Annotated in this window: 55 protein-coding genes and 1 rRNA gene (1 of these 56 running past the window's edge); 34 read left to right on the top strand and 22 right to left on the bottom strand. The window is 58.1% G+C overall.

The window, feature by feature from the left end; all coding sequences use genetic code 11:
* Positions 1–759, top strand: the 3' portion of a protein-coding gene (holA, locus tag H7850_RS17855; RefSeq protein WP_227370842.1) for a DNA polymerase III subunit delta. 300 nt of this gene lie to the left of the window's left edge; only the last 759 of its 1059 coding nucleotides appear in the window; its start codon lies beyond the left edge, outside the window; it ends in the stop codon at positions 757–759.
* On the opposite strand, the gene H7850_RS17850 is transcribed toward holA, so the two are convergent.
* On the bottom strand, positions 683–1978 hold the full coding sequence (locus H7850_RS17850) for an MFS transporter (protein WP_227370841.1): 1296 nt from the start codon (positions 1976–1978) through the stop codon (positions 683–685). The two genes, holA and H7850_RS17850, sit on opposite strands and share 77 nt — an antisense overlap.
* Before the next feature lie 238 nt (positions 1979–2216).
* Between H7850_RS17850 and H7850_RS17845 the strand changes: the two genes are divergently transcribed.
* A complete protein-coding gene (locus tag H7850_RS17845; protein ID WP_227370840.1) occupies positions 2217–2567 on the top strand; it encodes a GntR family transcriptional regulator in 351 nt (116 codons plus the stop codon).
* Between the two features lie 173 nt (positions 2568–2740).
* Here the strand turns inward: H7850_RS17845 and H7850_RS17840 are convergent, their stop codons facing one another.
* Entirely contained in the window at positions 2741–3727 is a 987-nt protein-coding gene (locus tag H7850_RS17840; RefSeq protein WP_227370877.1) for a sigma-54 interaction domain-containing protein, read from the bottom strand.
* Positions 3728–4474: 747 nt separating this feature from the next.
* Between H7850_RS17840 and H7850_RS17835 the strand changes: the two genes are divergently transcribed.
* The 3 genes from H7850_RS17835 to H7850_RS17825 all read left to right on the top strand — a co-directional run bounded on the left by H7850_RS17835 (position 4475) and on the right by H7850_RS17825 (position 6486).
* Positions 4475–5323: a CsgG/HfaB family protein gene (locus H7850_RS17835; protein WP_227370839.1), complete on the top strand. Its 849-nt coding sequence runs from the start codon at positions 4475–4477 to the stop codon at positions 5321–5323.
* A complete protein-coding gene (locus H7850_RS17830; RefSeq protein WP_227370838.1) occupies positions 5307–6038 on the top strand; it encodes a hypothetical protein in 732 nt (243 codons plus the stop codon). Before H7850_RS17835 ends, H7850_RS17830 begins: the two co-directional genes overlap by 17 nt.
* 61 nt (positions 6039–6099) lie before the next feature.
* Entirely contained in the window at positions 6100–6486 is a 387-nt protein-coding gene (locus tag H7850_RS17825; RefSeq protein WP_227370837.1) for a hypothetical protein, read from the top strand.
* Between the two features lie 204 nt (positions 6487–6690).
* Here H7850_RS17825 and H7850_RS17820 read toward each other — a convergent pair whose 3' ends face one another.
* Positions 6691–6975 carry a hypothetical protein gene (locus tag H7850_RS17820; RefSeq protein WP_227370836.1) on the bottom strand — a complete coding sequence of 95 codons (285 nt, stop codon included), beginning with the start codon at positions 6973–6975 and terminating at the stop codon, positions 6691–6693.
* A 207-nt stretch (positions 6976–7182) separates the two neighbouring features.
* Between H7850_RS17820 and hutC the strand changes: the two genes are divergently transcribed.
* Positions 7183–7893: a histidine utilization repressor gene (gene hutC, locus H7850_RS17815; RefSeq protein WP_227370835.1), complete on the top strand. Its 711-nt coding sequence runs from the start codon at positions 7183–7185 to the stop codon at positions 7891–7893.
* A gap of 13 nt (positions 7894–7906) precedes the next feature.
* On the opposite strand, the gene H7850_RS17810 is transcribed toward hutC, so the two are convergent.
* Entirely contained in the window at positions 7907–9247 is a 1341-nt protein-coding gene (locus H7850_RS17810; RefSeq protein ID WP_227370834.1) for a YjiH family protein, read from the bottom strand.
* A 272-nt stretch (positions 9248–9519) separates the two neighbouring features.
* Here H7850_RS17810 and hutI point away from each other — a divergent pair, with 272 nt between their 5' ends.
* The 6 genes from hutI to H7850_RS17780 all read left to right on the top strand — a co-directional run bounded on the left by hutI (position 9520) and on the right by H7850_RS17780 (position 17285).
* A complete protein-coding gene (hutI, locus tag H7850_RS17805) occupies positions 9520–10731 on the top strand; it encodes an imidazolonepropionase (RefSeq protein ID WP_227370833.1) in 1212 nt (403 codons plus the stop codon).
* Complete coding sequence (locus H7850_RS17800; RefSeq protein WP_227370832.1) at positions 10721–11728, top strand: formimidoylglutamase; 1008 nt, start codon at positions 10721–10723, stop codon at positions 11726–11728. Before hutI ends, H7850_RS17800 begins: the two co-directional genes overlap by 11 nt.
* Positions 11729–11776: 48 nt before the next feature.
* Positions 11777–13471 (top strand): urocanate hydratase, encoded by a 1695-nt coding sequence (gene hutU, locus H7850_RS17795; RefSeq protein ID WP_227370831.1) that lies wholly within the window; start codon positions 11777–11779, stop codon positions 13469–13471.
* Positions 13468–15006 (top strand): histidine ammonia-lyase, encoded by a 1539-nt coding sequence (hutH, locus tag H7850_RS17790; RefSeq protein WP_227370830.1) that lies wholly within the window; start codon positions 13468–13470, stop codon positions 15004–15006. Before hutU ends, hutH begins: the two co-directional genes overlap by 4 nt.
* A gap of 76 nt (positions 15007–15082) precedes the next feature.
* Positions 15083–16429 carry a Na+/H+ antiporter family protein gene (locus H7850_RS17785; protein WP_227370829.1) on the top strand — a complete coding sequence of 449 codons (1347 nt, stop codon included), beginning with the start codon at positions 15083–15085 and terminating at the stop codon, positions 16427–16429.
* Between the two features lie 16 nt (positions 16430–16445).
* The gene (locus H7850_RS17780) at positions 16446–17285 is read left to right on the top strand and encodes a phytanoyl-CoA dioxygenase family protein (protein ID WP_227370828.1); all 840 of its coding nucleotides are present in this window, start codon (positions 16446–16448) and stop codon (positions 17283–17285) included.
* Positions 17286–17332: 47 nt separating this feature from the next.
* Here H7850_RS17780 and H7850_RS17775 read toward each other — a convergent pair whose 3' ends face one another.
* The gene (locus H7850_RS17775) at positions 17333–18277 is read right to left on the bottom strand and encodes a LysR substrate-binding domain-containing protein (RefSeq protein WP_227370827.1); all 945 of its coding nucleotides are present in this window, start codon (positions 18275–18277) and stop codon (positions 17333–17335) included.
* Positions 18278–18564: 287 nt separating this feature from the next.
* On the opposite strand from H7850_RS17775, the gene H7850_RS17770 reads away from it, so the two are divergent.
* Together H7850_RS17770 and H7850_RS17765 are read left to right on the top strand one after the other, a co-directional pair.
* Positions 18565–19908 (top strand): Na+/H+ antiporter family protein, encoded by a 1344-nt coding sequence (locus tag H7850_RS17770; RefSeq protein WP_227370876.1) that lies wholly within the window; start codon positions 18565–18567, stop codon positions 19906–19908.
* Between the two features lie 78 nt (positions 19909–19986).
* Positions 19987–20820, top strand: a complete 834-nt coding sequence (locus tag H7850_RS17765; RefSeq protein ID WP_227370826.1) for a hypothetical protein — start codon at positions 19987–19989, stop codon at positions 20818–20820.
* Positions 20821–20915: 95 nt separating this feature from the next.
* On the opposite strand, the gene H7850_RS17760 is transcribed toward H7850_RS17765, so the two are convergent.
* Positions 20916–21836, bottom strand: a complete 921-nt coding sequence (locus H7850_RS17760; RefSeq protein WP_227370825.1) for a TatD family hydrolase — start codon at positions 21834–21836, stop codon at positions 20916–20918.
* Between the two features lies 1 nt (position 21837).
* Complete coding sequence (locus H7850_RS17755; protein ID WP_227370824.1) at positions 21838–22704, bottom strand: EboA domain-containing protein; 867 nt, start codon at positions 22702–22704, stop codon at positions 21838–21840.
* 185 nt (positions 22705–22889) lie between these two features.
* On the opposite strand from H7850_RS17755, the gene H7850_RS17750 reads away from it, so the two are divergent.
* Positions 22890–24278, top strand: a complete 1389-nt coding sequence (locus H7850_RS17750) for an alkaline phosphatase family protein (RefSeq protein WP_227370823.1) — start codon at positions 22890–22892, stop codon at positions 24276–24278.
* Positions 24279–24287: 9 nt separating this feature from the next.
* Here the strand turns inward: H7850_RS17750 and H7850_RS17745 are convergent, their stop codons facing one another.
* The 3 genes from H7850_RS17745 to H7850_RS17735 are packed head-to-tail and all read right to left on the bottom strand — an operon-like array spanning position 24288 to position 27635.
* Entirely contained in the window at positions 24288–25133 is an 846-nt protein-coding gene (locus tag H7850_RS17745; protein ID WP_227370822.1) for a UbiA family prenyltransferase, read from the bottom strand.
* Positions 25127–26362: a metabolite traffic protein EboE gene (gene eboE / locus H7850_RS17740; protein ID WP_227370821.1), complete on the bottom strand. Its 1236-nt coding sequence runs from the start codon at positions 26360–26362 to the stop codon at positions 25127–25129. Before eboE ends, H7850_RS17745 begins: the two co-directional genes overlap by 7 nt.
* Complete coding sequence (locus H7850_RS17735) at positions 26346–27635, bottom strand: 3-dehydroquinate synthase (RefSeq protein ID WP_227370820.1); 1290 nt, start codon at positions 27633–27635, stop codon at positions 26346–26348. The genes eboE and H7850_RS17735 overlap by 17 nt, the downstream gene beginning before the upstream one ends.
* A gap of 350 nt (positions 27636–27985) precedes the next feature.
* Here H7850_RS17735 and H7850_RS17730 point away from each other — a divergent pair, with 350 nt between their 5' ends.
* From H7850_RS17730 to H7850_RS17695, 8 genes are all read left to right on the top strand, one after another.
* Positions 27986–28363 (top strand): DnaJ family domain-containing protein, encoded by a 378-nt coding sequence (locus tag H7850_RS17730; protein ID WP_227370819.1) that lies wholly within the window; start codon positions 27986–27988, stop codon positions 28361–28363.
* Between the two features lie 122 nt (positions 28364–28485).
* On the top strand, positions 28486–28950 hold the full coding sequence (locus tag H7850_RS17725; protein WP_227370818.1) for a flavodoxin family protein: 465 nt from the start codon (positions 28486–28488) through the stop codon (positions 28948–28950).
* Between the two features lie 94 nt (positions 28951–29044).
* On the top strand, positions 29045–29944 hold the full coding sequence (locus H7850_RS17720) for a S66 peptidase family protein (protein WP_227370817.1): 900 nt from the start codon (positions 29045–29047) through the stop codon (positions 29942–29944).
* Positions 29945–30051: 107 nt separating this feature from the next.
* On the top strand, positions 30052–31638 hold the full coding sequence (locus H7850_RS17715; protein ID WP_227370816.1) for an ABC transporter substrate-binding protein: 1587 nt from the start codon (positions 30052–30054) through the stop codon (positions 31636–31638).
* An 83-nt stretch (positions 31639–31721) separates the two neighbouring features.
* Entirely contained in the window at positions 31722–32726 is a 1005-nt protein-coding gene (locus tag H7850_RS17710) for an ABC transporter permease subunit (RefSeq protein WP_227370815.1), read from the top strand.
* A gap of 10 nt (positions 32727–32736) precedes the next feature.
* On the top strand, positions 32737–33636 hold the full coding sequence (locus tag H7850_RS17705) for an ABC transporter permease subunit (protein WP_227370814.1): 900 nt from the start codon (positions 32737–32739) through the stop codon (positions 33634–33636).
* A 16-nt stretch (positions 33637–33652) separates the two neighbouring features.
* Positions 33653–34609: an ABC transporter ATP-binding protein gene (locus tag H7850_RS17700; RefSeq protein ID WP_227370813.1), complete on the top strand. Its 957-nt coding sequence runs from the start codon at positions 33653–33655 to the stop codon at positions 34607–34609.
* Between the two features lie 52 nt (positions 34610–34661).
* Positions 34662–35684: a dipeptide ABC transporter ATP-binding protein gene (locus H7850_RS17695; protein WP_227370812.1), complete on the top strand. Its 1023-nt coding sequence runs from the start codon at positions 34662–34664 to the stop codon at positions 35682–35684.
* Here the strand turns inward: H7850_RS17695 and H7850_RS17690 are convergent, their stop codons facing one another.
* Positions 35685–36179, bottom strand: coding sequence for a GreA/GreB family elongation factor (locus H7850_RS17690; RefSeq protein ID WP_227370811.1), 495 nt, complete (start codon positions 36177–36179; stop codon positions 35685–35687).
* 185 nt (positions 36180–36364) lie between these two features.
* Between H7850_RS17690 and H7850_RS17685 the strand changes: the two genes are divergently transcribed.
* On the top strand, positions 36365–36799 hold the full coding sequence (locus tag H7850_RS17685) for a DUF488 domain-containing protein (protein WP_227370810.1): 435 nt from the start codon (positions 36365–36367) through the stop codon (positions 36797–36799).
* A gap of 104 nt (positions 36800–36903) precedes the next feature.
* Here H7850_RS17685 and fadA read toward each other — a convergent pair whose 3' ends face one another.
* Positions 36904–38082 (bottom strand): acetyl-CoA C-acyltransferase FadA, encoded by a 1179-nt coding sequence (gene fadA / locus H7850_RS17680; protein ID WP_227370809.1) that lies wholly within the window; start codon positions 38080–38082, stop codon positions 36904–36906.
* Positions 38083–38108: 26 nt separating this feature from the next.
* Positions 38109–40298: a fatty acid oxidation complex subunit alpha FadB gene (fadB, locus tag H7850_RS17675; protein ID WP_227370808.1), complete on the bottom strand. Its 2190-nt coding sequence runs from the start codon at positions 40296–40298 to the stop codon at positions 38109–38111.
* Positions 40299–40476: 178 nt separating this feature from the next.
* Here fadB and H7850_RS17670 point away from each other — a divergent pair, with 178 nt between their 5' ends.
* Positions 40477–41604: a DUF5924 family protein gene (locus H7850_RS17670; RefSeq protein ID WP_227370807.1), complete on the top strand. Its 1128-nt coding sequence runs from the start codon at positions 40477–40479 to the stop codon at positions 41602–41604.
* Positions 41605–41691: 87 nt separating this feature from the next.
* Positions 41692–42138 (top strand): transcriptional regulator SlyA, encoded by a 447-nt coding sequence (gene slyA, locus H7850_RS17665; RefSeq protein ID WP_227370875.1) that lies wholly within the window; start codon positions 41692–41694, stop codon positions 42136–42138.
* 5 nt (positions 42139–42143) lie between these two features.
* On the opposite strand, the gene H7850_RS17660 is transcribed toward slyA, so the two are convergent.
* Positions 42144–42668, bottom strand: a complete 525-nt coding sequence (locus H7850_RS17660) for a preprotein translocase subunit YajC (protein WP_227370806.1) — start codon at positions 42666–42668, stop codon at positions 42144–42146.
* Positions 42669–42761: 93 nt separating this feature from the next.
* Between H7850_RS17660 and H7850_RS17655 the strand changes: the two genes are divergently transcribed.
* Entirely contained in the window at positions 42762–43217 is a 456-nt protein-coding gene (locus H7850_RS17655) for a universal stress protein (RefSeq protein ID WP_227370805.1), read from the top strand.
* An 81-nt stretch (positions 43218–43298) separates the two neighbouring features.
* On the opposite strand, the gene H7850_RS17650 is transcribed toward H7850_RS17655, so the two are convergent.
* On the bottom strand, positions 43299–45242 hold the full coding sequence (locus H7850_RS17650; RefSeq protein WP_227370804.1) for an ATP-binding cassette domain-containing protein: 1944 nt from the start codon (positions 45240–45242) through the stop codon (positions 43299–43301).
* A 113-nt stretch (positions 45243–45355) separates the two neighbouring features.
* Between H7850_RS17650 and H7850_RS17645 the strand changes: the two genes are divergently transcribed.
* Positions 45356–46213, top strand: a complete 858-nt coding sequence (locus H7850_RS17645) for a TatD family hydrolase (RefSeq protein WP_227370803.1) — start codon at positions 45356–45358, stop codon at positions 46211–46213.
* The gene (locus H7850_RS17640; protein ID WP_227370802.1) at positions 46210–46689 is read left to right on the top strand and encodes a hypothetical protein; all 480 of its coding nucleotides are present in this window, start codon (positions 46210–46212) and stop codon (positions 46687–46689) included. The genes H7850_RS17645 and H7850_RS17640 overlap by 4 nt, the downstream gene beginning before the upstream one ends.
* A 19-nt stretch (positions 46690–46708) precedes the next feature.
* Here the strand turns inward: H7850_RS17640 and H7850_RS17635 are convergent, their stop codons facing one another.
* From H7850_RS17635 to H7850_RS17620, 4 genes are all read right to left on the bottom strand, one after another.
* Positions 46709–47071 carry a hypothetical protein gene (locus tag H7850_RS17635; RefSeq protein ID WP_227370801.1) on the bottom strand — a complete coding sequence of 121 codons (363 nt, stop codon included), beginning with the start codon at positions 47069–47071 and terminating at the stop codon, positions 46709–46711.
* A gap of 93 nt (positions 47072–47164) precedes the next feature.
* Complete coding sequence (locus H7850_RS17630; RefSeq protein WP_227370800.1) at positions 47165–48874, bottom strand: ABC transporter permease; 1710 nt, start codon at positions 48872–48874, stop codon at positions 47165–47167.
* Between the two features lie 154 nt (positions 48875–49028).
* A complete protein-coding gene (locus H7850_RS17625; RefSeq protein WP_227370799.1) occupies positions 49029–50072 on the bottom strand; it encodes a Fe(3+) ABC transporter substrate-binding protein in 1044 nt (347 codons plus the stop codon).
* 138 nt (positions 50073–50210) lie between these two features.
* A complete protein-coding gene (locus H7850_RS17620) occupies positions 50211–50777 on the bottom strand; it encodes an elongation factor P hydroxylase (protein ID WP_227370798.1) in 567 nt (188 codons plus the stop codon).
* Positions 50778–50866: 89 nt separating this feature from the next.
* On the opposite strand from H7850_RS17620, the gene H7850_RS17615 reads away from it, so the two are divergent.
* From H7850_RS17615 to H7850_RS17605, 3 genes are all read left to right on the top strand, one after another.
* A complete protein-coding gene (locus H7850_RS17615; protein WP_227370797.1) occupies positions 50867–52315 on the top strand; it encodes an MATE family efflux transporter in 1449 nt (482 codons plus the stop codon).
* Positions 52287–53390 carry a DUF3080 domain-containing protein gene (locus tag H7850_RS17610; RefSeq protein WP_227370796.1) on the top strand — a complete coding sequence of 368 codons (1104 nt, stop codon included), beginning with the start codon at positions 52287–52289 and terminating at the stop codon, positions 53388–53390. Before H7850_RS17615 ends, H7850_RS17610 begins: the two co-directional genes overlap by 29 nt.
* A gap of 75 nt (positions 53391–53465) precedes the next feature.
* Positions 53466–54161 carry a hypothetical protein gene (locus H7850_RS17605; RefSeq protein ID WP_227370795.1) on the top strand — a complete coding sequence of 232 codons (696 nt, stop codon included), beginning with the start codon at positions 53466–53468 and terminating at the stop codon, positions 54159–54161.
* 22 nt (positions 54162–54183) lie between these two features.
* Here the strand turns inward: H7850_RS17605 and tusA are convergent, their stop codons facing one another.
* The gene (gene tusA / locus H7850_RS17600; RefSeq protein WP_227370794.1) at positions 54184–54423 is read right to left on the bottom strand and encodes a sulfurtransferase TusA; all 240 of its coding nucleotides are present in this window, start codon (positions 54421–54423) and stop codon (positions 54184–54186) included.
* A gap of 47 nt (positions 54424–54470) precedes the next feature.
* On the opposite strand from tusA, the gene H7850_RS17595 reads away from it, so the two are divergent.
* Positions 54471–54755, top strand: a complete 285-nt coding sequence (locus tag H7850_RS17595; RefSeq protein WP_227370793.1) for an antibiotic biosynthesis monooxygenase family protein — start codon at positions 54471–54473, stop codon at positions 54753–54755.
* Between the two features lie 29 nt (positions 54756–54784).
* Here H7850_RS17595 and rlmM read toward each other — a convergent pair whose 3' ends face one another.
* Positions 54785–55852: a 23S rRNA (cytidine(2498)-2'-O)-methyltransferase RlmM gene (gene rlmM, locus H7850_RS17590; RefSeq protein ID WP_227370792.1), complete on the bottom strand. Its 1068-nt coding sequence runs from the start codon at positions 55850–55852 to the stop codon at positions 54785–54787.
* 202 nt (positions 55853–56054) lie between these two features.
* Between rlmM and gdhA the strand changes: the two genes are divergently transcribed.
* The gene (gene gdhA, locus H7850_RS17585; protein ID WP_227370874.1) at positions 56055–57407 is read left to right on the top strand and encodes an NADP-specific glutamate dehydrogenase; all 1353 of its coding nucleotides are present in this window, start codon (positions 56055–56057) and stop codon (positions 57405–57407) included.
* 138 nt (positions 57408–57545) lie between these two features.
* Here gdhA and rrf read toward each other — a convergent pair.
* A 5S ribosomal RNA gene (rrf, locus tag H7850_RS17580) occupies positions 57546–57661 on the bottom strand.
* Positions 57662–57671: the final 10 nt, after the last annotated feature.

Here is a 57671-nt window from a genome sequence, read left to right as displayed (position 1 = left end):
GAGCAAGCCAAGCATAGCGATGACGTCCTGTTGGTATCTGCAGCACGGCTGGATTACAAACAACAGCAGAGCAAATGGTTCAAGGCGCTGGACAAGATCGGCCTGTTCGTGCCGGTATGGCCGGTGGATCATCAGCGCTTGGGCTTCTGGATGCGCGACCGTGCATCACAGCACGGGCTACAGCTGGATATGGATGCGGCGCGGCTGCTCGGCGAGCGCACCGAAGGCAATCTGCTGGCCGCGGACCAGGAACTACAGAAACTCGCCCTGATCATGCCGCCCGGTGCGCGGCTCAACGCCGAGGCCATTGCCAGCGGTGTCGAGGACAGCGCCCGCTATGATGTCTTCACGCTTACCGACGCCTGTTTACGCGGTGAGAGTGAACGCGCGGTGCGTATCGTCCAAGGACTACGCGGCGAAGGCATCGAAGCGCCGGTGGTACTCTGGGCATTGACTCGGGAACTGCGCACCCTGCTTTCGCTGCAGCAACTCCTGGACCAGGGTCAGAGCATCGAGCACGCCTGCAAGGCCCAGCGTCCGATGATTCCCGACAAGCGCCGAGCCAACTATCAGCAGGCGTTGCAGCGACTGCCCCATCGCCGTCTGCACAAGCTGCTGCTGTTCTCTCAACGCATCGATCTGGCGATAAAAGGCGCCGCCACCCTACCGCTTTGGGACGCGCTCAACGACCTGGCCCTGACCCTGGCCGGCGGGCGCGGGTTATTGGCGGAGTCGCCGCTGTCCTATAAGGTGGGATAGCTTTTAGTCGCGCTTTATCTACTGGTTCGTTGCCATTGCCTTGCCGGTCGCTGAAGCAGTACACCAGCGTCGCCAGCCCGAGGGCGCCGGTCAGCAGGATGAACAGCAATCGATACTGCTCGCTTGGGGCCATTTGCATCTCATCGGCCAGAGTCATCATCCAGCCACTGAAGCTTTGAATCAATGCGACACCGACAAAGCTCATCGCCGTCAGAAACGCCATTCCCCGACCGTGATAGGCCGGGGCCAGAAAGCTCCGGCAGTGGGACATCAACAGCGGGTAGTTGAACCCGAAGAGCCCCACCGCAACGAAGGCCCACATCGCGAAGTAAGGCCCTTCGGCGGGAAAGGCTACCAGCAAAGACAAGGGAACCAGGGTCAATATCGAGGTAACGATCACCAACCGTCGGGTGTTTTGCAACCACCTGTCCAGCGCACCCAGCATGAAAGTGCCGGCGCCCAACGCGATCGACATCGCCAGGATGATATTGCCCCGTTCGCCGGTATCGAGCCCGAACACCTCGGCCAGATAGGGGCCGCTCCAGAGCCCGCGGATGGTTATCAGCACTGCATAGCTTGCCAGAAACATCGGGATGATTGGCCATAATCCCCGGATGGTTGTGACGCGAGCCATTCCTCGCAACATCACTGTCAGCGAATAATTCACGCTATCAGGCCGGTCGGGCTTCAGCCCCCATAGGCAGGCGCTGGCGGATAGTGCCGACAGCCCCATGATCAGCAGCAGCGCCGTCCGCCAGCCCAACCACTCGGTCATCATGGCCAGCGGCGTGGTGCCAAGCAGGTCGCCAGTGCTGCCGATGGCGATCACCAGGGCGGTAAAATAGGCAAAACGCTCGGAGGAATAATGGCGACCGATAAACAGCATCGTGCCGGTGAATATGGGCGCACAGCCGACGCCGATCAACACCTGCCCCGCAAAGGCGAGCGAGGGTGATTCCGCCATCGAAAAGAGCGCTGTGCCCGCTACTGCCAGCCACATGAAAAGGCCGATACTCAGCCGTGTGCCAAGCCGATCCAGTGCCAGCCCCGTGGGTATTTGGGCGATGGCAAAGCTGACGAAGAAGGTCGACGACAACAACCCCAGACCACTTTCGCCGATAGCCAGATCCGCCGAGATTTCGGGTGCGATCACAGAGATCATGCCGCGATAGAACAGGCTGATCGCATAGGCGAAACAGAGTATCAACAAGTCACGCATGCAGGCCTATCCATCGGCAGAAATTGAACCCTCATGTATACCTCCATGTATAGGGGAGCAGCTTACTTTCTGAACGAGCTTAACGCAGTTGCCATCCTGTTTCAGGCCCGACTCATTGCTATGCAGTCATGATCCACGCAGTCGTTTTACTCGTCTGACCATCGCGTAGGATGCTGGCAGGCCCGGCAACGGGTAGACTAAGCGACACTCTACCTGGCTAAGGGACTCATCGCAGATCATGGGCAGCACTTTCTCGCTCTACCTGCAGATTCAGCAGCACCTACTGGAAAGGATAACTAGCGACGACTATCCGATGCACTATCAAATCCCGCCCGAGGAACTGCTGGCACGAAATTTCGGCGTCAGCCGCATGATCGACAACCAGGCGATTCGTGAGCTGGTACAGCAGGGTTATCTGGTCCACCAGCCGGGGCTGGGTACCTTTGTCACCGATCACCAGGCCGAGTCCTCGTTGCTTGATGTCACCAATATCGACGAGGAGGTGCGGAGGCTCGCGTTCACCTCAGCGACGGCCGCGTGCTGGAAAGCCAACCCTGCGAGGCTCGCGGCAACCCGACCACCCCCCTGAGCGATGACAAAATTGTCGCCAAGTTTCATGCGCTTGCCGACCCGGTACTGGGTGCACGCAGCGATGCTCTGAGAGCCTGAATCACCACCCTAGAAGAACGCCCGGTCGGCACGATCTCCTGAGCGTGTTGCAGGCAGCGCCATGACGGGCACGCCCAAGTCCTGCCTCGAGATTTACGAGGCACCTTTCCAGGCCAGCCGCTTGCGATACAATGTGGAGGCCGCTACTTCGAGGATGGCCGCGGCACGGGGAACATTGCCTCCGCACTCGACGATCGCCTGTTCGATGGCATCGCGCTCCACCATCCATAGTGGACGCAAGACAGAGGAAGCGCCTCTGATCGCCGGCTTATCTTCCGACATACCGCCCAGGGGCGTCACAGGCAAGTTGAGCATCGACTCAGTCAATACGACGCCGTCGTGCATCACCACGGCGCGTCGAATCACATTCTCCAACTCGCGCACATTGCCAGGCCATGAATAGCGTAGTAATGCCTGTTCGGCACCCTGGCTCAGACGCTGGAATGCTCGCTTTTCAGCCGCTGTATAGCGCTCCAGCAGCGCACTGGCAACCTCGATGATGTCCCCGCCACGCTCACGCAAAGGCGGTAGCATGACCGGAACGACATGGAGGCGGTAATACAGATCTTCTCTAAAACGTCTCTGCCTGACCCGCTCGGCGGGGTCGGCATTGGTCGCACAGACGATGCGACAATTGACGGCACGCGACGTGGTCGCTCCCACGGGAACCACGTGCCCAGTCTGGAGAAATCGCAGCAGTTTCCCCTGCATTTCCAGGCTAAGCTCAGCCACTTCATCCAGGAAAAGCGTCCCGCCATCAGCAGCAGCTGCATAGCCCACTTGATTGCGAACCGCCCCGGTAAACGCACCTTTCAGGTGACCAAAAAGTTGTGATTCCAGCAAGTCGGCTGGTATTGCCGCACAATTAACTGCGATGAATGGACCCTGCCAACGTGCACTGTATAGATGGAGCACTTCGGCACAAAGCTCCTTCCCCGTTCCACTTTCTCCGGTGACGAATACAGGAGCCTCCGACCGAGCGACCAGGCGCAATGCTTGATAAATCGCCTGCATCGACGTCGATGTGCCAATGAATTTTCCGAGCGGCTTCCCAGTGGCTGTCTGACATCCATAAGGCATGGAGTCGCTTCCCGGCACAGGATCAAGGCGACTTCCTCTTCCACTCGCTAGCCGAAAAACATCTACGGAATTTCTGAACGCGCCGCTTGCCTTACCTACTGAATCCCGTGGTATATCCCCTGCGTTCTCACTGGTGTAACCGTTTGTTTTTGTGATTAATGGTTTCATATAAAAAGCTCTTGGCTAATCGAGAAAACCATGCAGAAAAAGAAAAAAAGACTTTACGAATAGTAGGTCTACCGTTTCCAATTTTCAACAACAGAGTGAAAATATACAAAAAATACACAAAACATAATCAATTAATAAAATAACAATCAATCAAATACAAGCCTCTTATTAGTAAAGCTTTTTTAATATACTCAATCAGCTTATCCACCTCTGCCAACTCAACATCTCCGCAAAAAAACTTAAACCCCCACACTCAACAAAACCTTCCTAACCATTTTTTCAAGAAGTTCGATTGTTAGCTTGACTCTTATTTGACCAATTACTTAATGCCAACACGACCAAAGCTCTATTACTTGAGGAAGAGTCTCTTATACGCCTCTCACCAACAAAAAAAACCACCTTCATAAAAACACGTTACTCAGTATTTTCGAATTGCTTTGTTTTTTGCAAAAAGAGAAACCGTGAATACCTATCGGAAACAAGGCAACACATTGCTTTTTAAAAAAAACAAAAGCTGGCACGAACTGTGCTTATTATTTGGCAGGGGAACAAAGAAAATTAACACGAGAATAAAAACTAATGATCAAACTCAGCCATTGCCTTGCCTGGTGCCTCGCCGGGATGATGAGCGGGTGCGCCACCGTCGAACCCGACTTCAATACCGTCATGCCAGTGACTGGCCCACCCGTGACGTCCAACAATACGCCCTACTCGGAATGCCTGGCTGCTCTTGATGACATCAAGGGCGCCAACCGCCTTCCTGTCATTGCCGTGGGTCAGATCGCAGACAAGACCGGCCAGCGGACGTACTCAACGCTGACCGAGAGTACTGCCCTGACACAAGGTGTCTCGGAGATGCTGATCAGCGCCTTGTTCAAGTCAGGAAAGGTCGAGTTGACCGAGCGGCTCGATGTGAGGGTCCCCTTGGCGGAGCAACAACTGGTAGAACGCAAGGCTATGGCCTATGCCCCGGTGCCGATCGCCGTGCTACCGGCCAATTTCACGATCCTGGGTGCGCTGACCGAGCTCAATTACAACATTGCCAGTGGCGGCACACGACTTTATGTCAGCGGCATCGGTGCCAGCGTGCGCACTGCCGTGATCAATGTCGGACTCGACCTGCGCCTGGTGGATGTGCGCAGTTTCCGGACGCTGTATGTCTCCACCCTGCAAAAGCAGATCGTCGGGTACGAGGTGGAGGCAGGGGTATTCCGCTTCTTCGGCAACCAACTCATCGAATTCGACTCCGGCGCTGTGAGGAATGAGCCCCTGCAGCTCGGTGTTCGATCGGTCGTGGAAATGGGTGCATACCAGATCCTGACCGAAGGCCTGGGCCTACCGGTCCCCGACAGGGCAGCCTGTCAGCCGCAAGCCGGGCATTACCTAGCCGTAAAACAAGAGGAACGCAACAATGAAAAAAATCAATAAGCTAGCTCTCGCAGTGAGTGCCGCAAGCGCAGTGATGCTGAGCATCTCTCAGGCTCAGGCCTTCGATCGATCCGACTGGGATTGGGAACTCGATGTCGACACCAATATCGAGCAGGACATCGATATCGACGTCGACCTCGATGACCCTAATGGGCTGGCCCTGGTGGAAGTCGACCAAGAGTTCGACGGTAGCCTCAAAGCCGTGAGCAAGGTCACGGACATCAACAACGCCAGCGAGAAGAACATCCATGTGACCGGGAGCCTGTTTCCGACCTCGCTGGATATCGACGTCACCTACTCCGGCACTGGACTAGGCGCCTTGGGTGAAATCGAGAGCACGGCAACCGCCGTAGCCAACAACGCGAGTATCGAGACAGATGTTCAGACCAACCTCGACTCGTTCCAGGACTGGGACGGCTCGGGCAGTATCGAGGCCATCTCCCATGTCGCCCACATCAACAACATGACCGTGGATAGCGCGGCGACCGCCGTCGGCAACAACCTGTCGCTGGAACTGAAGACCAAGAGCGGCGACGACTCCATCCTGCTGGCGAATGTCGTTCAGGATGGCCGGGGCTACGTTTCCGCCAACTCGATGGTCCACGATGTCGACCTGCATGACGTGACGCCCAAGGGCTTCGAGGGACCGGAAATCAGCTCCGCTGCCACCGCCGTGGGCAACAATGTCAGCGTCAAGCTGAACGGTGTCAACTAACCTACTCTATATACTGTCAAGGAATCGGGGGGCCCCGCCCCCCGAACCGAGGAGGCAACACGTGACTCGGCTCAAGAAACACAGGCGACACCCCATCGCCAGCGTGATGCTAGCGCCACTGGCGGGCGGAATGCTTCTCGCCGCTGCCGCAGCACATGGCCAGTCGCTGATCGGACCGCAACCCTATGATTTCCCGGCACGCAGCGGCCAGGCGGCCCTGATTCTCTACGAGGGCAAGAAGACCGCCTCGCACAGTGGGTCGGGTGGCGAGACGACCGTTTACAGCAACACCACGATTTCGGCAACCAACTGGCAACAGGTCGAGATGACCCTCGGCGACGATGCCGAAGCCACCATGGTCACCGATTCCAGTCAAACCTCCGATGGGGGGACGGCCAACGCCGATTCGGAATTCTTCAATACACTGGCAAACTCTTTGGCGGAATGATCCTGCCCGGGCCTCTCCCCGGAGCCCGGGCGCACACTCCGAGTGTCTGGATGCCTTCACTCCCCCATCGAACGCCCGCAAGACCCCGTCTGCGCCTGGAGCTGGTCGAGTCCGGTTCTGCTGCCCGCTCAAGATACAGACGCAGCACGGGCCGTAGGCCTCGGGATCGAGGGCCACGGCGCGACGCAGAGCCGCGATCCGCACTCAGCGCACCTCGGCGACCTCCTGGGGGGCGGCGGCAATGCGAAGACGGCCACGCTCACCACTGGCAACGGTGGCGACAAATAAGCGCACGACCTCATTCTCGGTCAGTCCATGGCCCACGTCAGCCGCGTAGTGCAAGGTTCCCGCCGGCCGAACCGGAAAACCGTCTTGGCCAGTGCTAGAGGTTTGGAGAAGCGGCCCTACCATTCGCACCGTGCTCAGTACCGCCAACCACATGAACAAGCTGATCGCGTAGGCGAAACAGAGCATCAACAACTCGCGCATATAGTCGTACTCTCGGCCAAGGAGTGAAACGTGAGAAAATGGTAACTTGCTATCGGAATAAGCTTAACGCAGTCATCGCCTGACTTCAGTGTCGCCTCTTGCTCAAGCATGCCTCAACTGCCTGAAAGCCGCGCAGGGTGCCAGCACGATCGGTGACAGGTAGACTAGGCGTGACACTATTCCCGGCGAAAGGATTCATTGCAAACCATGGGCACCTCTCCCCCGCGCTATCTGCAGATTCAGCAGCATCTTCTGGAGCGCATTCACGGCGGCGACTATCCAGCCCATCATCAGATCCCCCCCGAAGAGCAGCTGGCCCGGGATTTCGGCGTCAGCCGCATGACCGCCAACAAGGCGATTCGTGATCTGGTGCAGCAGGGTTATCTGGTCCGCCAGCCGGGGCTGGGTACCTTTGTCACCGATCGCAAGGCCGAGTCCTCGTTGCTGGATGTCACGAATATTGCCGAGGAAGTACGAGGACGCGGCCACGACTACCGCAATGAGGTGTTGACCAGCGAAGCCATCGAGGCAGACGACGAAGTCGCGCTTCGACTAGGCGTGCGCCTCGGCACGCGAGTCTTTCATACCCTGTTGATTCACTTCGAGAACGACACGCCGATCCAGCTGGAGAACCGCTTCGTCAATCCCCGCTGGGTGCCAGACTATCTCGATACCGATTTTACCCGCCATACTCCCAACGAAATATTGGTAGCCGCCTGCCCCATCTCCGACATCGAACATATCGTCGAGTCGGTCTTACCGGACACTCAGGCTGCGACGTGGCTGGCCATCGATGCCGCTACTCCCTGCCTTAGCATGACGCGGCGAACCTGGTCTGGTGAACACCTGATCAGCTACGCCCGGCTGCTGCATCCCGGCGACCGCTACAAGTTGCGCTCGTCGGTGCATCGGCAATAGGACTTCTTTATTTTCAGCTACCGATAAGCGCCTGGGCCAGGTAACCAGCCGGCACGGCGAGAAACAGGCTCAATGCCATGCGCAGGAACCAGACCACCACGATGCGTCCCACCGAGAGCGGGATCGTGGTCGACAGGATGCAAGGGATCGATGCGGAAAAGAACAGCACCGAAGATACCGAGACGACTGCCGTGGCAAAGCGTGTGACAAAGTCTGCCTCGGTCATTAGCAGTGCCGGCAGGAACATCTCGGCAAGCCCAGCTGCACTGGCCTGAGCCAACGCCATCGCCTCATCCAGCCCCCACAGTGCTGTGATCGGATAAAATACCAGCCCCAGCCACTCGAACAGCGGTGTGTATTTGGCGAGCAACAAGCCAATCAATCCCACCGACATGATTGATGGCAGGATACTGATCGCCATTATCAAGCCTTCCTTGAAATTCAGCGCCACGCTGCGGCCCAGGCTCGGAGCTTGTTGCGCCGCATCGAGCCCGGTTCGCCAGGCAGTCACCATACGCTGTCCGCGTGGCACCATGGGCTCATCGATGCTCTTTTCATTATCCATCTTGCTCAGCGGCGGCAAACGTACGGTGATGGCCGTAACGGTAAACGTAATCAGCAGGGTCAACCAGAAATACAGATTCCAGACCGACATCAGATCCAGAGTCTTAGCCACGATGACCATGAATGTTGCCGATACCGTGGAGAAGCCCGTGGCGATGATTGCCGCTTCCCGCGTCGAATATTGCCCCGCCTGATAGACACGGTTGGTGATCAGCAGCCCGATCGAATAGCTGCCAACGAAGGATGCCACGGCATCGATCGCCGACTTCCCCGGTGTACGCCAAACGGGCCGCATGATCGGCTGCACCAGAATACCGATCAACTCCAACAAGCCGTAGCTGATCAGCAACGCCAGAAAGATTGCGCCAATCGGCACGATCAAGCCGACCGGGATCACCAGCTTATCGAACAGGAACGGTAGCATATCCGGAGTATGCAGCAGCGCCGGCCCCCAGCCACTCAATGCCATCAGCCCCGCAATGACGCCAAGCAGCTTGAGCACGGTGAAGATGCGTTCGGTAACACTGCGTCGCCAGCGACCCGTAACCAGCGGGTACGCCGCACCCGCAACTATCAGTACCAGCGCATACCAACCATCCGCCGCTCCCAACAAGACTCTCGCCCCACTGACCATGTGATCGAGCAAAATCGTCGTTCGCCCAGCCAGGGTCACCGGTACAAAGAAAAACAGGATACCTAGCAGGCTAGGTATGAGTAGCCGCAAGATCGTCTTCAGGGAGTGATGACACGCCGTATCGGTAGAATCAATCTTCTTACGCAAAGGGGACATACGCAGGCCTCGCAGTTCGTCGTTGTGCTTTCTTTATGTATATACAATAGCGCCAAAAGCAGTATCACGACATGGCGAACAGTCTCTCTACGACCAATGTCTAAGGGAGTTCTATTCGAAGAAAAATAAATATAAACCATTGAATTTTAATATTTAAACCTCTTATAAAGCCAAGGAGATCAAAACGATCGATGGCAATACCTTGACGCTAGCCGATGGCTAGCTTATTTGTATATACAATAAAGTTTCAAACCGATCTGCAAGGAGGCATCATGACCCGTTCGACCCGACTCCTCTGGCGCGACATCACGGTATTCGACGGCATCGAAGAGCTTCCCGAGCCGATGGCGGTGATGGTGCGCGATGGCCGAATCGAAAAACTGCAGCCGATGAAGGAGTTCGATGCGACCAGTGCTGCGGACAGCACCCTGGCCGGAAGCGGCGGCGTGATGACGCCGGGGCTGGTGGACTGCCACACCCACCTGGTATTTGGTGGCAATCGCGCCGACGAATTCGAGATGCGTCTCGAAGGCGCCAGCTACGAGGAGATCGCCAAGGCCGGCGGCGGCATTCTCAGCACCGTGCGCGCCACCCGGGAGGCCAGCGAGGAAGAGCTGTTCGACAAGGCCCTGCCACGCCTGCAGGCGCTGATCCACGACGGCGTGACCACGGTGGAGATCAAGTCCGGCTACGGGCTGAATGTCGAGGATGAACTCAAGATGCTGCGGGTCGCCCGGCGACTCGGCGAGGCGCTGCCGGTACGGGTCGTCACCACCCTGCTGGGTGCCCATGCCCTGCCGCCGGAATACGAAGGTGCAAGCGACGATTATATCGCCCTAGTGTGCGACGAGATGATTCCGGCCGCCGTCGCGGAAAACCTCGTCGACATGGTCGATGTGTTCTGCGAGAAGATCGCCTTTTCCGTAGCCCAGTGTGAGCGCGTCTTCCAGGCCGCCAAAGCCCATGGCCTGCCCATCAAGGCTCACGCGGAACAGCTCTCCAATCTGGGCGGTACCGCCATGGCGGCGGGCTATGGCGCACTCTCCGTGGATCATATCGAATATCTGGACGACGCGGGCATTGCGGCCATGCGCCAGGCCGGCAGCGTCGCCGTCATTCTGCCCGGCGCCTTTCATACCCTGCGCGAGACTCAACTGCCGCCTGTCCAGGCACTGCGCGACGCTGGCGTGCCCATGGCCGTCGCCACGGACTGCAACCCGGGCAGCTCACCGCTGTTCATGCCGAGCCTGATGCTCAACTTCGCCTGTACCCTGTTTCGTTTGACGCCCCGGGAGGCGTTGGCCGGTCTCACCGCCCAGAGCGCAAAGGCACTGGGTCAAAACGAACTGGGACGCATCGAGGAAGGCGCCGTCGCCGATCTCTGCGTGTGGGATATCCAACGTCCGGCGGAACTGGCCTATGCCGTGCAACCCGGCCGGCTGCGTCAGCGTCTGTTCCAGGGAGAACTCACCCATGGCCGCTGAGACCATCGATATGTCTGCCTGGACCGGACGCACGGATCCGGAAAGCGACAGCGAGCGCTGGCATCAGTGCATTCGGCCTATAGATCAGGCCGATGGCAAGGGCGTCGCCCTGCTCGGCTTTGCCTCGGATGCGGGAGTTAAGCGCAATCAGGGTCGACCCGGCGCCGCCAAGGGGCCTGAGGCGATCCGTCGCGCCCTGGCGCCGCTGGCCTGGCATCGCCAGGGCCTGGCGTTCGATGCCGGCGATGTGGTGTGCGAGGGCGATGCCTTGGAAGAGGCGCAGCAGCGTCTCGGTGAGCGCCTGGCCAACCTGCTCGACGCCGGCCATTTCCCGGTGGTGCTGGGAGGTGGCCACGAGATCGCCTTCGGCAGCTGGCAAGGGCTCGCCCGGCACCTGGAAGGCCAAGCCCCAGAAGATCAAGCCCCAGAAGATCAAGCCCCAGAAGATCAAGCCCTAAAAGATCAAAGCACCAAAGCGCCCAGGATCGGCATCGTCAACCTCGATGCGCACTTCGACCTGCGCGACCCGAGCCATGTGCGTTCTTCCGGCACGCCCTTTTCCCAGATCGCCGAGCAGTGCGAGCAGCGCGGCTGGCCGTTCAGGTACGCTTGCCTGGGCGTCAGCCGGGCCAGCAACACCCGCAACCTGTTCCAGCGTGCGGCGGAACTCAAGGTGCTGGTACGCGAGGATCGCGACTTCGTCGCCGCGCATCTCGAGAGCATCACCCGGGACCTGGAGCGGTTCGCCGCGCGCTGTGAGCACATCTACCTGACCATCGATCTCGACGTGCTGCCGGCCTGCGAAGCGCCGGGCGTCAGCGCGCCGGCGGCCCGTGGCGTGTCGTTGGCGCTGCTCGAACCCTTGATCGAGACGATCCGCGACAGCGGCAAGCTCCGGCTCGCGGACATCGCCGAACTCAACCCGGATTTCGATATCGATAACCGCACCGCCAGGGTGGCGGCGCGGCTCGTTCACCAACTGACCCTGACCGGCTGAGACGGCGTCACGGCCATCAGTCCACTTTCAATCATGAGGAACCCAAGCATGTCCATCGACGACAAGCGTCACGACCCTAGCCGCAAGATCGCCGCCCCCACCGGTAGCCAGCTCACCTGCAAGAGCTGGCTCACCGAGGCGCCCATGCGCATGTTGATGAACAACCTGCACCCGGACGTGGCCGAACGCCCTGAGGACCTGGTGGTCTACGGCGGGATCGGTCGCGCCGCCCGGGACTGGGAGTGCTACGACAAGATCGTCGAGACCCTGCAGCGCCTGGAAGACCACCAGACCCTGCTGATTCAGTCCGGCAAGCCGGTGGGCGTGTTCGAGACCCATAGGGACGCGCCCCGGGTGCTGATCGCCAACTCCAACCTGGTTCCCGCCTGGGCCAACTGGGAGCATTTCAACGAGCTGGATCGCAAGGGCCTGATGATGTACGGCCAGATGACCGCCGGTTCCTGGATCTACATCGCCTCCCAGGGCATCGTTCAGGGCACCTACGAGACCTTCGTCGAGGCCGGTCGCCAGCACTACGACGGCAACCTCAAGGGGCGTTGGATTCTCACCGCCGGCCTCGGCGGCATGGGCGGCGCCCAGCCCCTCGCCGCCAGCATGGCCGGTGTCTGCTCGCTGAACATCGAGTGTCAGCAGTCCCGCATCGACTTCCGCCTGCGTACCCGCTATCTCGACGAGCAAGCGGATGATCTCGACGACGCCCTCAAGCGCATCGAGAAGTACACCGCCGAAGGCAAGGCGATCTCCATCGGCCTGTGCGCCAACGCCGCGGATGTGCTGCCAGAGCTGGTCAAGCGCGGCGCCCGTCCGGATATGGTCACCGACCAGACCAGTGCCCACGATCCGCTGCACGGCTACCTGCCCTCGGGCTGGGGCTGGGACGACTATCTGGCCCGGGGCAAGACCGAGGCAGAGGCAGTGGTCAAGGCCGCCAAGCAGTCCATGGCGGTACACGTTCAGGCGATGCTCGATTTCCAGAAGATGGGCATTCCCACCTTCGACTACGGCAACAACATCCGCCAGATGGCTCAGGACGAAGGCGTGACGAATGCCTTCGACTTCCCCGGCTTCGTACCCGCCTACATTCGGCCGCTGTTCTGCCAGGGGATCGGCCCCTTCCGCTGGGCGGCGCTGTCCGGCGACCCGGAGGACATCTACAAGACCGATCAGAAGGTCAAAGAACTGATACCGGACGATCCCAATCTGCACAACTGGCTGGACATGGCCAAGGAACGCATTTCCTTCCAGGGACTGCCTGCGCGTATCTGCTGGATCGGCCTCAGAGACCGCGCCCGCCTCGGTCAGGCTTTCAACGAAATGGTCAGGAACGGCGAGCTCAAGGCGCCAGTGGTGATCGGCCGCGATCACCTGGACTCAGGCTCCGTGGCCAGCCCCAATCGCGAGACCGAAGCAATGCGCGACGGCTCGGACGCGGTCTCCGACTGGCCGCTGCTCAACGCCCTGCTCAACACCGCCGGCGGCGCCACCTGGGTATCGCTGCATCACGGCGGCGGCGTGGGCATGGGTTACTCCCAGCACGCCGGGGTGGTGATCGTCTGCGACGGCAGCGACGACGCCCATGCCCGAGTTGGACGCGTGCTGCGCAACGACCCGGGCACCGGGGTGATGCGCCACGCCGACGCCGGCTACGACATCGCCATCGAATCCGCCAAGGAAAACGGTCTCGACCTACCGATGATCAACGATCGTGGAGGCAAGCAATGAATCAACTGGAAATCTCTCCCGGCAATATGACCCTGGCGCAGATGCGCAAGGTGTTCGAGGCGGCGATCCAGGTCAACCTGCCGGATAGTGCCAACGCAGCCATTCAGCGCAGTGTCGATTGCGTCAACCAGGTGCTTGAGGATGACCGCACCGTTTACGGCATCAATACCGGTTTCGGCCTGCTGGCCCAGACGCGTATCGAGAAGGACCAGCTCAAGAATCTGCAAAGCTCGCTAGTGCTTTCTCATGCCACCGGCGTCGGCGAACCCATGGACGATGCCCTGGTGCGCCTGATCATGGTGCTCAAGGTCAATGCCCTGGCGCGGGGCTTCTCGGGCATTCGCCGCCAGGTGCTGGACGCGCTGATCGCGCTGATCAATGCCGAGGTCTACCCGCGCATTCCGCTCAAGGGTTCCGTGGGGGCCTCCGGCGACCTGGCGCCATTGGCCCATATGAGCGCCCTGCTGCTGGGTGAAGGCCAGGCGCGTTATCAAGGCAAGTGGCTGCCTGCCCGCCAAGCGCTGGAAGTGGCCGGCCTGACACCGCTGGCACTGGCGCCCAAGGAAGGTCTGGCACTGCTCAATGGCACCCAGGTCTCCACCGTCTATGCCCTACGCGGCCTGTTTGAAGCAGAAGACCTTTACGCCGCCGCGACCGTGTGTGGGGCACTAACCGTAGAAGCCACGCTCAGTTCACGCTCGCCCTTCGATGCGCGCATTCATGATGCTCGCGGTCAGCAGGGTCAGATCGATGCCGCTAGCGCCTATCGCCATTTACTCGGGGAGCGCAGCGTGGTCAGCGATTCGCATATCGATTGCGGCAAGGTCCAGGACCCCTATTCGCTGCGTTGCCAACCCCAGGTGATGGGCGCTTGCCTGGGCCAGATACGCCAGGTCGCTGCGATATTGGAAGTCGAAGCCAATGCGGTCTCCGACAACCCGCTTGTGTTCGCCGAGGGAGGCGACATCATCTCCGGGGGCAACTTCCACGCCGAGCCGGTGGCCATGGCCGCGGACAACCTGGCGCTCGCTATCGCCGAAATCGGCTCGCTGACCGAGCGGCGCATCTCGCTGATGATGGACAAGAATATGTCCCGGCTGCCGCCCTTCTTGGTGGAAAAAGGCGGCGTCAACTCCGGCTTCATGATTGCCCAGGTGACGGCTGCCGCCCTAGCCAGCGAGAACAAGGCCCTGGCGCATCCACATAGCGTCGACAGCCTGCCCACCTCCGCCAACCAGGAGGACCACGTCTCCATGGCGCCAGCCGCTGGCAAGCGCCTATGGGAAATGGCCGCCAACGTGCGCGGCACCATCGCCATCGAATGGCTGGCCGCCTGCCAGGGGCTGGACTTTCGCCAAGGGTTGACCACCACCGAGCCCCTGGAAACCGCACGCCAAGCCCTACGTGAACGGGTGCGCTACTACGACAAGGATCGTTTCTTCGCCCCGGATATCGAGGCAGCTATAGAACTGCTGGAAGAGCGCACCCTGAGCGGCTTGATTCCGGCGTCGCTCTTGCCGAGTCGATCAGCATGAGGTAAACAAAGACCCCGCGTCATCTAGACGCTGCAATCCCCGACATCCCGACAATCACAACACATAAGGGAAACAGATGAATGCAATCATACTCGCCGTCCTGATCATGGTGACCTTGAGTCTGCTGCGGGTCTCCGTGGTATTCGCCCTGATCGCCGCCGCTATCATTGGGGGTCTCTATGCCGGCTTGCCCGCCGGGGAGATCGTCACGGCCTTCAATGATGGCCTGGGCGGTGGTGCTCCGGTGGCGCTGGCCTACGCGACCCTGGGCGCCTTCGCGGTGATGCTGTCGCGCTCCGGCATCACCCAGCGCCTTTCCACTCGAATCATCGATACCTTTCAGGGCAGCGCGCAGACCCAGTCCCACGCGCGCATGGTCACCTGGGGTCTATTCGCCAGTCTGATCCTGGCCGGCTTCGCCTCGGGCACGATCATTCCGGTGCATATCGCCTTCATTCCCATTCTGGTGCCGCCGCTGCTGGTGATCATGAATCATCTGCAGCTCGATCGCCGCGCCGTGGCCTGCGCCATCACCTTCAGCATCACGGTGATGTACATGACCACGCCGATCGGCTTCGGCACCATCTTTCTCAACGACATCCTGATGGGCAACATCAACGAGGCCGGGCAAGCGCTCGACTTTCAGATCGGACGCGACGCTCCACCCAAGGCGATGATCATTCCGGCCCTGGGCATGGTGCTGGGGCTCGTCATTGCCATCTTCATCAGCTATCGCAAGAAGCGTCGCTACGAGGATCGGCCCATCGACGGCCAGGCAGAAAACAAGCAACAGCCTGCCAAGCTCAAGGCCTGGCAACTGGGCGTCATCATCGCTGCCCTGGTGGTCGCTCTGGTCATACAACTGTGGAGCGGTTCGATGATCTTCGGCGGCCTGGCCGGCTTCGCGCTGCTATCGTTCAGCGGCATCGTGCGTTGGGACGAACAGGACGGCGTCTTCACCCAGGGCATGCGCCTGATGGCCATGGTGGGGTTCATCATGATCGCCGCCGCCGGCTTCGCCGGGGTCATGAAGGCCACCGGCGAGATACCCGACCTGGTGCAGAGCTCCGTGGCATTGATCGGTGACAGTCGCGCCCTGGCGGCCTTGGTGATGCTGCTGGTCGGCCTGTTCATCACCATGGGCATCGGTTCGTCCTTCGCCACCATTCCGATCATCGCCGCCATCTATGTTCCGATGTGCTTGAGCTTCGGCTTCTCGGCGCTGGCCACCACCGCCCTGGTGGGAACCGCGGCGGCGCTGGGGGACGCCGGCTCGCCGGCCTCGGATTCGACGCTGGGCCCCACCGCCGGACTGGATGCAGACCACCAGCACGATCATATCTGGGATACGGTGGTACCGACGTTCCTGCACTTCAATATTCCGCTGATTGCGTTTGGCTGGTTAGCCGCCATGACACTCTAATGTCGAGGAGAAAACCATGACTCAACAATCTCACGCCGCCCCCTTGGTCACGCCCGAAATCGTCGAGGCCTATGCGCGGGACGGTGCCGTATGCATTCGCGGGCTGTTCAGCCAGGACCAGATCGATGAGTTGACCCAAGGCATCGAAGAAAATCTGCGCACCCCCAGCCCGCGTGCCAAGGTAGCCAGCGAGCCGGACGATCCCGGCTGGTTCTTCGAGGATTTCTGCAACTGGCAGGACAACGCGGCATACCGGCAATTCATCTTCGACTCCGCCGTCGGCGAAGTGGCCGCGCAGCTGATGCAGAGCCAGCAGGCGCGCCTGTACCACGATCACCTGCTGGTCAAGGAGCCCGGCACTCGCCAGCGCACGCCCTGGCATCAGGACCAGCCCTACTACAACGTAGAAGGTCACCAGAATGTCAGCATGTGGCTGCCGGTGGACCCGGTATCCCGCGATGCCACCCTGGAATTCGTCGCCGGTTCGCACAAGGGGCCCTGGCTGATGCCGCGCACCTTCATGGATAACCAGGCCAAGTGGTTTCCCGAAGGCAGCCTCGACGACCTGCCGGATATCGAGGCCAATCGTCGCGACTACACGATCCTCGGCTGGGCGCTGGAGCCCGGGGATGCGGTGTTCTTCAACATGCTGACGCTGCATGCCTCGGCGGGTGTCGACGGTAACCGGCGCCGCCGCGCCTTCTCGGTACGTTTTCTCGGCGACGACATGACCCATGCCCCTCGGCACTGGACGACCTCGCCGCCTTTCCCCGGCCTTGAAAAGGAGTTGGCGGCGGGCGCGCCCATGGACCATGAACTGTTTCCATTGTTGACCGACAAGCGTCGCGTGGCTTAATGACCACTGCTCTTCAGTTTATTGCTGGAGAGCAGTGGTGTCTTTCTTCACTCACGGGAGGCTGCAAAGAGCGCTTCTGTTGCATCTGATTGCTTTTTTCCTTGGGCGATAATCCAACGGTGAAACTGTCGACAATACGCACTATCAAACACACGATTCGACCAGGTGAAATAGTAGGATGACGGTAGTGACAATGGTTTCAAAAAAGGTGCCACCAAGCGCCCTGCCTCTAACTCTTGTCCAACCATTGCATATTGTGCCAACACAAAACCCTGCCCTTTAATTGCCGCCTGGATTGCCATGGCCGACAGCGAATAAACCCGATAACTGTCGTTGATACTACGATCCACTATCTGTTGATATTCGAACCAATCACGCCAGGAAGGTGGCGACGAAAACTTGGGTAGCCAATCGATGGAGAGCAACGGGTATTGCAGAATATCCTCAGGATTTTCAAGAGGCATTTTCTGGGTTAATAGTGTTGGACTACATACCGGAAAGACGCAGTCCCGAAAAAGCTCCGTCGCGTTTTCTGCTTCTCTAGCTCGGTCACTATACGTAATCCTGAAGTCGATCTCGTTACCGCCGAGTTCGGGTTCGGCATGACTGCCCTCCAGACGCATGTCTAGGCCTGGGTTTTGGCGATGCCAGTCATTGATTGACGGAAGAAGCCAAGTCGATAACAGCGACGGCAAGACACTTATACTCAAGCTGTTTCCTTTTTTCTTGTACTTGGCTTCAGCACTGGCAATCCTCAGGCTTTCAAAAGCCTCACTACAGCTTCCATGGTATTTTTTTCCCACCTGAGTCAGTCGAATTTTTCGACCATCTTTTTCTATCAACCGCAAACCCAATGCATCCTCAAGCAGCTTCACTTGTTGACTTACTGCGGCAGGTGATATCGCCAAGCGTCGTGCCGCTTCGGCGATGCTGACATAGCGCCCGACTGCTTCGAATACCTGTAGCGAACGTAGGGGAGGAAGATCGCTCATCATCACTTCTTAAGGTCAATGTTTAGCTATTCTAAACAATTCAAGCGCGTTTCTAAATTTTATTTTTTCATCAAAATTCTATACTGAAAACATAATAAAAAAAGCAACACAAATCCTGATTGATTGAATTTAAAATCCCCTCGATTACCTAGACCAACAACATAAAAGGTAACCTAATGAAAACAGAATCATGGAACTCATCCGCTCTAAATTCGAAAAACATCACATCGGTAGCAGTGGTGGCGGTAACGGTAGCCCTATCGCTACTATTGCTGTTTCTCACAGATATAAATGCCATCGTTCTTGCCGTAGGTATCATGGTGACACTGAGCATGCTGCGTGTTTCCGTGGTACTTGCCTTGATACTCTCCGCCATCATCGGCGGTGTTTATGCCGGCATGCCGGTGGCTTCGATAGTCGAAGAGTTCAACGATGGCCTCGGCAGCGGAGCGCCGATAGCGCTGGCTTTGGCGACACTGGGCGCTTTCGCCGTCGCGCTTTCGCGAGCCGGTATCGCCACCTACATATCGTCGCGAATGCTCAACCTGGTCGGCAGTCATGATAGTCCCCGCAATATCGAGAAGACGAAATGGGGAATCTATTTGCTGTTGGTACTGATCAGTGTCGCCTCCGGCACCATCGTCCCGGTACACATTGCCTTCATCCCTCTTCTCATTCCGCCCATGCTCCTCGTTTTCAACAAGATGGAGCTCGATCGTCGCATCATCGCTTGCGTCATCTGTTTTGGCATCGTCGCGAAGTATATGGTCTTTCCAGTGGGTTACGGTGCCATCTACTTGAACGATATTCTTGTCTACAGCATCAATGAGGCGGGTGGAGATTTAGGATTTTCCATCACCCGCGACATGGCGCCTCAAGCCATGATCATTCCTGTCGTCGGCATGCTGGTAGGTCTCCTGGTCGCCATTCTGTTCACTTACCGGAAAAAGCGCGCCTATTCGGACACCCCCATCAAAGCCGAAGAGGAAAAAGAAGAAAAAGAAAAACCGCTTCAGCCGTTGCAAAAGATTCTGATACTGGCAGCCATCGTTTCTACTCTGGTCGTTCAGGTGGTGACCGGGTCAATGGTGTTCGGCGGCATGGTGGGCTTTTCCATTCTCGCCCTCAGCGGCGTGATGAAATGGAGCGAACAGGACACCATTTTCGATAATGGCATGCGAATGATGGCCATGGTGGGCTTCATCATGGTGGCCGCTGCCGGCTTTGCCGCCGTGATGCGTGCTACCGGGGAGGTTCCACTACTGGTCCAGCAGGCCGTTGAATTGATCGGCGATAGTCGTGCACTGGCCGCACTTTCCATGTTGCTCGTTGGGTTGATCATTACCATGGGCATCGGTTCTTCCTTCTCCACCGTGCCGATCATCGCGGCGATCTTCGTCCCCCTGGGTCTGGAGTATGGCTTTTCCGCCATGGCCATTATTGCCTTGATCGGTACCGCCGGGGCACTTGGCGATGCCGGTTCACCGGTTTCCGACTCCACCCTGGGGCCAACCGCGGGTCTCAATGTCGACAGGCAACATGACCATATCTGGGACACGGTGGTTCCCACCTTCATTCACTTCAATATTCCCCTGATCATTTTCGGCTGGATTGCCGCAATGGTGCTGTAAAAGGTTTTGTCGCCGCCAACTACAAGCAATACCTGGCTAGCAATACCTGGATAGCTCAGTCAAAAAAGGATGAACATCATGCTAAATACAATGACTCAAGATCGCCCGGTTTACGCCGATGTCGTCGATCTCGACAAGTATCCAATTCATAATATTGATAGCAGCGAAGGCAAGGCACTGATCGACAGCTGTCGCAAGGAATTGGCCAAGGATGGCTGCTGCACGCTCGAGGGTTTTATCAAACCTGAAGCCGTGGCCAGAATGGTGGAATTGGCCAACCGACTGGAGGGCAAGGCCTGGGTGAGCGATAGACCCCATAACGTCTATTTCAAGCCCTTCGATGAAACCGTCGAGCCGGATCACCCTTTGGCCCACCCGGTACGCTCCGCCAAGCATGGCATCGCTTATGACTGTATCCCTGAAGATGCCCCGCTACGGCGCTTGTATGAATCGGATGATCTGACCCGCTTCATTGGGGCTGTGCTGGAAAAACCGGTGCTGTATCGCAGCGCCGACCCACTCGATGCGCTGCAAATTACCCGCTTTCACCCCGGCGAAGAACTGGGCTGGCATTTCGATAATAGCGAATTCTCGATCACCGTCATGTATCAACAGGCGACTCAGGGCGGCGATTTCGAATACGTACCCGCCTTGCGTACCAAGGACGACGAACGCTTTGACGATGTAAAAAAAGTGCTTCAGGGCGATCGGTCTAGAATCAAGGTTCAGACCGGTGAGCCAGGCACACTCGCCTTCTTCCACGGCAACTGCGCCATGCACCGAGTCACGCTGGTGGAGGGAGAAACACCACGCATCAATTCCGTGCTCACCTACGGCGAGCATGACAACATGCGCCTCAACGATCTTACTTCGGAGTTGTTCTATGGGCGTACTTCACCGGCGCCCTCATAGCGGCAGCATAAAACATTGAGTGGAATCTAAATGCAGTAGCCCGCTTTATAGCGGGCTACTGTTTATGCCTCATGCAAAGCTTATGCGGAATATCTTTATTCGATGATAAGGCTGTCCCGATTACGCGACCCGGGGGCTTCGATACGCGGTTCCCGGCCACCGCGCAAGATGGAATTGCCCTCGTATAGCGTGCGCTGATCGATCTCCGGCGGGTTCAACCAATCCAATTCATTGATCTGACCGCTCTTGCCGTAGACCTCCAGGGTATTAGCGTAGGTGACCTTGCGTACCGTCTCCGCGGAGATGCCGTTTTCCAGTGCCAGCTTCGCGGTCTTGGCCACCGCCAGGGGTTCGGAAATACCCCAGTCGCAGGCGCTGTCGATGATGATGCGCTCACTGCCATATTTTTTGAGCAACTCCACCATGCGCACGGTGCCCATCTTGGTCGAGGGATAGATGGAAAAGCCCGCCCAGAATCCGCGATCCAGAGTTTCGTCCACGGTCTCTTCGTTGTTATGGTCGATGACCACCCAGGAGGGGTCGAGGCCCATCTCCTCGCACACATCCATGGAGCGTGAAGTACCCTGCTTCTTGTCCCGATGCGGTGTGTGCACCATGACAGGCAATTGCAACTCCCTGGCCAGCGCCAACTGCGCACGGAAATACTTGTCTTCCAGCGGCGTCTGTTCGTCGTAACCGATCTCGCCGATGGCCACTACGCCTTCCTTCAAGGCGAAACGCGGCAGCCATTCCATGACGCCTTCGGCCAGTTCCTCGTTATTGGCTTCCTTGGAGTTGAGCCCGACCGTGCAGTAGTGACGAATACCGAATTGCCCGGCCCGGAAGCGCTCGAAGCCGATGATGGTGGAAAGATAGTCCACATAGGTACCGACGAAGGTGCGCGGTTGACCTAACCAGAAAGCCGGCTCGACCACCGCAACGATACCGGCAGCCGCCATGGCTTCGTAATCATCGGTAGTACGTGAAATCATATGTGCGTGCGGATCGATGAACATCTCAGACAACCTCGTTTTTCACAATAGATACCCGTTCGGCTTGGCCTTTGGCGATGTTAGCGGCAGCCTCGGGATGAGCGGCAAGCAAGGACTTGGCTTGTGGCGATGGATTATCGGCCAGGGCCAACGCTGCGGCAGCCTGTCCCGAAGGCTCCCCGGATAACGCCTTCTCGAACTCGTCGAGCGCTCCTGCTTCAACTGCATAAGGGCCAATGCAGCGCCATACTTCAGGTGAAATGGTACGTCCTGCAGCCCAGCGCTCATGAATATGATCGAGTAGCTGTCGTGCCAGCTCCGGGTTGGCTCGTTCATCGAGCCCCACGATATTGGCCAGGCTGCTATCGACGAACAGCGCCTTGAGAATCATGTGGTTCCAGCGATGCTCATCGAAATGCATTCGAGGATAAGGATTATGCTGAGTAATAGCCTCGAAGACGCCCAGCATGTTGGAACGTAGCCCTTCGCCTACCTCGAACGCCAGGCTTTCAGGCTCCGGATATAGCGGCAAGCCACGATAGAGCGCCACTAGCTCTCGAGCATCAGCGGTTCGTCTCAGATCCTTGAAGGTTTCCGCAAAAGGTCGCTCACCGCGATACATCGTCAGAGCCACGATTCTAGCGGCACCGTCTAGGCTTAAACCTTCGGGCCGCCAGCCCTCCAGGGCACTGTTCGCCTGGCTGAGGTCCTCCGTCGACAGGACAAGCGCCTCCTTGCCCAATAGACGCGGCGCCAATCCCATTACCGTGTGTAATTCACGTTCCGGAGCCCCCTCCGTAAGCGCATTGACCCGCTCTTCGAACCAAGCCCTCTGCTCCTTTGCTTGTCGCAGAATCCAGTGGCGCAACAGGTCGACCGATCTTTCAGACATTACTCACCTCAGCACTCGTATCGAATGTATTCAGCTTTCGAGTCACCCTGCTTCAGCAGGATGCCCTAACATCATTGTATTTTTAAATTAACACTATGTTACCTTAGTTAACTCAAAAGTGTTAGTGTATCGGATTGTGTCTTTATGATTTTATTTTCCTCAGCTCATTCGATATGGCCGTAATGATGAATAAAACACTGGTAATCCTCGTCGTGGGTCTGGCGCCCAATATGGTTGGAACCCATACCCCGAACCTTGCCGCACTGGCAAAGCGAGGCGCTATGCGTCCGCTCAATACGGTAACGCCCGCCGTTACCTGCAGCGTACAGTCCACCCTGGTGACGGGTCTGACGCCCGCCGAACATGGTATCGTCGCCAACGGCTGGTACTTTCGCGATCTGTCGGAGGTCTGGCTGTGGCGTCAGTCGAATCGACTGGTCAATGGGGAAAAGATCTGGGACGCCGGCAAGGCGCGTAATCCTGACTTCACCTGCGCCAAGATGTTCTGGTGGTACAACATGTACTCCAGCGCGGACTGGAGCGCCACACCGCGGCCCATGTATCCGGCGGATGGACGAAAGATACCCGATCACTACACCTATCCCGCCGACCTGCACGACGAACTCGATGCCAAGCTGGGGCAGTTCCCGCTGTTCACCTTCTGGGGTCCGGTGGCCGACATCACCTCGAGTGACTGGATTGCCAAGTCGACACTGCACATGATGGAAACCCGCGATCCAACCCTGACCCTGACCTACTTGCCTCATCTGGATTACAACCTGCAGCGCCTGGGGCCGGATCTTTCTCATCCGCGTATCCAACAGGATCTCAATGAAATCGATACGCTCTGCGGTGAGCTGATCGACGCCGCGGAGCGAGATGGCCGACGTGTCATCGTCGTCTCGGAATACGGCATTACGCCCACCACGGATGCGGTGCATATCAATCGCGCGCTGCGCAAAGCCGGGCATGTCGCCGTACGCGTGGAAGAACACGGGCGCGAGCAGCTTGACCCAGGTGCGTCCCAGGCCTTTGCCGTGGCGGATCATCAGCTTGCCCATGTGTACATTCAGGACCCGGCAAAGATTGCCGAGATCAAAGCGCTACTCGAAGGACTGGAAGGGGTAGAAAGCGTCTGGGATGCGGAGGGAATCGAAGCCAACGGCCTCGCTCATCCCAACGCAGGGGAACTGGTTGCCATCGCCAAACCGGATCGCTGGTTCAGCTACTACTACTGGCTGGACGATGCCCGCGCACCGGATTATGCGCGCACCGTTGATATTCACCGCAAGCCCGGCTACGACCCGGTGGAGCTGTTCTTCGATCCCAAAATCAAGCAACCCAAGCTCGCCGCGGGCTGGCGGGTGGGCAAGCGCAAGCTCGGCATGCGCCAGCTACTCGATGTCATCTCGCTCAAGGACACCCAGCTGGTCAAGGGCTCTCATGGACGCATCACCGACGACCCGAACGACGGGCCGCTGGTGATATCTTCGGAAGCGAATCTGCTACCCGAGGGGGGGGTGGAAGCGACGGATTTCAAGGCGCTGACACTGGCGCATGTATTCGAGGATTGAATGTCCGTACTACGTCCCTGGCGCTACTCTCTGTAGCGCCAGGGTTGCCCCAAAGCCAATCAACGCCAACACGGCAAGACCGAACATCCCGGTTCCGGCAATCAGCACCGCGTCATAAATCGCTATACCCGCGATCAGACTGACCACTGCCTTGGGTACGTCTCCGGGTTGACGACGGAAAAGCAGGCTGAGAGCCCAGCCGCCCCACACCAGATAGAGTGCCAGCAACACGATGGCTAGATTGCCTGCCAGCATGAATCCCAGAATCAGTACCGGCACTGCCATGACCAGCAGCGGCCAGGCGTTGCCGATCTTGTCGTAGGCCTCCTGTTTGGCGGCGTAGGTCAGCCCCACCACGTGACAAGAAAGCCCCACAGCACCAAGCAACACCATCCAGTTCAATCCACCTGCTGCCAGGGCCGCCGTCACATAGGTCAACAATCGGCAAGCACCCATGATGACCGGCCCCCAGGCAATCTGCTTGTGCAGCCCGTCGTAAGCCACGATGGTTGCCGCCAGAGCTAGTCCCGCCAGACCCGCAAACAACCCCAATGTGAACATCACTATCGAGCCGAGGGCCAGCATGGCCGTTCCCAGTACAAAGACCGTGCCTTGCGGCACTTCGCCCTGGGGGATAGGCCGGGTGGCACGCTCCCGGGCATCGATTTCCGCGTCGAAGGCATCGTTGAGAAACATGCCGCCCACGTAAAACAGCGATAGCGCAATCATCAGAAGCAGCAGTCCCGCGCCTTCGAACCCATTGCCCGATAGCACCCAGCCTGCCAGGCCATTGGTCCATACCGTGGGTAAGTTCGAGATACGCCCAAGCTTGAGCCACATACGCCAATTCAACATGGCTGCTCTCTCAACATAGCTGCTCTCTCAACATAACCGACCTCTCCACATAGCTGGCCTTGGACCCACTGCATCTCGCGCATGATGGCATCCTCCACGCTTGCACCCTTGAGCGCTTCGGGCAGGACATGCCAGGTGTAGGTTTCGACTTCCAGATGCGGCGCGATAGGTTTGCGGCGATGCAACGCCAGTACTTCGGCCAGGAACGACTGGGTCGTTTCGAAGCGTCCGAGTTTCTCGACGAAGATCGGCACATGGTAGTGAATACGCCACTCCTCGCCATCCGCATCGGCGCTTCGGGCCAAGGCTTCGGGTAGATCCGCATAGCGTGTCAGCCCGTTCTGATCGGACGCAACGACCTGATGCAGATAAGTAGGCTCGCAAAACGCCTCGAGCGCGTGCCTGGCGTCGGCGTCGATCTTGGGGATTCGTAACGCCGCGCTCAACTGCAGCTTGTGAATGGGGATACCGGCATCATTTAGCGCCTTGATGCTGGCCTGAGGATTCTCGAACTCCACCGCGGCATGACAGACGTCGTAGCAAAGCCCTAAATGACGCGGCAATGCGCTGGCGGCCTGGCTTGCCGTCAATCCGGTCATCTTCGTCAGATGCCGTATCGCCGTGTCGGCATACAGATAGCGGTGGAAGAAACCGATGGCCTCGTCGATGGTTTCCAGAAAACAGTAGGGTTCGGGTTCGAGAGCAATCGCCACGGTGACGCCGGTGCGCTGCTCAAGTTCTACACAGTGTGCCGCTGCCTTGAGCAGATTGTCCGCCATCAGGGCTTCGGCCCCTCGCCCAAAAGGCTTGAACGTCCCTGGTACCGTGCTGAGACTGACAGTATCGCCCGGCGATCCCAGCTCCGCCATTAGTGATGCCAAACCGCAGGTGTAGTCGAGTCGCTCGGCGAATCGCCAGTCCGGCTGATAGACCGCCTCCTTCACTCGAGCACCATGAAAGACGCCATAGGGAAAGCCGTTGACGGTCAATGCGCGATAGCCTTGCACTGCGAACAACGCCTTGAGCTCGGCTCGAGACGCCGGCTCTTCCAGGGAGCGCAGTGCCTGGGCGGAAAAACGAAGCCCGACTGCAAAGGATGTTTCCGGCGCAAGTGCCTGTTTGACCTTGCGCACCGGCCCTTGCAGCGCGGCGCGTACTTCTTCCCAGGATTGGGCGGGATGAATGTTGAGGCAATAGGTAAGCTGGCCGAGGTTATTGGGCAGTTGCATCGCTGTCCTCTCGTGCCTGGAGCCATGCAATGGACTCCATGACCCTTTTGTCGTCGATGGTATTCACCTCGATGCCCTGGCCGATTCCAGAAAGCAACGTCACGGTCAACTCCCCTCCCAGATGCTCTTGAAACTCTCGCAGGCCCGCTAGTATGGCCGGCTCGCCTTCCGACGTCGGCTCGATCAACTGCGGATGGAAGATGCGCAAGCCAAGCCCTTCCAACAATTCGACGATACGCAGCTCTTCGCCTGGGGGTAACAGCCCTGCAAGCACCGAATAGCGGGCATCCAGGGCGATACCGATAGCCACCGCCTCGCCATGATGCACCTCGTGCCCGGTCAGGGCCTCGAGCTTGTGAGCGGACCAGTGACCAAAATCCAGCGGGCGCCCTGACCCTTGCTCGAACGGGTCGCCACCATGGGCAATCTGTCGCATGTGCAGCGCGGCGCCTCGGCGGATCATGGTTTCTTCCGCTTCCGGATCAAACGCTTTCAGCTTCTCGACATTCGCCTCCAGCCAGTCAAAGAATGCCTTGTCACGAATGAGCGCGACCTTGACTGCCTCGGCGATACCCGCGATACGCTCGCGCCTATCCAGAGATTCCAGAAGCGTCAAGTCGTTGAGCACGGCCCAGGGGGGCGCAAAAGTGCCCATGAAGTTCTTGACACCATTGAAATTGATGCCGTTCTTTACGCCAACACCACTGTCATTCTGGGAGAGCACCGTACTGGGAACACGAATATGACGAACGCCACGGTGCGCCGTCGCCGCCGCAAAACCGATGGCATCCAATACCGCCCCACCGCCGATGGCGATCACGTAGGAATGGCGATCGACGCCAAGACGATGTATAGCCTTTTGAGCAGCGATCACTTGTGACGGACATATCTTGATCTGCTCGCCCCCGGGCACCACCTGAGGCGGCTCCACGAGCTTCATGCGTGAGGCGTGGGCCTTGAAATAATTCTGGATGCGTTCTACAAGGTCAGGCTGGGCCGTTGCAACACCGTCATCGATATAGATCAGACAGCGATGCTGTTTCTCCTCCTTGTGCAACGACAGCATCTCGACCAGCAGCGGGTTTTGTTGCCTGAAAAGACCGTGAGTAAAAGCCACCGGGTACTCGAAAGGTACGGAAAAGCGTTGCCACTGAATGCTGGTAAGTCGCGTGTTTTCAGAAACCTCATCTTCGGCACGCAAATGCTGAGATGGAAATGCAGCCGTCGGGTTGGAAAGTGCGTCTTCGAAGAGTGACACTGAGTTCGTATGCATGGATCGCCGCCTTGCTGCTAAAGCAGTTGATAACACAAAAATACTTCAAGTAACGTAATGTTACTTATTACGGCGACTGTCCACAGCATTAAAAAACAAGTAAAAATACAGGCGGAATAGTATTAAAAAAGTAATTATCGCTTGAAATGACTGCCCTTGAGCGCATTAGAAGTAACGTCTTTCAGCAATATTCAGGCGTTTCATCCGTAATCGATGGACGCTTCTGGCCCAAGCTGGCTTGTATGATTGCAGATGCAAACTGCGCCAAGTGAGACTGTGCGATGCTGTTGATCCTTGGTAGATATAGTTAGATCGTTTTTCGGATTACTGCTTTGAAGGAGTAAATTTTCGTGTCACTGCTTGATCGGTTAGCGGAAGCCCACATCCAGAAAGCCATCGAGAACGGCGAGATGGAGCATTTGCCCGGCAAAGGAAAGCCGCTACTGCTCGATGACGACAGCATGATTCCTGCGGAATTGCGTGCCGGTTATCGGCTGCTGAAGAATTCGGGCTTCTTGCCGCCGGAACTGGAGTTGGCGCGGGAAATACGAGAGGTGGAAAGTCTAATCCTGCGTATGGATCATGGCGAAGAACGTGAAGAGGCATGCGTTCGCCTTGGTCTGCTACGCACTCGTTTGCAGCAGCGTGGCCATGATTTGAGTCCACTGCTACAGCGCGGCGATTACCATGACAAGCTGATCCAGCAATGGGACCAGAAGAACCGATAGTTCCCTCAAACATTGCCATCGGCCTTCGCGACTTCTTGTTTGGCAACCCCATGAACGGAGCTAGCCCTCCGACAATGTTTCTGTACTTGGCTATCTCTACGCTAAGCTGCCATGCTGCTTCCATGACCAAACGCCTGCTGATCGTGGCCCATGCGCCCTCGCCCAATACCCTCAAGCTCCGAGAGGCTGCCGAACGCGGTGCTACCCACGCGGATATTGAAAACGTCGCGTTGGCGGTGAAGGCTCCTCTGGATGCCGGGCCGGACGACGTTCTGGCCTGCGATGCCATTTTGCTCGGCACCACCGAAAACCTGGGCTACATGAGCGGCGCTCTGAAAGATTTCTTCGACCGCAGCTACTATCCGGTACTGGAAGAGAAGCAGGGGCTGCCCTGCGCGCTTTATATCCGCGCCGGACTCGATGGCACCGGCACACGTCGAGCGGTGGAAAGCATCGTGACCGGCCTGGGCTGGCGCTGGGTACAGGCGCCGCTGTTGCTGCACGGACAATGGCAGGAGGGCTTCGCCGATGAAGTCGAGGAGCTGGGGCTGACCATGGCCGCCGCCCTGGACAGCGGCATGATCTGATTGTGAATTGGCGAAAGCCATTCTCGGATACCTTCCCGGCAGTACGGATATTCAGGCAAGATAAGCGGCTCAGCACGTCACTAGAGTTTCCCGCATGTCGCTCTCCATCAGCATCGTCGCCCCGGCCTCCTACACCGATTCTGGAACCATCGATACCGCCATCGCCGCGCTCGAAGCAATAGGCGTCGACGCCCGAGTGCCGACTACGCTGCAATCGCCGGAGCGCTATCTTGCGGGCAACGTAGCGCATCGTCTGGAGGGGCTTTACGCCGCCTACGCCGACCCCGAGACCCAGGCGGTCTGGGCGGTACGTGGGGGCTACGGCTGCGCTCAGCTGGTCGATCATCTCGATTGGACGCGGTTGTCCTCCGCCAAACCCTTGATCGGCTACTCCGATATCAGTGTGCTGCTCGATCAATGCCATCGACAGGGCTTGCCGGCGATACACGGCCCGGTCATGAAGGAAGCAGCCTTGATGCAGCACGAATCCAAGGAGCAACGTCAAGTTGCCGGGAACCAGATTCAAGAATTGCTGGGGCTGCTACAGGGCGAGCCCCCCGCCCCCTTCGCATTGAAGCGGTATGGCGCAGACGATGCCCAGGCGCCAGAAACCAATCTCGAAGGGCCGGTAGTCGGTGGCAATCTGATGACACTGGCCTGCGTTGCCGGAACGCCGGTGCAATTCAAGGCGCCCCCCGGCGCCCTGGTGATTCTCGAAGATGTCGGTGAGCCCTTCTACCGACTGGAGCGCGCCCTGTGGCAGCTGGTGCATTCCGGCGCCTTCGATCAGGCCGGTGCGATCTGCCTTGGCACCTTCGAAGGCTGCTCCCCCTACGGCGATACGTCTCTCGAAGCGATCTTCACCGAGGTGCTACGCCCCTTATCGCTGCCGCTGTTCAGCGGCCTGCCGGTAGGGCATGGGCTGCATAACCGCCCCTGGCGTTATGGAACGCAAGGTCGTATCGCCAATGGCCATCTTGAACTAAAGGGCTAGTTGATCAAACGCTCGTTGGAGCCGCAAACTACCGCCATGGCGCAGTGCCGAAGCGTGCTTGATTTCGGGCTGTGCCAATCCCTTACGTACCCTGCAGGAGAGTAACAATGAAAAGAACACTGCTGGCAGCCGGCATTGCTGCCTTTGCGCTCGGGGCGACCCCGGCCATGGCCAAGACCCTGGTGTATTGCTCCGAGGGTTCGCCGGAGGGCTTCGATCCCTCGCTCTACACCACCGGCACCACTTTCGATGCCTCCAGCAAGCCGATCTACAATCGCCTGATCGAATTCAAACCCGGCACCACCGAGCTGCAACCGGGGATCGCCGAGAGCTGGGAAGTCTCCGAAGATGGCAAGGAAATCACTTTCCATTTGCGCGATGACGCTCAGTTCCATTCCACCGACTATTTCACCCCCAGCCGAGCGCTGAATGCCGATGACGTCATCTACTCTTTCGCCCGTCAAATGGACAAGGACAACGCCTACTACAAGCACAACAACGGCAATTACGAATATTTCAATGCCATGTCCATGGGCGAACTGATCGACGAGATCGTCAAGGTCGATGACCACACGGTGAAATTCAAGCTCACCCGCCCTGAGGCACCCTTCCTAGCCAACCTGGCGATGGACTTTGCATCAATTCAGTCCAAAGAGTACGGCGATAAGATGCTCGAGGCAGGCACGCCGGAAAAGATCAATCAGCAGCCCATCGGTACCGGCCCCTTCCAATTCGTCAATTACCGCGAAGATGCAGCGATTCGCTACTCCGCCAATCCAGACTACTTCCGCAGCAAGGAGCCTCTGGATAATCTAGTGTTCGCCATCACCTCGGATGCCCAGGTGCGCTACCAGAAGCTGCGCGCCGGGGAGTGCCATGTCATGCCCTATCCCAACCCTTCCGACATCGACGAGATGAAGCAGAACGACAACATCCAGGTGCTCGAGGAACCCGGTTTGAACGTCGCCTATCTGGCCTACAACACTCAGCAGGAACCCTTCGACGACCCCAAGGTGCGCAAGGCGCTGAACATGGCGGTCAACAAGGACGCCATCATCGATGCGGTGTTCCAGGGCGCGGGCCAAGTCGCCAAGAATCCGATTCCACCCACCATGTGGGGCTATAACGAAGCCATCGAGGACGACCCCTACGATCCGGAAAAAGCCGAGCAGATGCTGAAGGAGGCCGGCGTCGAGAATCTCAAGATGAACCTCTGGGCCATGCCGGTACAGCGCCCCTACATGCCTAACGCAAGGCGCACCGCGGAGCTGATGCAGGCGGATTTGGCCAAGATCGGTGTGGATGCGGAAATCGTCACCTATGAATGGGGCGAATACCTTAAGCGCGCGGCGAATGTCGATCGTGACGGCGCGGTGATTCTCGGCTGGACCGGAGACAACGGTGACCCGGATAACTTCCTCGCCGTGCTGCTGGGCTGCGATGCGGTGGGTGGTGCCAACCGCGCCCACTGGTGCTACGAACCCTTCGACGAGCTAGTCATGGAAGCCAAGACCCTGGACGATCAGGACAAGCGCGCAGAACTCTACAAGGAGGCTCAGGCCATCTTCAAGGAGCAGGCGCCCTGGAATACCATCGCCCATTCAACGGTGTTTATGCCGCTACGCCAAGAGGTTACCGGCTACACGATAGATCCTTTGGGAGGACATAGCTTCGAAGGAGTGGATCTCGAATAACGCTTTTTAATGTGCCATTTCCCGGACGGTCATCGCGATCGTCCGGACTTCTTTTCGTCGTTCGACCTGACTGACACGACCCAATGTTCAAATTCGTTCTGCTCAAGCTGGCACAACTGATACCGACCTTCATCGGTGTCACCATCGTGGCCTTTGCTTTTATCCGTCTTCTGCCCGGCGATCCCATTTTATTGATGGCCGGCGAGCGGGGTATTTCTCCCGAACGTTACGCCCAGCTCGAAGCCCAGCTCGGTTTCGATCGCTCGGTGTTTGCGCAATATTTCGACTTTCTCGGTAATCTCGTGCAAGGCGACCTGGGTACCTCCCTGGTCACCCACACACCAGTTTTGGACGAGTTCATGAGTCGCTTCCCGGCAACCGTGGAGCTCTCGGCATTCGCCCTGCTGTTCGCCATTCTCATCGGCCTGCCCGCTGGCGTGATTGCCGCCACCCGGCGCGGTACCGCCGTCGATCATACCGTCATGGGCATCAGTCTGACCGGCTACTCCATGCCGATCTTCTGGTGGGGGCTGCTGCTGATCATGTTCTTTTCCAGCACCTTGGGCTGGACGCCGGTATCCGGGCGTATTTCCTTTCTCTATTTCGTCGACTCGGTTACCGGCTTCATGACCATCGACACGCTGTTGGCCGGGGATTGGGCGGCCTTCCTGTCGGCGCTGCACTACCTGATCCTGCCGGCCATCGTGCTGGGCACCATTCCCATGGCGGTGATCGCCCGACAGACCCGCTCATCGATGCTCGAGGTGCTGGGCGAGGATTACGTACGCACCGCCCGGGCCAAGGGGCTCTCGAATTTTCGCGTGATCATGGTACATACCCTGCGCAATGCGTTGATCACCGTGGTCACGGTGATCGGCCTGCAGGTCGGGGTGCTGCTAGCTGGGGCCATTCTTACCGAGACGATCTTCTCCTGGCCGGGCATCGGCAAGTGGATGATCGATGCCATCTCGCGCCGGGATTACCCCGCGGTTCAGGGGGGGCTGGTGCTGATCGCCTTCATCGTCATGATTGTCAACCTGCTGGTGGATGTCGCCTATGGCGTCATCAACCCACGTATTCGTTACTAGGGAGCCTGGCATGAGCACTTCATCGACCGCTTCAGCGCCGGGCACCTTTCGCTACCAGTTTGCGGAGTTCTGGGGCTACTTCAGCGCCAGCCGTGGCGCCCTGGTAGGGCTGATCTTCATTTCCACGATTCTCATCGTCGCGCTGCTGGCGCCCTGGGTCGCGCCCCACGACCCTGCCCTGCAGAATCGCGAGGCCTTCCTGGTGCCGCCGGTGTGGCACGCGGAAGGTACCTGGAACTATATTCTCGGCACCGATGCAGTAGGTCGCGACATACTCTCGCGCCTGATCTTCGGCGCCCGTTATTCGCTATTCATCAGCGCCATGGTGGTGCTGCTTTCCATGGTCGTCGGCATCTTCCTGGGTTTGCTGGCGGGGTATTTTCGCGGCTGGCTCGAAACCCTGATCACCCGGGCCATGGATGTGGTGCTCGCCTTTCCCAGCCTACTGTTGGCCCTGGGGCTGGTGGCGGTGCTGAGCCCGGGGCTTACCAGCGCGATGATCGCCATCGCCGTGGTGCAACTGCCCTACTTCGTGCGCCTTACCCGGGCCGCGGTGATGAGCGAGAAGGACCGCGAATACGTCATCGCCAGTCGCCTGGCCGGCGCCGGTCATACTCGGTTGATGTTCAACACGCTGCTGCCCAACTGCATGGCGCCGTTGATCGTGCAGGCCACGCTCTCGTTTTCCACCGCCATTCTGGATATCGCCGCACTCGGCTTTCTGGGCATGGGGGTGCAGCCGCCGACCCCGGAATGGGGCGCCATGCTGGCCAACGCCCGAGAGTTCATGGGCAGCGCTTACTGGGCGGTGACCTTCCCTGGCCTGGTGATACTGCTGACGGTGCTGATGATCAATCTGATGGGCGATGGCCTGCGGGATGCCCTGGACCCGAAGATGAAACGTTCTTAAAAGCGACGAGACACTCATGGCACTACTGGAAATCGAAGGACTGGACGTGCGCTTTCGCACCACCAGCGGCCTGTTCCCGGCGGTCGAGAACGCCAATATCGCCATCGACAAGGGCGAAGTGTTGGCCATCGTTGGAGAGTCCGGGTCGGGCAAGTCGGTCTCGATGCTGGCCACCATGGGCTTGCTGCCCTGGACGGCTCAGGTGACTGCGGAGAAGATGCTCTTCGACGGTCAGGAATTGCGCCAGCTCAGCTCGCGCCAGCGGCGGCAGATCGTCGGCGGTGAAATGTCGATGATCTTTCAGGAGCCGATGAGCAGCCTCAACCCCTGCTTCACCGTCGGCACCCAGATCGACGAGATGCTCAAGCAGCATCGGGGTGGCTCGCGCAAGGAGCGTAAGGAGCGCACCCTGGATCTATTGGCCCAGGTCGGCATTCCCGATCCGCGCAAGCGCATCGATGCCTATCCGCATCAGCTCTCCGGCGGCATGAGTCAGCGCGTGATGATCGCCATGGCGATTTCTTGCAATCCGCGCCTGCTGATCGCCGATGAGCCCACCACCGCGCTGGATGTGACCATCCAGGCCCAAATACTGGATCTGTTGCTTCAATTGCAACAGGAGCATGACATGGCCTTGATCCTGATCACTCACGACATGGGGGTGGTGGCCGAAACGGCGCAACAGGTGATCGTTCAGTATGCGGGGCGTCAGGTCGAGCGCCAGGAAGTGAGGGCGCTGTTCGCCCATCCGCGGCACCCTTACACCGAAGCGCTACTTTCGGCACTGCCGGAGCGGGCCGGCGGGCAAGATCGTTTGCCGACGATCCCCGGGGTGGTGCCAGGTCAACACAATCGCCCTAGCGGCTGCCTGTTCAATCCGCGCTGTCGTTATGCCACGGAGCATTGCCGGGAGGTGGAGCCACGCCCAGCTCTTGACGATCCAGCCCGGACGCTGTGTCACTATCCGCTTTGAATGCGCCCGCTGTAAAAGCACCCTTTATAATAACCTCTTCATGAAGGCCGTTATGCAAAGCCAAGAACGCCAACAGGATAGTGCCCCGCGTGACGATGCCGTCGTCAATGCGGTCAACTTGACGCGTCATTATCACGTTAAGACGGGCCCTTTCTCACCCCCGGCGGTGGTCAAGGCGCTCAACGAGGCGAGCTTCGATCTCTATCCCGGCCAGACCCTAGCGGTGGTCGGCGAATCCGGCTGCGGTAAGTCGACCCTGGCCCGGGTTCTGACGATGATCGAGCCACCCACCAGCGGGCAATTGACCATCAACGGTCAGCGAGTGGAGCTCAAGGAGGGGCAGCGCCCACCCCGGGAGCTGCGTCGTGAGGTGCAGATCATCTTTCAGAACCCCTATGGTTCATTGAATCCGCGTAAGACCGTCGCCGCCATGCTCGAAGAGCCGCTCAAGCTCAACCGGTCCGATGTGAGTGCGGAGCAGCGACGGCAGAAGGCCCTGGAGATGATCGACCGGGTCGGTTTGCGCCCGGAACATGCGGATCGTTATCCGCACATGTTCTCCGGTGGCCAGCGCCAGCGTATCGCCATCGCCCGGGCATTGATGCTCAACCCCAAGATTCTCGTGCTGGACGAGCCGGTCTCCGCGCTGGATCTGTCGATTCAGGCCCAGGTATTGAACCTGCTGAGCGATCTACAGGATGAGTTCGGTCTTGCTTACGTGTTCATTTCTCACGATTTATCCGTGGTCCAACGCATCGCCGACGATGTCATCGTCATGTACTTCGGCCAGCCCGTGGAGACAGGGCCTGCCTCGGAGGTGTTTACCACACCGCGTCATCCTTATACTCAGGCGCTCTTTTCCGCGACCCCGGTAGCCGACCCCAACCGGCGCAAGGAGCGGGTCAAGCTCAAGGGCGAACCACCTTCGCCGCTTAGCCCACCCCCCGGCTGCCCTTTCGCGCCGCGCTGCTTCATGGCAACCGAAGAATGCACCCAGGGCGATCCACCCCTGGAGGCTATCAACCCCAAGGTAAAAGTCGCCTGCATTCATGTAGAAAAGGAAGAAACGGTCTGATCAGGGGGCGATGGCGGTAATTTCGATCTCGATGTCGCCGCTGGGTTTCGGCCAGGTTGTCACATCGCCCTCTTCACAGCCCAACAGTGCCCCGCCAAGTGGCGAGGCCCAGCTAACCAAGGCCTCGCCATCGCCTTGGGATAGCGCCTCATCCTCGCCGACGATCCGGTACTGATAAGCCCTGTCCTCATCGTCGGTGAAGCTGACCCGGCAACCGAAGATCACTTTCTGCGGCGCTTCGTCTCGTGGCTCGATGACCTTGGCGGACTGCAAGCGTGCCTGACAATAACGAATGTCCCGCTCTAGCACCGGTATCTGGGACTGCGCCTGCAAATCACCCTCTTGCAGGGCATTCCGTTCGGCGATCAAATCCGCGCGCCACTGCTGCAGGGCACGATAGCCCGTCGGGGTCATGTAATTGGGCAGTGAGCTGACGGCACGCTCCGGCGGGGTATCCGGCGCGTCACTGTCTTCCTTGACGAAAGCGCGACTCATGAAATTGACCTCCTGGCAGGGTCCAAAAGATTCATCCTGATACGATCAGTATGCTCGCATCGCTTTACTATAGTGGTATCTTAAACCCCAAATGCATCTTGGCGTAGGGGCCATGCACGTCATATCGACAGGCCTACGACAAGAAAAACATTCAAGAAGCGCAAGCGTCAGATGAGGACAGCAGCATGTACGATATCCGCCTCAAGCGAATCTATAGTGAAGCCGATCCCGAAGATGGTGCGCGGGTACTGGTGGATCGGCTGTGGCCCCGAGGCAAGCGACGCGAAACCCTATCGCTGACCGAGTGGTATCGCGATGCTTCTCCTTCCAATATTCTGCGGCGGCAATGGCGGCAGGGAGAGATCAGCCACGCCGTGTTCATCCGGCGCTACCGCTGGGAAATGACCGATGCCCAGGACTGTCTGGTGCCGTTGATGCGTTGGTGTCGCGAAGGTCGTCTTACTCTGCTCAGCGGTGCTCGCAATCTCGATCAGTCGCACCTTCCTGTTCTACGTGATGCCATTCTCGAAGCCCTGGGAGAAGAGAACGCGCAAGCGGACGGTGCGGAACTCAGCTCCTCGCCCTGTTACGCAGAACAGTTTTCCCGGCACTCGAAATAACCGTTTTCAAACGAAAAAGCGCCACCCCCAGGATCGGGAATGGCGCTTTTCAATCTCACTGATGCTCAGGCAGATCGTTTCTTGGGTATTCTAGCGACGCCGGCTTACTTGAGGCGTTCGAAAACCGTCGCCACCCCCTGCCCCATGCCGATACACATGGTCGCCAGCCCCAGGGTTGTATCCTGCTGTTGCATCACGTTGAGTAGCGTGGTGCAGATGCGGGCACCGGAGCAACCCAGCGGATGACCAAGCGCGATGGCGCCACCGTTGAGATTGACCGCCTCATCCATGCGATCGCGCAGCTTCAGGTCCTTGAGTACCGCCAGGGATTGAGCGGCAAAGGCCTCGTTCAGTTCGATGCTCTGAATATCGTCGATAGTCAAACCGGCCGCCTTTAGCGCTTTCTGGGACGCGGGCACCGGCCCATAGCCCATGATGGAAGGATCGCAGCCGGCAACGCCGGTAGACACGACCTTGGCGATGGGCTCAAGGCCCAGGGCTTGAGCGCTTTCGTAGCTCATCACCGCCATGGCGGACGCCCCGACGGAAAGCGCGGAAGAGGTGGCCGCCGTCACGGTGCCGCTGCGCGGATCGAATACCGGCTTGAGCTTGGCCATGTCCTCGAGACTGGCATCCGCGCGCACCACCTCATCCCGAGTCACGAGCTGAAGAAGTCCATCCGCGTCATGGCCTTCCACACCAATGATCTCGTTATCGAAATAGCCTTTATCGTTGGCCGCCAGGGCGCGCTGGTGCGAACGCACGCCGAAGGCATCCTGGTCCTCCCGGGAGATGCCGTGCATCTTGCCCAGAAGCTCCGCGGTCAGGCCCATCATCATGGCCGCCTTGGCCACATGCTTGCTGGCGGCGGGATTGACGTCGACCCCGTGGGTCATGGGCACGTGCTCCATGTGCTCGACGCCACCGATGATATAGAAATCCCCCATGCCGGCCTTGATGTTGGCACTGGCGATATGCAGCGCACTCATGGAGGAGCCGCACAGGCGATTGACGGTCTGGGCCGGCACGCTATGGGGAATACCGGTCAAGACTGCCGCGTTGCGGGCAATGTTCATGGCCTGCTCCAGGGTCTGATTGACACAGCCCCAGATCACATCATCGACTCGGGCTGGGTCGAGCCCGGTATTACGCTCGAACAGCGCCTGCATCACCGCAGCGGAAAGATTCTCGGCACGCACGTTGCGAAAGGCGCCATTTTTGGCCTTGGCCATGGCGGTACGCACGGCATCGACCACCACGATATCTCTTGGGTTCAGACTCATTGTGACTCTCCTAAATGCGTGGTGGTTTATGCCTGTGTGGACTGAGCGTCGCTGGCGTAGAAGCGCTCGCCCTTCTCGGCCATCTCGCGCAGCTTGTCCGTGGGCGCATAGAGCGGTCCCAGCTCGGCGGACAACCTGTCGGCCAACGCGACGAACTCAGCCACCCCTTGGGCATCGATATAGCGCAGGGCGCCGCCCCGGAATGGCGGAAAGCCGATACCATAGATCAAGGCGATATCCGCTTCCGCCGGGGTGCCGACGATGTCGTCTTCCAGGCAGCGCACGGTCTCCAGGCACAGGGGCACCATCATTCGCGCAATGATCTCTTCATCGCTGAACTCCTGGTTTTTGGCCACGTGGTTTTCAGCCACGACCTGCTTGACCAGATCATGGGCCTGATCGTCGGAGACCTTCTTCGGCTTGCCCTTGCGATCTTCCTCATAGCCATAGAAGCCCTTGCCGTTCTTCTGGCCCAGGCGATCATTCTCGAACATGACTTGTATGGCAGTCTTGCTATCTCTTGCCATGCGCTCCGGGAAACCTTCCGCCATCACCTCGTTGGCGTGTACCGCGGTGTCCATGCCCACCACGTCGAGCAGATAGGCCGGCCCCATCGGCCAGCCGAACTTTTCCATGACCTTGTCGACGCGCTCGAAATCCGCACCCTGCTCTACCAGCAGGCTGAAACCGCCGAAGTAGGGGAACAGTATGCGATTGACCAGAAACCCCGGGCAGTCGTTGACCACAATCGGCGTCTTGCCCATCTTGCGGGCATAGGCCACGGTAGCGGCGATCGCGGCGTCGCCGCTTTTCTCACCGCGTATGACTTCGACCAGCGGCATTTTGTGCACCGGGTTGAAGAAGTGCATACCGCAGAAGTTCTCGGGACGCGTCAGGTTCTGGGCAAGTTGCGTGATCGAGATAGTCGAGGTGTTGGAGGTCAGGATGGTCTTTTCATCCACCTGCTTCTCGACTTCGGCGAGTACCCCGCCCTTGATCTTGGGGTTCTCGACCACCGCTTCGACCACTAGATCGACTTCGCCAAAATCGCCATAGGAGAGGGTCGGGCGAATATTGCTCAGGGTCTCGGCCAGTTTCTCGGTGGTCAGCTTGCCCCGCTCCACCTGCTTGGAAAGCAGCTTGCGCGCCTCCTTGAGACCAAGTTCGATCGCCTTGTCCTTTATATCCTTCATGAAGATGGGCGTACCCTTGTAGGCACTCTGGTAGGCGATGCCGCCGCCCATGATGCCCGCACCCAGGACAGCAGTCTGCTCGACCGCCATCGCCTGCTTCTCGTATTTGCTGCCTTTCTTCTTCACCAGCTGGTCGTTGAGGAACAGCCCCACCAGATTGAAGCAGACATCGGTCTTGGCCAGCTTGGCAAAGGCCTTCGCCTCGATGGCCTGGGCACGTTCGCGACTCTCGCCGGCGCCCTTCTGGATGACCTTGATGGCTTCGATCGGCGCCGGATAATGCGGCCCTGCCTTGCCCGCCACATAGCCCTTGGCGGTCTCAAACGCCATCATCTGCTCGATGGCGTTGAGCTTGAGCGGCCCGCGCTTCTCTTCACGACGTACCTGATAGTTCAATTCACCCGCGTTGGCCTTGGTGAGCATATCCAGGGCGGCCGCTTCCAGACGCTCCAATGGCACCACCGCATCGACGACACCGTTCTTGAGGGCGGCATCCGCCTTATTCTGGGTGCCGCCGGCGATCCACTCGATGGCATTATCCGCCCCGGCCAAGCGCGGCAGACGCACACAGCCGCCCCACCCCGGCACGATGCCGAGCTTGGTCTCCGGCAAGCCGATCTGCGCCTTTTCCGCCATCACGCGAAAGTCCGTGGTCAGCGTCAATTCGCAGCCACCCCCCAGTGCAAGACCGTTGATGGCGGTAACGCTCGGAAACGGTAGATCTTCGATAGCATTGAACAGGGCATGAATTTCCTGATTCATGTCGAACAGGAACGCCTCGTCCTTGGCGAACATGCCATGGAACTCGGTGATATCCGCGCCAACGATGAATGCATCCTTGGCACTTTTGATCATCAACCCGCGCAAGCCTTGCTCGGCCTGAATATTTTTGATCGCGTCCTGCAACTCCCGAATAACGGCGCTGGACAGCTTGTTGATGGATTCGCCCTGCAAATCGAGGGTGAGTATGGCGACACCATCGCCATTGTTCGCCACTGAGAGAGCGTTGCCTTGATAGATCATCGAGAAATCTCCACGAGGGGTTGGGCAGAGAAAGATTTCATACAATCGTTTGAATGCAGTCAGCTTGCGTTAGTGCGAAGTCTGCGTCAAGCAGATACGTTTATTCGCCGTATAGACAAAAGGTATAGCTGATAAGATGCCGCTGCATGAAACTTCATGATTCGAGCACAGATATACGATGACCACCAACGTCTCTTCTCGCTGGATCTCACTGCATCAGCACGCCGAGCGCTGGATAGAGCGACTGCGGCCCTATGCCTGGCTATGGCCGCCTTTCGCCTTCCTGCTGGGGGCGCTGAGCTTTTTCCTGGTGGATCGCCAGCAATCCCTGGGCGCCTTACTGGCCTTTGGGTTGCTGGTGGCCTGGGTGCTGCTCCTTTCCGAGAACCTGATCGGGCGTTTTCTTGCACGCCGTGGATCGACACTTCTTCCGGGCACGGTGACCTCCTTCGTTGCCCAGATGATACATCAGGAAACGCTTTTCTTTACTCTGCCCTTTGTGCTTGCCACCACGGTCTGGTCCAGCGGACAGGCAGTGTTCACGTTAGTGATGACCGGCTGTGCGCTGTTATCGATTCTCGATCCGCTCTATTTTCGATTGGCGCAGCGCTACCGCTGGCTTTATTTCATATTCCATGCGCAATGCGTATTCCTGGTGGTACTGGTAACGCTTCCCATCATGTTGAAGCTGACTACCGACCAAAGTTTTCAACTTGCCGTGCTGGCTGCCACGTTCTTCAGCATACCGAGCATGATTCACTTGATGCAGCCTCGAAGCATACTGCGCTGGCTGGCCATACTCGGCTTGATAGCCGTGTTGGCAGGAGCCGCCTGGCTCAGTCGCCCTTGGGTGCCGCCCGTAACACTATGGTTGACCGGCTCGGCACTCTCACCGAGTTTCGATGGGGCTGCTCGAGAGCCGCGAGGTGAGATAGCGCTTACGACGCAAGCTCTCGAACGCTCTGGACTCTATGCCTATACAGCGATTCGCGCCCCACGTGGTCTACGGGAGAAGATTTATCATGAATGGCGCCATGAAGGAGAGCTCATCGATCGCATTGCCTTGGTCATCAAGGGGGGGCGTGATGAAGGCTATCGTGCCTGGACCCACAAACAGCACTTTCCGAGTGATGCTCAAGGTGATTGGCGCATCGACGTAATGACTGGCACGGGACAGCGCATTGGTGTATTGCGCTTCAGAGTGGCGAAAGAATCGCAAAATGCAATGCAAGCCGATGGAACCATCCGGGCGCCCGGGGGGGTGCCGGGGCTTGATATTCGCCGCCTGCTGCCAGGATACCAGTAGCGTTTATTGACGGCACTTGCATTGACATTGCAAGGCTTGGACAATCTTCCTTATTTAGCATGCGAAGTGATAACGACAATGTCTGCAGTGCCAGAAAACATCGGTTTCAAACTCTCACGTATCCCTCGCCTTTGGCGTGCCGTTCTTGATGAGCGGCTAGCACCTCTAGGGCTTACTCAGACTCGCTGGGTCACGCTCTATCACTTATGGCGGATGGGGGGCGGTCAAGCACAGTGCGATTTGGCCAGGGCCATCGGTGTCGAGGCGCCTTCACTGGTACGCACCCTGGATCAGCTGACGGAGCAAGGGCTTATCGAGCGGCGCCCTTGTAACGACGATCGACGTACCAAGCGCATCTTCCTTACCAGTAAAGCCGATCCGCTACTGGAACGCATCGATGCTATCGTGATGGAAGCCAAAAGCGAGATGCTCAATGGCATTACTCAAGAAGAGATTGCTCTTTTCGAAGACCTGCTGGCTCGCATCGAGAAAAATGGACTTCGCATACAGACCCAAATAGCCAGCGACGTTTGATTCGCTCAAGATGACTCCTCTGCGCTACGATCTTGAACCGAGAGGTCAAGAGCATCGCAAACGGCGACCAGGGCGATATGGCTTGCGTTGAATGCTTCTACGCTTTGGGACTCTTCCCACCAAAGCGTCAGGTAACGTCTTTCCGATTCGAGCACCAGCGCATCGCGTGGTAGTTCTTTAAGCGCTCGCTCCAAACACGATCGAGCCTTTCCAGTAACAGGCCGGAGAGGCTCGATACGCCAACGCCATCCTTGTGTTTCATCGAAGGGTTTCAATACCTCACTCGCATGAGTCTCCCGAACCAGCACGAAGTAAGGCCCTGGGCGATCCTGCTGATAGGGCCAACGGTAGCTGACCAAGCCTGCTGGTGGGTTATGTAACGGCGACTTTGCAAATTTGACTGCCACGCCCAAATGGTGGGCCTGTTGTCGCAGTTGACCAAGACGCCGATCACGCCGCGAAGGGCGTAACCATATCAATGGTGAAAGCATTATCAGCAGGGTGAATGGTATGATCAGCCATAGCGCCATCTAAGCATCCTAAAATTGATTTGAATCAGTTGTGTATCCTACACGCTCCGCATAAAGTAAAAGCATTCAATCCGCGGTAGAGGAAGACTCGCCATGAGCAATGAATACCGTCACGTGCTGGTTGCGGTGGATCTGACCAAGGATTCCCACAGAGTGCTGGAACGTGCCATTCCTATCGCACGACGCAATCACGCCAAGCTCTCCATCATGCATACGCTGGAACCCTTGGGTTTCGCCTACGGCGGCGATATTCCCATGGATCTGACCAGCATTCAGGATCAACTCGATGACCATGCCCGACAGCGTCTAGCCGAGATCGCAGACCCTTATGACGTTCCGCGGGAGGACCAGCATGTGGTGGTCGGCATGCCGGACACCGAAATTCATCGCTTTTCCCGGGAATACGACGTCGATCTGATCGTCGTCGGTTCTCATGGCCGTCACGGCTTTGCCTTGCTGCTCGGCTCTACTTCCACCGGCGTACTTCATGGCGCTCATTGCGATGTGCTGGCGGTGCGAGTGGGTAAAGAAGGCGAGACCTACGAATAGATCGACCGATAACCAGCAACAGCCAAACCATCGCTGACAAGGGCCGCCATAGAGGCGGTCCTTGTCGTAGTCACGCCACCATCACGAATTGGCGTCACCACTGGCCTGCGCCTCCAGTTCCATCCAACGCTCCATGGCCGCATCAAGCTCTGCTTGCTTGGCCGCAAGAGCCTCCAGTACCCGCGTGACATCATCGCCTTCCTGCTGATAAAACCCGGGATCGCCAACCTGAGCCTCGAAAGCAGCAACCTCGGCTTCGAGTGCTTCGATGGTGGAAGGCAGGCTGTCCAGTTCGCGCTGCACCTTATAGGAGAGCTTGCTGCCCTTCTTCCTCGCCGGCTCCGCCGCTGCCTTCGATGTATTGGCAGACACCTCGCTGCCAGTATCGCTCTTGGCCTTCTTCGAGACGACGTTAGCATCGAAATCCCAGGGGGCCGGCGGCAGCTTGCCGCCTTGACGCACCCAGTCGGAATAACCACCCACATATTCATGCACCCTGCCTTCACCTTCGAAAGCCAGCACCTCGGTGACGACGTTGTCCATGAACTGACGGTCGTGGGAGACCAGCAACAAGGTGCCGTCGAAATCGAGCAGCAGCTCTTCGAGCAGTTCCAGGGTTTCGACGTCCAGATCGTTGGTGGGCTCATCGAGCACCAGCACATTGGCGGGCTGAGTGAACAGCTTCGCCAGCAGCAGGCGATTCGACTCGCCGCCGGACAATGCCTTGACCGGCTGACGTGCCCGCTCCGGGGTGAAAAGGAAATCCTGCAGATAGCTGATGACGTGTTTGTCCTTGCCGCCAACGCTGACCCGATCGCTACCCTGGGCCACGTTGTCATACACGGTCTTTTCCAGTTCGAGACCGGCCCGCAGCTGATCGAAGTACGCCACTTTCATGTTGGTGCCCAAGCGCACCTTGCCTTCGCTCGGCGCAAGCTCCCCCAGAAGGATCTTGAGCAACGTGGTCTTGCCGGCCCCGTTGCGCCCAATCAGACCGACACGATCGCCCCGCTGTATTTCCAGATCCAGATCGCGAATTACCCAATCATCGCCGAAGCGCTGGCTGACGCCACTCAACTCGACGACGCGCTTGCCGCTACGCTCGCCGGTATCGACATTGATCGTCGCGCGCCCTTGCCGTTCACGGCGCTGAGAGCGTTCCGAACGCATCTTCTGCAAGGCGCGCACTCGGCCTTCGTTGCGGGTCCGTCGCGCCTTGATACCCTGACGTATCCAGGTTTCTTCCTGGGCCAGCTTCTTGTCGAACTCGGCGTTCTCCCGGGCTTCGATCTCGAGCTCGTGGGTTTTTTGCTCTTGATAGCGGCCGTAGTTGCCAGGATAGCGCCCCAGGCGACCGCGATCGAGTTCGAGAATGCCCGTGGCCAAGCGCGAAAGAAATGTCCGGTCGTGGGTAATGAACAGCACCGCGCCGGAAAACGCCAACAGCTGCTCTTCAAGCCAGGTGATGGTGTCCAGGTCCAGGTGGTTGGTGGGCTCATCCAATAGCAACAGATCCGGCTCCGACACCAGCGCCCGCGCCAGGGCGACCCGCCGGCGCCAACCGCCGGACAGATCGCTCATGGCGCCATCCGCGGGTAGGCCGAGCTTGGTCAAGACAGTGTCGATACGCTGATGGAACGACCAGCCGTCAATGGCTTCTATTCGTGTCTGTAGCTGGGCCATCCGATCCATGTCCGGATCTGGAGACTGAATCAGATGATGATACTCCGCCAGCAACGAACCGGCCTGGGGCAGCCCCTGGGCCACGATATCGAAAATGGTCATGCCACTGGCCGCAGGCAGATCCTGTTCCAGTACGCCGATACGTAGCCCAGGCGCTCGCCAGATCAGTCCGCCATCTGGCTGATTGTCTCCCGACACCAGCCCCAGTAGCGTGGACTTGCCGGTGCCGTTACGCCCCACCAGCGCCAGACGCTCGCCTCGCTCCAACACCAGATCGGCACCGTCGAGCAGCACCTGGGGGCCGTAAGCCAACTGCAACTGTTCCAGACGTAACAACGTCACACACCTACCTCGCTCGCCAATATTTCAAGCCGCCTAGTGTAACCCATGACCTGGCTACTGTGGCCCGTCCGGAAGCGTTACAATGCCTTGCCCATCATGCCAGGAGTCGCATCTTGTCTTCGCCCCCCACTACCGTCGATGAATTTCTACCGCAAGCGCTCCGTTTCACCGCCCCTGCGGAACTGGTGGATATTGGCGCCAATCTGACCCATCAAAGCTTTGCCGAGGACCTGAAGGCGGTGATTGCCAGAGCACGGGCCGCCAATGTCACGACCCTCATTCTTACCGGCACGGATCTCGAACATGCCGAGCAGGCGGTCGAGTTGGCGAAGAGAACGCCCGGGCTCTACGCTACGGCCGGGGTGCACCCCCACGACGCCAGTGGCTGGAGTGCAGCGCTCGGGCACGCAATGCGGGAGCTGCATGAGCAGCCGGAAACCGTCGCCGTCGGCGAGTGCGGGCTCGATTTCAATCGCAACTTCTCCACGCCCTCTGATCAAGAGCGTGCGTTCGAGGCGCAGCTGGGGCTGGCGGTGGAAAGCGGGCTTCCGCTATTCATTCATGAGCGGGATGCGGGCAAACGCATGCTGGAAATACTGCGAGCTTGGCGGGACGATATCGCAGACGCAGTGGTTCACTGTTTTACCGGCGAGCGCCAGACCCTGCACGGCTATCTTGACCTGGACCTGCACATTGGACTCACCGGCTGGCTCTGCGATGAACGACGCGGCCACCATCTGCGCGAGCTGCTTGGCGACATCCCTTTGCAACGGCTGATGGTGGAAACGGACTGCCCTTACCTGCTGCCGCGCAACCTGCCCGCCAAACTCAAGGGCCGGCGCCATGAACCCGCCCTGCTGCCCTGGATAGTGAAAGAGATTGCCCACTGGCGCGGCACCGATGAAACCGAACTGGCCCGCGCCACCACCGCGACGGCACGCCGCTTCTTTCGCCTGGAGACACCCTCATGAGCGATTTCCCTGGTTTCATTGCCGTCGAGACCGGCGAAGACGATGCATTGCCGCTGGCTATTGCCTGGGCGCTGCCGGATGGCCAGATCAAACACACCCTCATTCAACCCGATGACGACTGGCTGGATGACGAGCTGCTCAAACTGGGGGATTACAGCTTGGAAGAGCTGCGTACCTTCGGTGTCAGCCCCCTGGATGTGCTGCGAGAGCTCGAAGGCGATTACTACAGCACGACACTTTATACCGCCGGGGTGAGCGACGACGAGGCGGCCCTGTCGCGCTTGTTCGACGATTTCGGCGTCGATCCCTTCGTCGAGCTGGCGCCTGCGGAAAGTCTCTATCCGGATATGGCTGGTGGCGATTGGGCGCGAGCACGTAATGACCTGTTTGGCGAGTTGGGGCTGGAGCCGCTGCGCCCGGAGCACGAGGTGCAGGTCATGCTATACCTGCACCAGCGCCTCAGTGAGGCAGAATGAACGAGAATCCGATCTAGCGCTAGGGCAGTTCCTTACCCCGATGACGTTGAGCATGGCGACGTCCCATAAAGGCCATGAATCCGCCCACTGCCACGGTAGCCATGAAAGCGATGTTGGCACTGCTGGAAACGACCACACCGATCACGCCAATGACCGCCAAGGCCAAGCCAATATATGGACTCTTGCCGAATAGCGTGATCGCCGCCACGACCAGGGCAATCAGCGCGACGCCTGTCTCCAGCCAGCCCAGGCCGGCCACGGTCACTTCCGTAGGATCGGCCTGCACCCCCACGTCGGCGCCCAGATAGAGCGAGATACCGGATGCGATGAGTGCCCAAAGCGATGCCAGGATGGCAAGAATGGCTCCGATGCGATGTAGCATTTTCCCTCCTTGGACCAAAACGTCTTTCTACCAACATTTTACTGTTACCAATTACTACCTTGACTCTTTTCCCAAAAAATTCAAGCCTGTGCGCTACACTTCCTTGCGGCTTGCCACGATGGTGCGTGAAATGATGATGACTGGAAGCACCCCCACCACCACAATGACCAGCGCCGGTAACGCGGCCATTTCGAGTAGCGAATCCGAGGCGTATTGATAGACATTGGTCGCCAGGGTATCGAAGTTGAACGGGCGTAGCAGCAGTGTCGCGGGCAACTCTTTCATGGCATCGACGAACACCACGAGCGCCGCCGTCAATAAACCTGGGCGAATTAGCGGCAAGTGTACGCGCCACAGCGTACGCAGGGAGTTCTCACCCAGGGAGCGCGACGCCATGTCCATCGATGGCGTTACCTTGTCCAGACTCGCTTCGATGGCGCCAGCGGAGACCGCCAGGAATCTGACCACGTAAGCGATGATGATGGCGACCATGGAGCCGGTCAGCAGCAGGCCGGTACTGACCCCAAAAGTATCGCGCATGAGGCCGTCAAAGGCGTTGTCGAATCCTGCCAGTGGAATCAACACCCCAATACCGATGACGGCACCAGGCATTGCATAGCCCAAGCTCGATAGCTTGAGGGCGTGCTGTACGGAACGGGTCCGATCGAGCCGCTTGGCATAGGCCAGCAGTACTCCAATGATCAGCGTCAGCAGCGCGGCGGTGATCGATAGCGTAAAGCTGTTGAACGCGTATTCGACGAAGCGATCGGTCCAGGATTGCTCGAAATAGACGATGGCATGGCGTGTCAGTACACCCACCGGGAAAACGAAGCCCAGGCCGAAAGGCAGGAAGCAGGCCAGTGAGGCCAGCCACCCCCAGCCCGTCGTCAGGCGAGGACGTCGGTAGCAGCGAAACTGATCGCCCTTGCTGAATTGACGCTGACGCCGCCGAGCATGCCGCTCGATCCAGATCAGTCCCACGATGAACACCATCAAGCACAAAGCGATCTGCGCAGCGCCACGGACGCTGCCCATGTTCAACCATACATTGAAGATACCTGCGGTCATGGTGCGTACGGCAAAATAATCCACGGTGCCGAAATCGTTGAGTGCTTCCATCAGGCTCAATGCCAGGCCAACGGCGATAGCGGGTCTGGCGCTGGGTAATGCAACCCGCCAAAAACTTTGAAAGCCATTGCAGCCCAGCGTACGGCTGACGTCTCTCAAGGCTGCCGACTGCTCGAGAAACGCAGCGCGGGCCAGCATGAATACATAGGGGTAAAGCACCAGCGAGAGCATGACCACGGCGCCGCCGAGACTTCTTATCTCGGGGAACCAGTAATCTCTAGGGGAATTCCAGCCGAACAGGTCGCGCAATATATTCTGCAACGGGCCGGCATATTCGAGAACGTCGGTATAGACATAAGCGATGACATTGGCTGGCACCGCAAAGGGCAGCAGTAACGACCACTCATAGAAGCGGCGCAACGGGAACTGATACATCGTGACCAGCCAGGCGGTGATCACACCGATACTTCCGGTAAGCAGCGCAACGCCCACCATCAGCTTGAGACTGGTGGCGATATAGCCCGGCAGCACCGTTTCAGCCAGGTGCGCCCAGACACTCCCCCCGCCATCGTTACCGGTAAATGCCAGGAAGATGACCGCGATTACCGGCAATACCACCAGTGCTGCCACAGACCAGGCGGTGATGAACCAGCCCCAGTGGGTGCCGATCCGTTTCGAGGAGACAGTGTTCCGGCGTTCGACAAACTCGTCTGTGGCGATCACCGTACCCTTCATTCAGCGCCTCCCTTGATTGACCGTTTAGCGAACCCGAAAACAGGCTATTCCACGAACTTTTTGTAACTTTTCAATGGTTACAGCAAAAAACAGGCTGCCGAACGGATCGGCAGCCTTGAGCGTTAGGATGATGGCACCTGTGCGACCCAGGAAATCAGTTGTCGAAACCGACCTCGTTGATCAATTCGGTGGCGCGCCGGCGTAGCGACGATACTTCCGCCAGAGAAACGTCGTCGGCCTTGAAGTCGCCCCAGGAAGCCACGGTCTCGGAAGGCTCCACGTCAGGATTGAGCGGATACTCGTAGTTGACGTCCGCGTACATCGACTGAGCGGTCTTTTCGGTCAGAAAGCGCATCAATTCATAGGCGTTTTCTTCGTTGGGCGCGTGCTTGGCCAATGCCATGCCGGAAATATTGACGTGGGTGCCACGACCATCCTGATTGGGGAATTCGATGCGTGCGGCCTCGGCCCAGGAGCGCTGCTCTTCATCCTCCATCATCTTACCGTAGTAGTAGGTATTGCCGATGGCGATGTCGCATACCCCATCACGAATGGCCTTTACCTGGGCCCGATCGTTGCCTTGGGGCTTGCGTGCCAGATTGCTCTTGAAGCCCTCGAGCCACTTCTTGGTCTCTTCTTCACCATGCTCGGCAATCATCGAAGCGACCAGGGCAACGTTGTAGGCATTTGACGCGGGCCGGGTACAGATACGGCCCTCGAAGCGCGGATCCGCGAGATCTTCGTAGGTCTCGATCTCGCCGGGCTCCATGCGCTCGACACTGGTGAAGAATATACGGGCGCGACTGGTCAGCCCTACCCATTCGTTATTTTCACCGAAGTACTGCTCGGGAATATTGGACTCGATGGTCTCGTCGTCGATGGGCTGGGTCACTTCCTGGTCTACCAACTCTTGCAGACGCCCGATATCCACCGTCAACACTACATCCGCAGGAGAGTTACGCCCTTCTCGCTTGAGACGCTCGGTAAGCCCCTTGTCGCCAAAGATGATGTTGGTGTCGATGCCTGTTTCCTCAGTGAACTCCTTGAGAAAGGGCTCGATCAGAAAGGGCTGGCGGTAGGAATAGACGTTGACTTCACCAGAATCGTCTTGGGCATTTGCCATGCTGGCGGCAAGCGTTCCGGCAAAAGCACCTGACGCTGCCAGGGTAGTCACAAGCAGTTTTCGTGCAGAAGACATGGATTTCCCTTGTTTTGTAAACGGCGGTTGCAGTTGTTGCTCGTAAGATAATTGCGAATCATTCTATTTATACTTTCATTACGCATCAACAACAACACTCAGAACCTATTAATCTTTGACCGTGACAATATGCCCTCCTCATGGAGTCGGCGTCAGATAGGCCCACCCCTTGGCGATGGCCGCCTCCCGCGCCGAATGGAAGCGATAGTACGCCTCCAGCGTGCGACGAAAAGCCTCTGCACGCTGAGGCAAACCCTCGATGCGATACTGCTCGGCGCGCGCTTGCACGCGAGAACGAAAGGCATGCCGGTCGACGACCTCGCCATTCAGGTTGTCGATACTTACCTCGAAGTGCCGACTGCTGGCGTGGGTGAATAGCAGTTCCAGCGCCTGGGGGGCAACTTCGACTGACTCGAAGATGCCTTGTTGAGCCGGATCGCGCCCGTCCGGCAGGTACCAGTAACCATAGTCCTCGAGCGTGCGGCGCCTGGGCCCGGCTATGCACCAGTGGCTCACCTCGTGCAAGGCGCTGGCAAAAAATCCATGGGCAAAGATGATGCGATGGCACCCGTGCTCTGAATCCGCGGGCAAATAGAGTGGCTCGTCATCACCTCGGACGAGACAGGTCCGGTAGGTATCGCGAAAAACCCCATCGAATAGCGCGATGAGGTCATTTGAACAGTGGTAAACGGAATGTGAATGCATATCGCCATTATACGAACCGGGTACACGAGCGGGAACCCAGGGTAGTTGCTAACATAGCGCCTTCTTGGCGGTGGGACGGGAGTAGTGGCATGGCAAGGTCCATCTCAGCATTGGCACGGTACAGCCGTCTGGAAAGCGCGGCGCTGTTGAAACTGGCCATGCCTATCTGTGGGGCCCAGCTTGCCCAGTCCGGGATGGGCGTTACCGATGTGATCATGTCCGGCCGGGTCAGTGCGACCGATCTGGCGGCAGTATCCGTCGGTTCCAGTCTGTGGTTGCCGCTGATGCTGTTCATCACCGGCACCCTGATCGGTCTGACGCCTATCGTCGCACAACTGTTGGGTGGTAAGCGCAGCGAACGCATTCGACCCTATGTGCATCAAGCGCTTTGGCTGAGTATCGCCCTCGGCATTCTTGCTGCCTTGATGCTGTGGTTTGCGATCGAGCCGATCTTTCGACTCATGGAGGTGCCGACTCGGGTTACCGAGCTCTCCTCTGCCTATCTGGCAGCGGTCGCCTTCGGCATGCCAGGGGTCGCTCTTTATCAAGCACTACGCGCCTACTCGGACGGCATGAATCATACACGCCCGGCCTTGTGGATCAGCCTGATTGGACTCGGCATCAATATTCCCAGCAACTACTTACTGATCTACGGTGGCGATGGCCTGGTAGCACTGTTCGGCGAGTTCGTGCCTACTGGGCTCAGAGCCCTGCCCGCCCTGGGCGCCGTTGGCTGCGGTATTGCCACGGCGCTATCCATGTGGGCCATGTGCCTGGCCATGCTGCTGTATACGAAGCGCAGCCGAGCCTACGCGCCAGTGGTGCTATGGCAAGCATTGACGCGCCCCTACTGGGCGATGATGAAGGAGCTTCTACACGTTGGCCTACCGATCGGGGTCGCCATCTTCGTCGAAGTGACCCTGTTCACTCTGATCGCACTACTTGTCGCGAGTCTTGGCGAAATCACCGTGGCAGCCCATCAGGTGGCGCTCAATTATACCTCCGTGCTGTTCATGCTGCCCTTGTCCCTGGCCATGGCTCTTACCGTGCGCGTGGGCAATACCCTGGGCATGGGCGACCCGGAGCGGGCCCGCTTCGTGGCCTGGAACGGGTTGTTCGTATGCCTGCTGATAGCCCTGCTGAACGATGGGATTCTATGGTTGACCGCAAGACCCGTGCTCGAACTCTATACGGCCAATCAGAACGTGCAGTCGCTGGCGCTGTCTCTAATCTATCTCGCCATGATCTATCAGGTATCGGATTCTCTACAGGTCAACATGGCAGGCGCCCTGCGCGGCTACAAGGACACCCGCATCATCATGGTGATCACCCTTCTTTCCTACTGGCTAATGGGGCTAGGCAGCGGTCACCTGCTGGGAACCGTGGGTATTCCTGGGTTTGTCGATCCCCTGGGGGTGTATGGTTACTGGATAGGATTGATCGCCGGCCTCACAGTATCGGCACTATTGTTGGGCTGGCGCCTGAAACGCGTCAGCAGGAGTGTTGCCGATGGCACACGACAGGTTCCCCAGAGTTAGACCGTATCTTCTTGGCGCATCGATATTAATGCTGTTGATCATGTCTGCTGGCTGCGACGATAGAGTTGGCGCCGATGCGCTATTCGTCGACTATCAGCAACGCATCGGCAACGGTCTTGAGGTCGACGTCCCCTCACCCCGGCAGCCCGATAACATTGCCGCCTTTCCGGCTCGGGATGAACGCTTGTTCGATATTCCCGACCTGCGCCAAGGCATGCTGGATGTCTATGCGCTACGCGAATGCGGTATCACATCGCTGGTTGCCCGGCGCAACAATCAATTAGGCAAGATGGCTGCACCCAGTCAGCACTGGCTGTATGAGCTTGCACTCTGGCGCAAGCTGCGTGGTTGCTGGAATACCGATGCGGTGACACGCCTTGATGAAGAAGATCGTCAACGTCTGCTCGACCTGACTAGAACCAAAACGTCGCAATTGCCTTCGGCAAGCTGGAATGCGCTGTTCGGCTCCAGAGAATGGGTCGCCAGTTTTTCCCGAGTCAGCAGCCCCTTGGCACCGGAAGCTACAATTCCTTTGACGGAATCCCTTGCCGCGCTTAACTATCTGCGTCATGTCACGCTCAACCAGTTCAACCCGAGCTGGACGACCCAGTCCAGCACGCTGGAATCTCATTTATACACCCTGCAGCGCGAGCCGCTGACGGCTGAAATACTGCGCAGTTTGATGCTGGCCACCCAGCGACTTACCGAAACGACTGCCCTGCTAGAAGCCCGGTTGGCAGAGCGTCCGATCTGTTACAAGAACCACAGCAATCCCGATGCTGATCGCTTGTACGACATCTTCATCGCCACGTTCATAACCGAAGTTCAACCTTATCTGGCCACGTTGTCTCGTACATCCCGGCAGTGGCTCTCCGCCATCGACGCGTTACTGAACGCTCATTCGGTATCGCTGCCGGCCATCGATGAGTATCGTAAACATTGGTTATCGCCTACCGAGCCCGCTGCACCCTGGCAACAATTTAATCAAGTAATACAGCACCATGTAAAACTCTGGCAGGATGTGTGGCGCAGTTGCAACCTAATGCCCAAAGCCGAGAATGATGCAGGGGCTTAACTTTGCGTATCGAGCTGTGCTAATAGTTAATCAAGCAAGGCCAAAGCCGAATCAATGCTGTCTAGGAGGGTTGTCATGGGAATCCCACAGTCCCCCCGCACCGCCCAAGTCATCGATCTGGATGCGATGCGTCACCGGCTAAGGGCCAAGCGCCGTCTGGTACGGTTGGCACCGGAATTGGATGGGCTCGAAATGCTTTATCATCTGTCCTCGGATACGAAGACCCTCTACGGAATGCCGCTCCTGGCATGGGGGTTGCGCGAGGATGGCGAAGTCGTGGGTCTGGTACCCTGGATGGAGGCCCTCACCCCCTGCCACGATCTGGACGACTGCGAGCAGGGGTGTTTCGCCGGCTACCGCGATCCCGAAACCGATGAGATGTTTCATAGCGCCCCCGAACACAAGGTGTTCGAACTCGAGCATGCAGCGGCGTATTTTGACTACGAGGAAACCAGCGAACCCACCTTGCTACAGCAGATACCCGATACCCTCGGAACCCATGCCCTGTGTCTGAACGACGATGAAGGCCCATGGCAGCTCAAGCAGGTATTCGGCTGGCGCCTATACAGCAACGGCAGCGTGGAGTCGCTTCTGGTCGACTCGACACTTGTCGACTCATACCCCGTGCTGGCTAGCGACGACTGTCTTTATCCGGGGCATAGTCGACATCCCGTCGTCTACTTTTTTCAGCGAGCCATTGCCAATCGCATCCGCCAGGAAGATCCGGCCACCCTGGAAGCACTGGCATGCATGGTGGCGACCGACGACTAAGAAAAGGTTCGATCTGAATGAATCAACAAAGTCGAATAAAGTAGAGATAGCAGTCATCGCTTTCGTGCTGTATCAGCAATTCGTGACCCAGAAAGCTGCAGAACTTGGGTATATCCCGAGTGGTGGCGGGATCGGTAGCAATGACCTTGAGCACGCTTCCACCTTGCATATCGCGGACCTGGTTGTGCATCAGCATGATGGGTTCAGGGCAGTACAGCCCCGACGTGTCCAGCTCGGCATCGAAATCGGGGAAATTGCTCATGGCTTACCTCCGGCAATGGTAGATGAATGAATGGATAAATCGATAGCATGGTAAAGATAATCATTGAGCGCCGCATCATGCACGGGCTCGAAGAAGAATACGAGCAGGCAGCAAGAGAGGTCGTTCGCGCCGCCATGAGCGCGCCCGGCTTCATTGCTGGAGAAAGCCTGCAGGAGTATCAGCGTTCGGAACATCGATTACTGATTACGCTATGGCGGGATCTACGCGCCTGGAAAGAGTGGCAGCGAAGCAGCGCCCGGGCACATGTCATGCAGCGTCTTCTTCCCTTGCTGACGGAAGAAGAGCGCGTGACCGCCTACGAACATCCATGAATGCGAGAAAGACTACGGACGCGAGCATCTCAATCCAGTAGTCGTACATGCACGGTGATCTCTTCTCGGTCATGATACAGCTGTTTGCCTTGCATCTCTGCAAGCACGCCTGCCTGCCTTAAACTTTCTTCGAGCCGGGTCAAGCAGCGGCAAACCTCCTTCCAGCGCTGCTTCATGGGCAGCTTGAGATTGAAGATTGCTTCTCGACACCAGCGTTGCACCAACCAGCGCTCAATCATTTCAATGACCCGTATGGGTTTGTCGACGATATCGCACACCAGCCACTCGAGTGCTTGCGGCGGCTGCCAGGAAAAACCATCTTCGCGCAAGTGCTCGACTTGTCCAGTGACCATCAACGCTTTGTCCATGGGGCCATTGTCGATGGCAAAGACGAACATGCCCTGTTTTACCAGCTGATACGTCCACCCTCCCGGCGCTGCCCCCAGATCCGCGGCCTGCATACCCTGGCAGATACGTTCGGGCCACTGCTCTTTAGGGACGAAGACATGCCAGGCCTCTTCGAGCTTGAGGGTCGAGCGACTGGGGGCATCATGAGGAAACCGCAGGCGTTTGACGCCACCCGGATATTCACTGCGATTGCCGGGAAAACTCATGCCAAGCTGTACACTGCTGCCTTGCGTCCAGAACAGATGCAGCCGACGCCCTCCGGCCTTGCGCCGCAGGGCACCACGCTTACGCAACAATGATTCCAGGGGTCTTTGCAATGCCTTCATCAGTCCTGCAAGCGCCTTGGCTTCATTCGTGTCAGGAGTTTCCTGCCATAACGACTCAAAGCTCCAGCCACTGGCAACTACCTGCTCGACAATAGGTGAAAGACGATCGTCACGCGTCAAGGTCTCAAGTGGGGCAAGTGCCAGCAGCGATTGCCTAGCAAAAATCAGAGTGTCGAGAGCGAGGGCCCGGTGCAGCTCGTTGCCAGGCAGCTCATCGGGCAGCACGAATCGAATATAACCATCATTTTTTTGTGCTACGGGGTATCCCGTATAGCCAAATGACACTGCCTTGTCGGTAATTTCAGCGCTCAGATCTTCTTCAAAGCCCGAGCGGCAATAGAAAAGTAATTGATTGGGAATCACATCAGCTCGCTTCAGTCAGGCTTGAATATGGGCGCAGAATACAGTGATCGTCGGGTCCGTGGTATCGGTGACTGAACGTCCAGAGCGCCCAGCCATTGGCGTCACCGCTTCCAAGCATAAGGTATACGCTTGGTGCATAACCTCTAATGCATTATATTGGTCCGCCTACATCACTTTTCACTCTCATCTCAGGATAGGTTCGATGGACTACATTCATGACACCTTATCTGGGCTTCGCCAAAGCAGCCCGGCTCAAAAAGAATTCTATCAGGCCGCCGAGGAAGTACTCGATTGTTTGCGTCCCCTTCTCGAACAAAATCCCTACTATCACGATCATGCCATCATCGAGCGTATCGTCGAGCCCGAACGCCAGATCATGTTTCGGGTCTGCTGGACCGATGACGCAGGCAAAGTACATGTCAACAAGGGCTACCGCATCCAGTTCAATTCTGCATTAGGCCCCTACAAAGGAGGGCTTCGCTTTCATTCGAGCGTGAACGCAAGCATCATCAAGTTCCTGGGCTTTGAGCAGATATTCAAGAACGCGCTGACCGGCCTGCCCATCGGCGGCGGCAAGGGAGGCTCGAACTTCGACCCCAAAGGCAAGTCGGATACCGAGATCATGCGTTTCTGTCAGGCCTTCATGAGCGAGCTCTATCGCCATATCGGCCCTAACACCGACGTTCCCGCCGGCGATATTGGCGTCGGTGGTCGCGAAATCGGTTACATGTTCGGACAATACAAGCGACTCACGGGACAATATGAAGGTGTATTGACGGGTAAAGGGCTCGACTGGGGCGGCTCGCTAGGGCGCAAGGAAGCTACCGGGTACGGCACCGTCTACTTTGCACAGGACATGCTCATGGCGCGAGGTGAAGAGATTAAAGGCAAGACGTGTCTCGTTTCCGGCGCGGGCAATGTCGCTATCTACACGATCGAAAAACTCCTTGAGCTAGGCGCCTTGCCCACAAGTTGCTCCGACTCGAACGGAACTATTCATCACCCGGAAGGGATCGACCTCGATACGCTCAAGCTGCTCAAGGAAGTAAAGCGCAGCAGCCTGCGAGAATACGTCGAGCATCACCCTCAGGCGACGTTCATTGATATCAAGGATTACCCTCAGGACGGCCATGCGGTTTGGCGACTCAAGGGTGAGCTGGCCTTCCCGTGTGCAACGCAGAATGAAGTCACCGAGGCCGATGCAATTGCATTACTGGAAAGTGGCGTGTACTGCGTGAGTGAAGGCTCCAACATGGCATCGACTGCTGAAGCGGTCAGCCGGTTGTTAAAAGCGCAGATAGCTTATGGTCCTGGCAAAGCTGCAAATGCTGGTGGCGTGGCAACCAGTCAACTCGAGATGGCACAGAACAGCAGCATGCAGCAATGGACGCTTGCCAAGGTCGATAAGAAACTCCGCACCGTGATGGCAGACATTCACCACCGTTGTGCCACGACCGCTGAAGAGTTCGAGCAGCCTAATAACTTGGTACTTGGTGCCAATATTGCCGGTTTCCGAAAAGTTGCCGACGCCATGATCGCCCAAGGCCACTGTTAAATTTTCTTTCTGCCAAACTTTCTTTCTGGTTTCAAGCGAGCCTACCGCTAGGTAGGCTCATCACCATGCTTCCTGCTAAATGCAAATAAAAAACGCAAAAACCCCCAGTCTTCAGGAGACTGGGGGTTCGCAATAAGTGCCTGACGATGACCTACTCTCACATGGGGAGACCCCACACTACCATCGGCGCTGAGCGGTTTCACTGCTGAGTTCGGCATGGGGTCAGGTGGGACCCGCTCGCTATGGTCGTCAGGCGTAAACGGT

This window comes from Halomonas sp. M20, assembly GCF_020622265.1.
GTDB lineage: Bacteria > Pseudomonadota > Gammaproteobacteria > Pseudomonadales > Halomonadaceae > Modicisalibacter.
Note: the sequence above shows the minus strand (reverse complement) of the source record. Positions and strands in the feature narration are given on the sequence as shown.

Coding starts and splice junctions, on each gene's coding strand:
- eboE (WP_227370821.1), bottom strand. CDS start 26,362: ATGCAACTGCCCAATAACCTCGGCCAGCTTACCTATTGCCTCAACATT.
- H7850_RS17840 (WP_227370877.1), bottom strand. CDS start 3,727: ATGCCTTATGGATGTCAGACAGCCACTGGGAAGCCGCTCGGAAAATTC.
- H7850_RS17725 (WP_227370818.1), top strand. CDS start 28,486: ATGACCAAACGCCTGCTGATCGTGGCCCATGCGCCCTCGCCCAATACC.
- H7850_RS17830 (WP_227370838.1), top strand. CDS start 5,307: ATGAAAAAAATCAATAAGCTAGCTCTCGCAGTGAGTGCCGCAAGCGCA.
- H7850_RS17595 (WP_227370793.1), top strand. CDS start 54,471: ATGGTAAAGATAATCATTGAGCGCCGCATCATGCACGGGCTCGAAGAA.
- H7850_RS17785 (WP_227370829.1), top strand. CDS start 15,083: ATGAATGCAATCATACTCGCCGTCCTGATCATGGTGACCTTGAGTCTG.
- H7850_RS17775 (WP_227370827.1), bottom strand. CDS start 18,277: ATGAGCGATCTTCCTCCCCTACGTTCGCTACAGGTATTCGAAGCAGTC.
- H7850_RS17655 (WP_227370805.1), top strand. CDS start 42,762: ATGAGCAATGAATACCGTCACGTGCTGGTTGCGGTGGATCTGACCAAG.
- H7850_RS17625 (WP_227370799.1), bottom strand. CDS start 50,072: ATGTCTTCTGCACGAAAACTGCTTGTGACTACCCTGGCAGCGTCAGGT.
- hutU (WP_227370831.1), top strand. CDS start 11,777: ATGTCCATCGACGACAAGCGTCACGACCCTAGCCGCAAGATCGCCGCC.
- H7850_RS17845 (WP_227370840.1), top strand. CDS start 2,217: ATGGGCAGCACTTTCTCGCTCTACCTGCAGATTCAGCAGCACCTACTG.
- H7850_RS17630 (WP_227370800.1), bottom strand. CDS start 48,874: ATGAAGGGTACGGTGATCGCCACAGACGAGTTTGTCGAACGCCGGAAC.
- H7850_RS17750 (WP_227370823.1), top strand. CDS start 22,890: ATGAATAAAACACTGGTAATCCTCGTCGTGGGTCTGGCGCCCAATATG.
- hutH (WP_227370830.1), top strand. CDS start 13,468: ATGAATCAACTGGAAATCTCTCCCGGCAATATGACCCTGGCGCAGATG.
- H7850_RS17835 (WP_227370839.1), top strand. CDS start 4,475: ATGATCAAACTCAGCCATTGCCTTGCCTGGTGCCTCGCCGGGATGATG.
- tusA (WP_227370794.1), bottom strand. CDS start 54,423: ATGAGCAATTTCCCCGATTTCGATGCCGAGCTGGACACGTCGGGGCTG.
- H7850_RS17660 (WP_227370806.1), bottom strand. CDS start 42,668: ATGGCGCTATGGCTGATCATACCATTCACCCTGCTGATAATGCTTTCA.
- H7850_RS17670 (WP_227370807.1), top strand. CDS start 40,477: ATGACCACCAACGTCTCTTCTCGCTGGATCTCACTGCATCAGCACGCC.
- H7850_RS17705 (WP_227370814.1), top strand. CDS start 32,737: ATGAGCACTTCATCGACCGCTTCAGCGCCGGGCACCTTTCGCTACCAG.
- H7850_RS17685 (WP_227370810.1), top strand. CDS start 36,365: ATGTACGATATCCGCCTCAAGCGAATCTATAGTGAAGCCGATCCCGAA.
- H7850_RS17760 (WP_227370825.1), bottom strand. CDS start 21,836: ATGTTCATCGATCCGCACGCACATATGATTTCACGTACTACCGATGAT.
- H7850_RS17605 (WP_227370795.1), top strand. CDS start 53,466: ATGGGAATCCCACAGTCCCCCCGCACCGCCCAAGTCATCGATCTGGAT.
- H7850_RS17715 (WP_227370816.1), top strand. CDS start 30,052: ATGAAAAGAACACTGCTGGCAGCCGGCATTGCTGCCTTTGCGCTCGGG.
- fadA (WP_227370809.1), bottom strand. CDS start 38,082: ATGAGTCTGAACCCAAGAGATATCGTGGTGGTCGATGCCGTGCGTACC.
- H7850_RS17810 (WP_227370834.1), bottom strand. CDS start 9,247: ATGTCCCCTTTGCGTAAGAAGATTGATTCTACCGATACGGCGTGTCAT.
- H7850_RS17720 (WP_227370817.1), top strand. CDS start 29,045: ATGTCGCTCTCCATCAGCATCGTCGCCCCGGCCTCCTACACCGATTCT.
- H7850_RS17615 (WP_227370797.1), top strand. CDS start 50,867: ATGGCAAGGTCCATCTCAGCATTGGCACGGTACAGCCGTCTGGAAAGC.
- H7850_RS17820 (WP_227370836.1), bottom strand. CDS start 6,975: ATGCGCGAGTTGTTGATGCTCTGTTTCGCCTACGCGATCAGCTTGTTC.
- H7850_RS17710 (WP_227370815.1), top strand. CDS start 31,722: ATGTTCAAATTCGTTCTGCTCAAGCTGGCACAACTGATACCGACCTTC.
- H7850_RS17755 (WP_227370824.1), bottom strand. CDS start 22,704: ATGTCTGAAAGATCGGTCGACCTGTTGCGCCACTGGATTCTGCGACAA.
- H7850_RS17765 (WP_227370826.1), top strand. CDS start 19,987: ATGCTAAATACAATGACTCAAGATCGCCCGGTTTACGCCGATGTCGTC.
- H7850_RS17620 (WP_227370798.1), bottom strand. CDS start 50,777: ATGCATTCACATTCCGTTTACCACTGTTCAAATGACCTCATCGCGCTA.
- H7850_RS17690 (WP_227370811.1), bottom strand. CDS start 36,179: ATGAGTCGCGCTTTCGTCAAGGAAGACAGTGACGCGCCGGATACCCCG.
- fadB (WP_227370808.1), bottom strand. CDS start 40,298: ATGATCTATCAAGGCAACGCTCTCTCAGTGGCGAACAATGGCGATGGT.
- H7850_RS17800 (WP_227370832.1), top strand. CDS start 10,721: ATGGCCGCTGAGACCATCGATATGTCTGCCTGGACCGGACGCACGGAT.
- H7850_RS17780 (WP_227370828.1), top strand. CDS start 16,446: ATGACTCAACAATCTCACGCCGCCCCCTTGGTCACGCCCGAAATCGTC.
- H7850_RS17640 (WP_227370802.1), top strand. CDS start 46,210: ATGAGCGATTTCCCTGGTTTCATTGCCGTCGAGACCGGCGAAGACGAT.
- hutC (WP_227370835.1), top strand. CDS start 7,183: ATGGGCACCTCTCCCCCGCGCTATCTGCAGATTCAGCAGCATCTTCTG.
- H7850_RS17635 (WP_227370801.1), bottom strand. CDS start 47,071: ATGCTACATCGCATCGGAGCCATTCTTGCCATCCTGGCATCGCTTTGG.
- H7850_RS17610 (WP_227370796.1), top strand. CDS start 52,287: ATGGCACACGACAGGTTCCCCAGAGTTAGACCGTATCTTCTTGGCGCA.
- H7850_RS17850 (WP_227370841.1), bottom strand. CDS start 1,978: ATGCGTGACTTGTTGATACTCTGTTTCGCCTATGCGATCAGCCTGTTC.
- gdhA (WP_227370874.1), top strand. CDS start 56,055: ATGGACTACATTCATGACACCTTATCTGGGCTTCGCCAAAGCAGCCCG.
- hutI (WP_227370833.1), top strand. CDS start 9,520: ATGACCCGTTCGACCCGACTCCTCTGGCGCGACATCACGGTATTCGAC.
- H7850_RS17700 (WP_227370813.1), top strand. CDS start 33,653: ATGGCACTACTGGAAATCGAAGGACTGGACGTGCGCTTTCGCACCACC.
- H7850_RS17735 (WP_227370820.1), bottom strand. CDS start 27,635: ATGCATACGAACTCAGTGTCACTCTTCGAAGACGCACTTTCCAACCCG.
- H7850_RS17745 (WP_227370822.1), bottom strand. CDS start 25,133: ATGTTGAATTGGCGTATGTGGCTCAAGCTTGGGCGTATCTCGAACTTA.
- H7850_RS17695 (WP_227370812.1), top strand. CDS start 34,662: ATGCAAAGCCAAGAACGCCAACAGGATAGTGCCCCGCGTGACGATGCC.